Consider the following 57671-nt stretch of genomic DNA (forward strand, 5'->3'; position numbering starts at 1 on the left):
GGGAATATCCTTTGTTTAATTACGAATCGCTTCGATTTAGAGCCTGATGAAATTTCAGACATGTACAAATCACGCTGGGCAATTGAGCTGTTTTTCAAATGGATCAAGCAGCATCTCAACATTAAAAAGTTCTATGGTCAAAGCGAGAATGCGATTTACAACCAAGTGTTCATTGCCCTCATTGTATTTTGCTTGAATGTTTTAGCTCAAATTGAAACCAAGAGTAAACGAAAAATCCTGCAAATCAGCCGATATTTAAGGGCTTCTTTATGGAAACCAGCCTACATCTGGCTTCGAAAAATCGAAGGCAAAGCCGTTCCATAAAACGCAAACTGTCGTTATCGCACACGTATAATTGTAAATAAAAACCAAATGAATGGGGCCACCTTTATTGAAATGTTTCCTTTTTTGGCTTTAAACCCTAAGTAGTAATAGACGGAATTTTCTGTCTTTATTTATGCAACACTAGTGATGATATTAATATTCTTCAAATAGAGTTACTGCCACATGCCTATCAGGCTAATACCTAGAATAGCTGCTAAAAATGAAGGAGAAGGTTTTGATAAATCATTTACGTAAAACTATATTTGTGTTAACCTATTTTAAATTAAAGGTTAACACATTGGTAACTTACCTTTAAAAAAACACGTAAATGAGGGAGATTCATTGCAACATTTTTGGGTAGTTGGTACTGACACAGATGTTGGGAAAACATTTATCACAACATTATTCATGCGTTATCTCCAAAAGCAGGGTCATAAAGTAATACCATACAAACCTGTACAAACGGGGGAAGTCTCGGATAAAGGTCGCTATTATTATCACGATACAACAAGCTATTCAGACTATAGCTTACAACCTTTAGCTAAAGAGGCACTGAATACATACTCTTTCTCGATTCCTGCATCACCGCATTATGCCGCTGAGCTTGAAGGGGAAACAATAAAAGAAGACAGGCTTCTAAAAGCCATTGATATGCTAAAACTAGACTATGACACAGTTATTTGTGAGGGAGCTGGGGGATTGTATGTGCCACTTCAATCGGATACTACTTTGACATTGCTTGATGTCATCCAGCAATCGGCACTACCTGTCATACTGGTAGCGAATACGAAGCTTGGCACGATTAATCACACTTTGTTATCTGTCGAGGTACTGAAGGCACGTAATATCGATTTACTAGGTATTGTGTTCAACCAATTCGAGCAGAGTGCATTAGAAAAAAATAATGTCGACACAATACGAAGATTTATCGCTGTGCCAACATTGGTTATCGAGGCTAATCGTACGATTGAAAGCTTCGATGATGAATCGGTTTTTGAAAGGTTGATGACCCATGACATATAAAGAACTTCAAGCCCTTGATCTTAAACATATTTGGCATCCTTGCTCACAAATGAAAGATTATGAATCCTTTCCGCCGATTGTGATAGAACGTGGCGAGGGGGTGTGGTTGTACGACAAACAAGGTAATCGCTATTTAGATGCGGTTTCATCGTGGTGGGTCAATTTATTTGGGCATACGAATCAGCGTATTAGTCGAGCTTTAGCTGAGCAAGCGCAAAAACTGGAGCACGTCATTTTTGCGAATTTTACCCATGTGCCTGCGATTCATGTGGCTGAGAAACTCGTTGCATTGACACCAAAAGGTTTAGAAAAGGTATTTTTTGCAGATAACGGATCTGCCGCGATTGAAGTCGCGCTAAAAATGAGCTTTCAGTACCGTGCCCAAACGAATCAGCTAAAGAAAAAACGTTTTTTAACGTTTACAAATGCATATCATGGCGAAACACTCGGTGCCTTATCTGTTGGTGGGGTTGATTTATACAACGAAGTATATGCTCCTCTGTTATTAAATGTTGTACATACACAGGGACCGGATTGTTTCCGATGTCCTTTTGGCGAGTCACCCGCGACCTGTAACGCTCCCTGTACACAGTACGTAGAAGAACAATTGAAACAACATGCCGAGTCAATTTCCGCGGCCATTATTGAGCCGTTAATTCAAGCAGCAGCAGGTATGAAGATGTATCCACCAGTTTTTTTGCGAAAATTAAGAGCATTATGTGATAAATACGATGTGCATCTCATTGCAGATGAGGTGGCGGTTGGCTTTGGCCGTACTGGTACATTGTTCGCTTGTGAGCAAGCTGATATTACACCGGATTTTTTATGTTTATCAAAAGGAATTACGGGCGGGTACTTGCCCCTCTCTGCTGTACTGACAACGAATGAAGTATATAACGCCTTTTATGACGACTACGGAACGATGAAGGCATTCTTACATTCGCATAGTTATTCGGGTAACCCACTCGCCCTACGTGTAGCAGAGGAAGTACTGACAATTTTTGAAGAAGAACAAGTATTGACTAAGTTAGCACCTAAACAACAATTATTAAAAAAATTAGCGCATGAAGCATTTGATCATTTACCTTATGTAGGTGAATATCGTCAAACTGGCTTTGTTGGCGCAGTTGAATTAGTTACGAATAAAGAGACGAAGGCGCAATTCCAAAGTGAAGAGCGCATCGGCTATCAAATTTATCAGCGTGCACTAGAAAAAGGGCTCCTAATCCGTCCGCTTGATAATATTATTTATTTCATGCCACCATATGTCATCTCGGAAGACGAAATCAAATGGATGATTGAAACAACGAAGGAAGTCATCGACCAATTTTTTAAAGAAAGGTGTGAATAAATTGAAAACCTCACGTACCTTATCGCTTACACTAGTTGCGATTTTTGCTGCAATGACCGCAATTGGAGCCTTTATAAAAATTCCGTTACCCATTGTACCCTTTACATTGCAAATTATTGCTGTGTATCTAGCAGGTTCATTATTAGGAAGTAAGCGAGGTTTACTAAGTCAATTGGTTTATGTCCTCGTCGGTTTATCCGGACTACCTGTTTTTACACAAGGCGGAGGTTTTACGTATATTTTACAGCCGACGTTTGGTTATTTAATTGGCTTCGCTGCAGGTGCTTATACAATCGGTTTCATCATTGAAAGAGTAGAGCAACCTACACGTAAACATTTTATTATCGCAAATTTAATCGGCACTGCTGTCATTTATGTTTTTGGCGTCATTTATCTTTACGTAGCATTAAATCTTTGGCTAGACACACCAACTGACATATCACATGTACTTGCAGCAGGATTGTTTAGTACGGTAGGTGTTGACATAGCACTTGCTATTTTTACAAGTTTATTAGCTACACGTATATATCCATTGTTGAAAACAATCCATTCAACAAAAAGAGGCGTACAAAATAAACTGGCAAACACTAGCTCAAGAAGTTTTTGAGGGTAAAGAATTAACAAAAGTACTCGCAATTTTAATAACAGAAGATGATGAATTGCTTCCTTTACTGCAAGGTGCTTTTACAATTCGTAAACATTACATTTAGGCGTATACGCTGCCAATAGTTTAGGGGGTTATTTGACGACGGAAGGACAGGAAGTAAACAAGTTTCGAAATCGGGATTGCAGAAAAACAGGCTGAACTTTTAATGACATATAGCCAACGGAAAAATGAGAATCTTATACACTAATTCATATAATAATGGAGATTTTAATATTCTTATTAACTTAGATTTTACTATTTAATGTATATCTTGTTATCCTTTTTCTAGGAATGTTCATTCATTTTGAATATTCAATTACCTAATTATAATTTGACGGCTAAAATGTAATATCAGGCTTTCGAAATATCTCTTGAAATCAAGCATCTCCAAAAATGTACCAAACACTTTTGGAAATGCTTTTTTGTTTTTTGTAATCGTTTAAAATTATTTAAATCCCTGAAGCTTGTTTTATAAATATATACTCATGTTCTCAAACACCGAATAATTGTTGGATTCTTGTCTGTATATTATTGATTTTTAACCATATATAAGAATACAGTATCAGAAACTGAAATTATTTCCCCACTTATAAGTATATTTCCCCATCGGTTTTACCAGAATAATACAAGTATACTATTGGATGAAGGGGGGGATATTTTTTTGGAAACGAATCTCGCGTTTTCTCCACGTAGCAAACTATTTTTAGCTGGATTACTTCTATTACTCTTATCTATTTTAGATTCTATCTTCACTGATTTTGGCATTCGAAATAACCATATTACTGAAGCAAATCCACTCATGCGAATAATGTATGAATATAGTGTTATTGGGTTTTATTCGTTGAAAATTACGCTTCCATTTTTGTTGTTGTACAACCTCAGTAAGATTCAGCTTAGAAAATCTTTACAGCTATTAATGGGAGCGGCTATTATCCTTTATACTGTTGTGTTCTTTCAACATATTTTGTGGATTTCATTAGTCGTTTAATCGTAGGTGCCAGTTTCTAATTAGCCCTTAATCTTTACGGAGGTTAGGGGCTTTCTTTTTGCCGAAGCAAGCCGAATTTCAAATATAGTTTATGATTCTGATAGCATTTCCAGCCTTCGCAAGTTGAAAAATTACCCTTTAAAATTAGCTTCTAAGGACGTGAATATTCTGCTAAATAACAAACGGTAGAGTTAGTGCAACAATCATCGCAGTTAGCGCAACAATCAGCAGAGATAATGCAACAATCAACCCAGTTAATACAACAAACAACACAGTTAGTGCAACAATCCCCAAGCCAGCCCCAAAAATCACAAAAAAGCCGCCCATTCAGGCGGCTTCCCAGATCATATTATCTAACTAACGACTCCGCTACCCAACAAACACTCATTTCCGCCCATTTCTCCTCACAGCAAGCAAAAACTGCGGAATCTTCAACATTCTCTTCCAGCGAGTAGGCTGAGTAATCAAACGATGGAACCACTCCAAATTAAGCTTAAGGAAGATGTCTGGGGCACGATCAATGTTCCCAGAAAGTATATCCAAGCTTCCGCCAACGCCCATTAAAATGGCGTTAGGGAACTTTTCGCGATGTGCAGCAATCCATTCTTCCTGTTTTGGAGCACCTAGTGCTACAAAAACATAGTCAGGAGATAGAGCTGAGGCTTTCAAAGCAACCTCCTCAGCGTTACCATCTCCTCCAAAGCCATCAGCGACACCGACTATATCTATATTAGGGTACTGTGCTTTTGCCGCCTCAGCTGCCTTAGCTGCAATACCAGGCTTACCGCCATACATGAAAATCTTATTGCGCGTTCCAGTAGCATTAGCATCTGCCATAAACTCATGTACTAATTCAAATCCTGGAATACGTTCTTGCAAAGGTTGACCGAGCATTTTAGAACCAATGACAACGCCAATTCCATCCGCTACTACATAATCAGCAGCGTGTAATAGTTTTTCATAGGTAGGTAACTCTTTGGCAAGCATGATAATTTCAGGGTTCGCGGTTACGATCCAAACTTGTCCATCTTGTTTTGTTACTGTATTTACAAACTCTTTTTTTGTAGTATCCGCAATTGGAATTGATAAAATATCTATTTTTTTCATACATAAAACCTTTCTTCATCAAAGCATTTCTTTCTATTATATAGTAAACCATCTGAAAGGGGCTTGGATAATCCGTATGCGTTCAAAGTGATTATTATTAATCATCCAGACCAACAGTCTCTTTTACCCATTCAGTAGATCTAAAAGCTCGATTTTCAACATCTTTTAAATGTTCTACATAATAAAAGCCGTCTTTAATCATAATCGCAGTTGGGGAAAACCTTGGCGAAACAACCCGTATAGCCCCTTCAGCATTTTTTACAACATTTAAGGAAGCTATGCCGCCAACATAAGTAGCCGGATCTTGCTGAGCTGCGAAGAAATTACCTAGAGAGTAAAATACGTGCGTCTCATGTCCGTCTGTAGTCGTTATTTTCTCATAAGGTTGTAAAACATGTGGATGGTGGCCAAAAATAATATCTGCACCAGCTTCGGAGATGACTTTAGCCATTTGTTTTTGCTTCTTATTGGGTGTAGATTGGTATTCAATGCCCCAGTGCATATTAACGATGATAACGTCGCTATTAGGGCGCATTTTTTTGATATCCTTTTGAATGGTTTGGAGATTGATACGATTGACTAAATAATCTTTCCCAGCAGGTGTTTTATTATCATTTGTTCCGTACGTGTAAGATAACGTTCCTACTTTAATACCTTTAACATCGATAATACGCATCTTTTCTCGATCTTTAGCCGATTTATAAGCCCCAACATAAGGTAAGCCGTAAGATTTGATATTCTTTAGAGCAGCAAGAACACCTTCTTCACCATGATCTAATGTGTGATTATTGGCTACTGATAAGAGATCGACACCAGCTTCTTTCAAATCGCGAACAATATAATCTGGGCTTGCAAATTTTGGGTATCCAGATAATCCAAATTCTTTTCCTACGGGCAAGGATTCCTGATTTGCTAGCAGAAAGTCATAGCTTTTTAACGTATCTTCCACCGCTGCAAAAGATGGGGAGTAATCTGGGTAATATAATAATTGGGTATGCAATATGATATCACCAATCATAGCGATAGAAATCTTCTTATCTTTAATGATGGGCGCAGCTTGCTCAACTTTTTCTGGTTGTATATCAGTAGTAGTTTCATTTGTTGGTATTTTTTGATATTTATCAGAAATGGTGCATGCACTAAGTAAAAAGAGGGTAAAACAAATTAATAGAATATTTTTCAAAGAAAATCATCCTTTCTAAGTCCATTTTCTTTAGATTGTGCTATGATAAACTTTGTGAAAAATGAATACTACATTTTTGAAACTTTAGATGTAGTTTATCCGTCTATAATAGTAATGAATTTTATGCAGACAGGAAGTGGATGTGAAAGTGAATAATAATAGAAGATATCGACCGAAAAAAACATCCTTTAAGCGTGTAGCGGCTTCCATTATTTTAATCATAGCAGTTATTGCTGGATTATACACACTCCTTACAAAAAATGATGAAGCTACAGATGAGCCAAATGTAAAAGTGGCTGATACCGAAAAAGCAGCTCAGGAAAAACCACAAGAAGAAGATGATGATGATACTTCTGAGAAAAAAGAAGGAACGGTCACGACGGATATTAAAGCAGGCGTTACGAATGAAGCTGTTACAGATGTGACAATGCCTAAAAACGATACGTCAGCTATTATTGCGAATGCAAAAACGCAAGTGTACACTGTCTATACGGACTTGCAACAAGGATCGGGTTTTCTTTTCAATAGAAAAGGAGACATTATAACAAATGCCCATGTTGTAAAAGATGCATCCTATGTATTTGTGACAAATGAACATGGTCAAGAATTCCAAGGACAAGTAATCGGTATTTCTAAAAAAACTGACATTGCACTAATTCGAGTGCCTGGTTTGCAAGGGAAAGACCCACTTGTACTAGATACTACAAAAGCAAAAGTAAACACGCCCGTTATCGCCATAGGAAGTCCTAATAATAAGGGTGGTACATCAACAGAAGGCGATATTAGAGCGTTAAATGGCAATTTTACAGATGAATATAATTATTCAAATCTATATGAGATTACAGCACGTTTAGAGCAAGGTTCAAGTGGTGGACCTCTAATTAACGCGACAACTGGTAATGTTATCGGCATTAACTCCATCATATTAACGGATCAACCTGAAATTGGTTACGCAATCCCTGTCTATTCAATTATGTCACTCATCACCAAATGGGCAGATCAAGATATCGAAATTAAATTAGACGATGAAGAAGATTACGACCATAAGCAGGATGCTTATTTAGATAAAAAATTAATCAAAGACTATATAAATGGCTACTATGAACTATTCCCATACGCTATCAAAGATAAAAATAAAAACTACTACGAAACTTACTTATTACCAAACAGTAGTGCAGCAACAACAGCAAAAGAAATGATTGCAACTTATTCATCGAAAGACAAACAGTATCAAGATTTAACATTTACGTTTGGCTCAGTAGACATCTATGATGACTATGCGACAGCAAATGTTAACTCGACATATACTTACAAAGACGTCAAAACAGGTGTTAAAGGAACGATTAAACAATCCATCCGTTACACAATTATTATTGATAAATATGGTGATTATCAGTTCACTAAAATTGATATCTTATCAACAAATTCGGACTTGCCTACATCGGGTTCTGGTGACAAAGAAAAAGAAAAAGAAAATGTAACTCCACCAACTGATGATAATGAAAAAACAGATGATGAAGAAGAAGAAGATTCTGTAGAAACTCAAGGTACAGAAACACCGACAGATGAAAAAACAGTAGAATAAGTACCAAAACCTCGAGTTAGCAAAACTCGAGGTTTTTTTATGAGAAATAAGCTTGACTGAGTTTAGAAGAGAAGTTGGGACTGCTAATTTCATACATAAAAACCTCTAAGTAAAGGGCTTTTATCTAAAAGTCCAATACTTAGAGGTTCTAAAATCAATGATGATTAATTTAATTAGTTGAAAGTACCGTAGCTGTGTAAATAGCGATTCCAGTATCCATTATTGATAGATTGGACTTGAACTTGGCTTCCAGCTGCATGTACGATTTTACCATCACCCATATAAATTGCTACGTGATCAATTGCCCCTCCACCTTGTGTGAAGAATACTAAATCACCAGCTTGTGGGTTGCTTGTATATCTTGTTTCACTACGTTGTGAACGACTTGTACGTGTGATAGATTTACCTTGTTGTTGGAAAACATATTGTGTAAAGCCACTGCAATCGAATCCAGAAGTAGTCGTACCACCATAACGATAAGGGATTCCAATATATTGAAGTGCTTGATCGACGATTTCGCTACCAGAATCGTTACTAGAAGAAGCTTTTGTTATGCTTTTTGATGTTTTTGATAGGTAAGCGCCTGACATCCAGCCTTCTTTACCGTTTACTGAAACTTTGTACCATGTTTTTTTACCAACAGTTTTTTTAGAAGAAGCCTTTACAACAGTGCCTGAAGCAACAGATGTTTTTACTGTTGAGTTTGTTGAAGCATCAGAACGAAGATTCAAGCTTGCAGTTGTTTTGAAGCGAATATTAACTTTAGTAGCAATCGGATTTGAAACTTGAGTTACTTCAACTGTTTCAACTTTTGTATTTTCTTTAGTGTTGTTGTCGTTTTCAGCAGCTTTTGCACTTCCAAAGGCAAGTGTTAAAGCAAGTGTACTTGATGCGATTGCTGTAAATAATGCTTTCTTATTCATCAATTCATCCTCCAACTTTTCAACGATATTTTTTATATATAATGTTCAATGATTATTGTAAATTTTAGTTTGTTCGACTAAGTAATACTTTAAAGAATTCAGAAAAGAAACACAATGCTATTTCGTTTACAGTTATATTACAGTTGTGTAACAAAAATGAGGAAAAAGTTCTAATGATGAGTGGTATTTAAGTCTTTATAGTTTAAATTTTAGTGGGAAATTACTAATTATATTTACTTAAAAGTTAAGTAATTTTTGTAAAAGTTTAATTGGCGTATTAAATAAGATAATTTAAGTTTTTAGCGAAGAGTTTTGTAACATAATGTTACAAAATATAGCTGCTATTGAAATAATTCATTTTAAAAAGAGCTTTAAAGTAGTTCAAAAAGAGGCGTTTCAGTAATGAATGAGTAGTACTTGACGTTCTATAAATATTTTTTTGAGTATCCTTACAATACAAAAAACATTCCCAAGGCAATTTTATCGCCATGAAAATGCATTTTGATGTTTATTGTTTTATAACAGCAGTACATAAGATTTAATCAAGTGAATAGAAACGTTTGTAACTATCAAAGTGCTGTGCCCAATAAGATTCGTTTACAGAAGAGACTTGAACATGTGTACCACCGGCATGTACGAACTGACCATTGCCAATATATATGCCTAAATGCGAAATACCAGTTTGGTATGTATTACGGAAAAATACTAAGTCACCTACTTGAGGTGTATTAATATAGTAAGATCTAGCTTCATAACCTGCAGCGTTTGTACGTGTCATTGAGTGGCCTGCAGTATTAAATACATAGTGAATGAAGCCGCTACAATCGAAACCTGATGGAGTTTGTCCACCCCATACATAAGGTGTATTTTGTAAGGATAAACCTAAGTTGACAGCCTTTTGTTTGATTTCATTTTTTGAAACAGTTGGTGTAGTTGGCTTTGAAACATTTGTTGTATTTTCTTTGTCTTGTTGGGGAGTAGAATTTGAGCTGTTTTTGACTTTTAATGTTTGTCCAACACGTATTAAATCAGAAGTTAAACCGTTCCAAGATTTTAATTGAGTAATCGTTATGCCGAATTTATAAGCAATACCGGATAAAGTATCACCAGCTACAATTTTATAAGTAGTAGCACCAACATTTTTTGGAGTTGATGGTTTAGTTGTTGTTCCTGGCTTAGGTGTTGTTGTATTACCAGTTGGTTTACCTGCGTTCGTCGTTGTAGTAGGAATTTTAATCGTTTGTCCTACATATATAAGATGATCTTGGATTTTATTGGTTTTTTGAATTGCGCTGACAGACACTTTATATTTTGTTGAAATTTTTGAAAGGGTGTCGCCTTTTTTTACTTTATAGGTAGCGGTATTACTAGATGAAGAAATTGCATTTGTATTTACCTTATTAGAGGGTACCTTTGAAATTTGAGTAGTTACTTTGCCGGAAAGTAGCAATTTTTGTTTAGGATAAATTATATCTGATTTCAAATTGTTTGATTTTTTTAGTTTAGCGACTGTTGTACCGTGCTTAAGTGCAATTGTGTATAAAGAATCACCACTTTTCACCGTATATGTATTTGAACTTGCTTCTGTTGATTGACTATTAATACAAAGTGCGAGTGCACCTGTAGCCAGGATGGAATAGGTAGCTTTTTTCACGAAAATCACTCCTCTTTATATTTCAAATTATCATCTCTGTTCTTTGTACCCTCATTCTAGTGAAAAAAAACAGAGAAAACAATGAAATTAGTAAAAAGGGGTAATAAGATAGTGAATGTTTTTTGAAAAAATGCAAGATTCTAAAGTAATGGTTATTTAACACTATAAAAAACCTTGTTGTAAAAATAACAAGGGTTTTTATTACTAATTAAAAATAATAAAATTATGTCAATAGTATTAAAAATAAACTATTTAACTATTTCAAGCTTAAATGAACTTTTAATTCAGTAGATACATCCTTAAGTTCCTTCTTATTCATCATATAATACCAAATACCATTAATAGTCTGACCTTGCCCTTTTTTAAAATAGAGTTGCTCAATGGAATTAATGGCGTTTTTATGTTTTTTTTGTAACTCCAACATTTGTTCAAATGTTAAATTTGTTGAAATATTGTCACCGAGTGCATTGAAAATGTTTTTATACTTCCATAGGCTGCTAACAGAAGCGCCTTCTTTTAAAATCCCCTGAATGAGTTGTTTTTGTCGTTCTTGTCGACCAAAGTCCCCGTCAGGATCTTCCTTCCTCATACGTACATATGCGAGAGCATGTTCACCGTCTAATTTTACTTCTCCTTTTGGAAAGCTATAGCCTTCTTCTTTAAATGTAAGCTCATTATTTACTTTAATACCACCAACAGCATCTACAATATCTTGGAAAGCTTCCATATTCACTTCCGTTACATAATCAATCGGGATATCTAGTAAATTTTCGACTGAAGCCATTGCCATCTTAATGCCTCCAAAAGCATAAGCGTGATTCAGCTTATCACTCGTCCCGTGACCAACAATTTTGGTATATGTATCTCTCGGAATACTTAACATTTTCGTACTTCCTTCATTAGCATTGATCGTTAGTACAATAATCGTGTCCGATCGTCCTTTATCATTCTCCCGTTGATCTACACCCAATAGCAAAATGGAAAACGGCTCTTTTTTCTCTAAATGGACTTTTTCTACCCTCATGTCGGATTTATCTCGATCAATTTCTACATGCACACTTTTTAAATTAAAAGTTAAATTGGCATATACGTTCCAAATATACATACCAATTCCTAAAATAATTATGCCAATAATCCACGGCCATTTTCTTTTTTTCTTCTTCGTTTCTATCTCAATTTCCATTGATATTCCACCTCCCAAAACAGGCGATTGACTATTCTATGTATAATTGCGAAAAGCGTCGACAATTTTCCCTGTTATTTAACTTCTTAAAAATTGATGAAATTATACAAATAATCGCAAGTCATATGTGTTATCGACAAAGGTCATTTTATCTATCGATTTATCGAAAATAATGTCGTAATAGGTAGTGGGAATACGTAATGGAAATGAGAGATTGCTATCGTTTTCATCTATTTTTCTTTACTTCAAAGTCGCATTATAGGTAGTTTAATACAACAAGAATGTGTTTGAATAATAAAAAAGCTCACTTTTCTTAAGAAAGAGAGCTTTATCGTATTACTTTCGACGAATTAGTGTTTGCTGTTTATCAAAGCGCAAAGATAAAATAATTGAGGCTAATCGTTGCTGTTGCTCCATAACTGTATGTAAAGAAACATCCAAAATAATTATTTCGCCATTATCAAAATAAAGAATTGTCTGTCCTTTACTATATGCCTCATATCGATAATTATGATAAAACACCCATACGCACTCAGGGTGATAAGGTGATCGTGTCGGATACGCGTAAATTCCTTCACCAATATAAAGTGGAAGCTTTTTGGAATAACCAAGGAGCTCTTTTACTGCATCAATACGACCTTGAAAAGTGGAACCATAGCGAATACATATCTTTTCGAGTAACTGGATAGGCGTTAAAGTCGAGTATAAATATCCATCTTTAGTCATTACCTTAGACTTCGTCTTTCCTTCAAATACAGGAGATAAAACAAATGAATTGGTAGTGATTAAATCTAAATCCTTATCAAACATCATCAAACACCTCACATTTTCATCCATCATACGAAAATAACTAACTTAAATCAACATAATATTGTATATTTTCCAAATATTATAAATTATTAGCGAGGTAAGTGCAGAGGAAACGTTGAATTTCATGTATCGAACGTTAACTATAGTCATTCGTCTTAAACTATAATCCCATATACGATATGCATTACCCGGGATTAAAAAGTGTTGTGCACAACTAGAAAGGCCATCTAATGGACCAATTTGAAATTGTTTTAGCACAATTCGAACCAATGATTACAAGTGTTATGAACCGTTGTCGCATTTATCGAGAACACGAGCAATATAGACAGGCAGCACGTATCGGACTTTGGAAAGCTTGGTCAAAATATGAAGACAGTCGAGGTGACTTTGCTCCATATGCTTATAGATGTATCCAAGGTGCCGTTTTAGATGAGTTGAAAAAAGAATCGCGCAATGAAGAACGTAATATACCTGTCGAGTCAGATACACTAGAATTACTGACAATAAACAAACGCGTAGAAAAGTCAAATACACATATACTAGATTCTATTTTAGAAGCACTACCACCGAAGGATTTACAGTTGCTAATTCTATTGTATATAAAAGGATACAGCTATGATGAATTAGCGGTTATGGAAGGGCTCACAAAAGGTGGTATTAAAAAAAGAAGAGATCGAATTATGAAGCAAATACGAGAAGAAAAAATGAAAATCCCTAAAAAAATCAAGTAAAGTAAAACCGAGCGAAATTGTAATAGTTTATCAGATTACCGTAGTAAATGTCGACATGGGCTGCTTCCTTAGAGGAGATACAAGATATGATGCAAAAAATGTCATCAAAGATAACTGAGACATGAGTCAATTATAGAAGAAATTAGACCTTGAAGTGCGTGCAGGTTGTCGAAATTACTAATATTGAGTAACATAATTGAATGGACCGAGAAAAAAGTTACTAATGTTAAGAGTATATACTAATACTTAACGAAAACGCATGAAGTTTTTTCTGTAATAATTGTAAATGGGATTATAAATGTGATACGTTAAGTATAATACTCAATTGAAGAAATAAAGTAACAAAAATAGCAAAAAAAGCATTAATTCGCGAATATTTATGATTTTTTATGATTTTAATAGGCAAACGTATTTACGTATAGTATATAGAGTAGTATTATAAATTTCATGAACATAAAAACGTTTGCATATTTGGGAGGAAAGAAATTGAGCGTTCAAAGCATTATTCGTAATTTAATAGTAGAAACACCATCTCAGCCAGGGAATTTGGCAAAAGTTGCAACAGCAATTGGCTCAATTGGTGGTGATATTGGTGATATAAAAACAATGAAAATCGGCGCTTTATCTACGATTCGTGATATTTCATGTACATGTACAGATATCGCTCAGCTCGATAAAATTGTCGATGCCATAAATAATATTGCTGACAATATTCACGTCCGTTCAGTATCTGATGACGTCATGAAAGCACACGAAGGCGGAAAAATTCATATGACAAGTCGTGTAGACGTGCGGTCATTAAGTGATTTACGTCGAATTTATACACCTGGTGTGGCGAATGTATGCCAAGAAATCCAAAGAGAACCAGAAAAAGCACATTACTACACAAGTATTGGTAATACTGTTGCAATTGTTACAGATGGTACGGCTATTCTAGGATTGGGGAATATTGGACCAGTTGCAGGTATGCCTGTTATGGAAGGTAAAGCTGTACTATTTGATCAATTTGCTGGTATTAGTGGTATTCCGATCTTACTCGATACAAGTAATCCTGATGAGGTAGTTGAAACCGTAAAACATATTGCAAAAGGTTTTGGTGGTATCTTATTAGAAGATATTGGTTCACCACATTGCTTCGAAATTGAGGAGCGTTTAAAGGCCGAGCTTTCAATTCCTGTTATGCACGATGATCAACATGGAACAGCTGTTGTTACATTAGCAGCAGTAATATCAGCTTGTCGTTATGCGGGAGTTGAATTGAAAGATGCTGTCGTTGGTCAAATTGGCCTTGGTGCAGCAGGACAAGCAATTTGCCGTATGCTAATGGCCTATGGTGTTAAAGAAGTATGTGGTGCGGACACGCAAGAAAGAGCATTAGCTCGTCTGAGTAGTTTTGGTGGAACAGTAGTAGGATCAGTTGAAGAAATGATGGCAAAATGCGATATCGTTATTGCAACGACAGGAGTATCTGGGCTAATTAAACCGTCAATGGTGCGCGAAGGACAAATCATTTTGGCTCTTTCAAATCCATACCCAGAAATTACACCTGAAGATGCGATTGCTGCTGGAGCATCATTTGCTGCAGATGGACGCCTTGTCAACAATGTTCTAGGCTTCCCAGGGATTTTCAGAGGTGCATTAAATGCCAATGTTAAAAGTATTACGTATCCAATGTTATTAGCTGCGGCTAATGCCATTGTAGAGGCAACGCGAAACGGTGACCTTGTACCACACCCACTGGATCCAAATGTCCATAAATCAGTAGCTGAAGCTGTTGAACGAGTAGCCTTAATAGAGATGTCAAATATAGATTAATAACAAAAGATCGCTTATCAAGCGGTTTCAGACTGTAGAAAAACTCGAAAAAAACGAGTTTTCTACAGTCTTTTTATTTTTATACAGGATAGATCAGGTTTTCCAAAGCCTTCCGCTCGCTTTCTGCGGGTGAGCGCCGAGCCGCTTCGTCGCTACGCTCCTGTAGGATCTCGTCTGTCTCGCTTTTTTGAACCAATAAAATGCTACCTTCTTATTCTATTAACTCATTCATTTTAATAATTGAAAGTAAGAATAATCTCGTCGTATAAAAAAGCATTCCGCAGCCGCGAAATGCTTCCTCTAAAACATGCTATTTCTTCTCTAAATCCTCAACAGAGAATACACGACCATAAGCATTCTTATAAACAATATAGTTCGTTACACGGTATTTTTTTCATCAATAATCAGTCCATTTTGTAATTTAGAATTCGTGTAGCTACGCCTGCTGGACAATCATTTGAATGAAACGGTACCATAATACAGCCGACTGATATCATAAAGCCACGAGCAATATTGATTAAATCTGCACCTAAAGCGAGCATGACAGCTGCATGGTCAGGTGTAATAAATTTTCCCGTTGCGATAATTTTCACGCGATCACGAACTCCATGACGAACCAAAGCATCTTGTAATAACACTAGTCCAGAATGGATAGGTAGCTAACACCATCAGCTAGATCTTGGAATGTAGCGCCCGTACCACCTTCAGCACCATCAATTGATATGAAATCGGGGCCTTTACCAGATTCCTTCATATAAGTAGCTAACTCATCCGCATCTTGTGGGCTACCCACAATTTCTCTGCATCGACATGTAATTCATCTACTTGTTTTGTAAACATCGCATTCCGGATATAAAATCCAGCTTCATCAAAATCACGTTTCGAATCAAAGCCGATGACGTTCCCTAAGTATTTCCCAGGTAATACAATATGTAAAAAATCTTCGCGATTAAATGGTTTCCCTAAATGATCATCATTAAATAAGTATTGACGGAATTCAGGACCGACCTTTTCCGGGATATATCTCATTTTTCCTGAAACAGGGAAGTTTCTTAGAATAGCATGTTGCTTTTGATGACGGTCAAGGTAATAGAAAAAGATTACAAAAATTAATGAAATAACAACTAAAACGACTAGTAATATGAGTAAAATCGAAGAAATACATTCAAACCATCCCATATGCGTCACACCCCTTTTTTATATAAAAACCTTAATCTATATCAATAACTTATATAACATCTTACAATTTGAGATAGATTCAAGAGTTTGAAAATAGATAAACAATACAGAAAATACTTTATTATTAAAATAATTAGGGGGGGTGAATTTAGATTAACGCAAAACTACCCAGAGCGTTAAGTGCTCTGGGTAGTTTAATGTAAAGTGTTTTATTTTCTTATAAATAATGAAATAATCCAACCAATTATTGTTCCAACGATTGCAGGAACTAACCAACCAATACCCTCTGCATATAAAGGTAAGTGCTTTAATAAGTTTGCATAAGCTGGGATGTCCAATTTTGCGGCATGTAAACCGTCATATACACTAACCAGAGCAGTAGCAATTAAAGCAACTGTGTAAACAATTGATGCGCCATTGAAGAATTTATCGACTAAAGCTAAGCACATTAACACTATTGCAATTGGGTAGATTGCTAAAAGTATTGGTAAAGAGATTTTAATTAGTTGTTCTAAACCAAAGTTTGAAATGACCGTACTAAAAATTGCGAAAATAAATACTAAACCTTTATACGGAATTTTCGGGAAAAGTTTTGCAAAGAATTGTGATGACGCAGTTAATAGACCGATTGAAGTTGTTAGACAAGCGAGTAGGATAACTGCTGATAATAGAGCATTACCGAGATTACCATAAAGAACGTGTGCAGATTTTTCAATAATTTCTGCGCCACTACCTTGAGCGCCGATTGTTTGGAAACTTGATGCCCCAATATAACCTAGTGATATATAAACTAAAGCTAAACCAGCTGCAGCAATGAATGCGGCAAAAATAGTAGTTTTAACAATTTTAGAACTTTCTGTTACTCCTTTAGCGTGTAGAGCTTGGATAATAACAATCCCAAATATTAGTGCTGCTAAGAAGTCCATTGTCAAGTAACCTTGCAAGAAACCTTCTGTGAAAGGCTGTGTAGTATATTTACCAACAGCTTCACCAGGACCATCCATTGGTGTAATAATACTTTTCGCTGCTAATAACGCAATGACTAATAGAAGAATAGGTGTAAGAATTTTACCTACACGGTCAACCAATTTAGTTGGGTTTAAGGCAAAGAAAGTAGTAATCCCAAAAAACACAATCGTAGTTAATAATAGGGGGATTGGTGAATCTTTCATCGCATCAGTTAGAAATGGTACAACACCAATTTCATAAGAAACTGTACCTGTACGTGGAATAGCGAAGAATGGTCCAATTGCTAAGTAGACGATGGAAGTAAATACGATTCCAAAAACAGGGTGAACCTTTCCGGCCATATCTTGTAACTGACCGCCAGATTTAGCTACAGTGATGACACCGATTAAAGGTAAACCGACACCAGTGATTAAAAATCCAAGCATTGCTAGACTAAATGATTCTCCAGCTTGTTGACCCAATTGTGGAGGGAAGATGATATTACCTGCACCTAAGAATAATGCGAAAAGCATTAAGCCTACAGCGACTTGCTCCCCAAGAGATAAAGATTTGTTCTGCATAAAAAAGCTCCTTTGGAAATTTACTTGCGTAATGATTTCGTCTATGAAAACAAAACACTAATTTTTCTTTAGATAAATAAATATTCTTTGTAATCTGAAAATTCAAATTACAAAAGTTATAAAAGTTACTAAACAACTTTAACATGAATACGTTAAGAATGGAACCTTAAAAAAAGACAAGCTAGTATGTTTTTTCTTAATACAGCACTTTGTAGTATTAAAACGCTTTCATTACACGGAAAACATTTATGAAGATAGTGTAAAGGAACTGTTAAGAGTTTGTAGAATGGAACTTTTAGTCTATTTTATGTGATAGATTACTTTTGAGGAGGGGTAATATACATGTTTAAATGGAATAAAATGGACTTGAGAAAGAAGTATTTTCTTTCACTTAGTATTACTTTGCTATTATTTGCAATTATGACGGTCACACTCATCTTTCAAGTAAATGAGAATAGAAAATGGTCTCAAGAACTTGATAGTTTATCAAAAAATATTAATGACATAGATATGTTGTCAAAGGAATTTAGCACATTATATATAGCAATCATCCATTATGCAGGAGATCCTCTTCCTGAGCACGATACATCCTATAATTCATCGATGTCTACTCTAGAAAGTTTACTAAAAAAATCTGGCGATGTTGTGCTACTAGGGAACTTGGAAGCAATCGAAGTGGAACAAAAAATGATTCATGAATTATACATAAAACGCTTGAAAGTTTCAGTGGAGAAAAAAGACAATATCGCAAAACGGCGTCAACTGAACTCGGTTTATCAATCGTACGACAATATTAAAAAAACTTTACATAAAATCCGCTCTGGAACATCAACAGAACGCGAACAGATTTTACAAAATATGAATGAAAGTCAGAAACGCACTTTAATCGTATTATGCGCTTCTTTCATACTTGCAGTGGCAATCTCGACAGTACTAATGATGATTACAAATCGACAAATTCGACACCAACTCGAGTTAGTTGCAGGAACAGCAGATAGTATTTCAAAAGGGAATTTAAGCGTTGCTGACTTACCAACTCATACGAATGACGAGATAGGACAAGTATCAACAGCGATGAATCATATGAAGCATCAGCTTGTAGAAATGCTCCAAATAATTAAATCATCAGCACAAGAAATATCAAGTGACAGTCATGTACTGCAAAATTATTCAGTACAATCTTTAGAAGGATCTAAAGTTGTATCAGTTTCACTTAAAGAATCTTTGCAAAATGCAAAAGCACAGCAACATTCATCTGATGGCATTGTCGCATTTATGGAACGCTTCTCAGATAATTTGCAACAAATGGTAGGTCAAGTAGAGCAACTGTCCGAAAAAGGACTTCAAGCGGAACAGTATGTGGAAGATAGTAGTGTTTCGATGAATGTAGCTGTAAGTAAAATGACAGGGCTACAACAACTTCTAATAGAAGCCGAACAGGAAAGAATACTTTTGCAAAAGCGTACAGATGAAATTGTCCGTGTCTCTCTTATAGTAAAACAGATTGCCAAACAAACGCATTTGTTAGCCTTGAATGCTGAAATTGAAGCGGCACGGTCTGGAGAAGCAGGGAAGGGGTTCGCGGTTGTTGCAGAAGAAGTCCGTAAATTAGCGGAAGAAGTTTCAAATGCTGCTCACAATATACATAATTTGTCCGATGATATAACTGTGCAAGGCACAACAATGGCGAATACTTTCAAAGCGGGTCTCATAACATCAGAAGAAAGTGCAACAGCAATTCAACAAGCGGCACAGCAAATGACAATTATCATACAATATATAGGCGATACACGTGATCAGTTTAACGCAATGTCCAAACAAATTCAAACTGTTGAAAAAGAAAAGGAAAGCACCAAAACACTTATTCATCAGTTAAATGATGCCATTTTTCAAAATACTGAACATATTGAAGAGACGACGATGTTCGTAAGTGATAATCTATCGACTATTGAATTACTGTCATCACGTATACATGACGTTTCTGAACAAGCGATGACAATGCATCAATCAACAACGAAGTTTGAGATGCACAGCTAGATGTAATATGTGGAAAAATGTTTAGTCCCCCTGAGAGGGGGGTACAATAAATAGAAAATGCCGTAATGCTTCTCCTAACTGCATTGTTGGGAGATTTTTTCTGTGAAAGGTGGAACTATTGAATGGGACGCGTCGTCCTATAAACAAAATGAATAGAGTTTAAGAAAGTATAATTTCTGTCAAACGAAGTGTGTTTTCTAGTATTTCATGCTATAATACATTGTAAATAAATTGTAAATATAGTGGATGCATATTTTATGTGTCTATAAAATATAAATGAAAAGGGTTATTAAGGAGGAAGGGTATGACATACCTTGCATGGATTGTAGCATTTATAGCTTCAATTTTACTGACTCCGCTAGTGAAACGACTCGCATTTCGTGTCGGTGCGGTCGATCGTCCAAATTATCGAAAAGTACATGCTAAAATTATGCCAAGACTTGGTGGCTTAGCCATCTATCTTGCATTCCTCATAGGGATTTTAATTTTACGACCTATGCATGAAGCAATGCTTCCTCTACTAATTGGGAGCTTTGTCATTATTGTGACAGGCGTCCTTGATGATATGTTTGAGATTTCAGCGAAGGCTAAATTACTTGGTCAGTTAATTGCTGCTACAATCGTAATATTTTTTGGTGGAATTCAAATTGATACCATCAACCTTCCATTCAGCAATGGGGAACTTGATTTCGGTTTCTTAAGTATCCCAGTGACAATCATTTGGATTGTAGGTATTACGAATGCGATTAATCTAATTGATGGACTAGATGGTCTTGCTGCCGGTGTTTCAACTATTGCGTTGATAACACTTGCTGGAATGGCCTTTATCATGGGAGATACATTTGTTATTATCATGGCTACAATGTTAGCTGTAAGTACTATCGGTTTTTTATTTTACAATTTCCATCCTGCGAAAATTTTCATGGGGGATACCGGGGCATTGTTTCTTGGCTTCATGATTTCAGTTTTGGCTTTACTAGGATTCAAAAACGTTACATTTGTTTCACTAGTTATTCCGATTATCATGCTTGGCGTACCAATCTCGGATACATTCTTTGCTATTGTTCGCCGCTTATTAAATAAACAACCACCATTTTCACCAGATAAGTCACATTTACATCACTGCTTATTAAATGTTGGTTTCACACATCGTCAAACTGTATTAATCATTTACGGTATTGCCTCGATGTTCGGCCTAGCAGCGATTGTTTTCTCTATGGCTAAGGTATGGGGAGCCATTCTACTCATAACGGTATTGCTTGTAGCGATTGAATTATTTGTAGAAGTGATAGGACTTGTAGGATCAAATTATAGACCGCTATTAAATTTAGTACGTAAAAGTAAATAATAAAAGACGATATTGCAGGGTGACTGCGATATCGTCTTTTTATTTATGAATGAATAAATGGCTTGGTATTCAAAGAGATAAACTGATATGTCTCGAGAACTCAAGAGAGCTCATGAATTAAAAAAACGCTTTTGTACATGGTTTGATCAAGCTAAAGAAAATGGCCCTGCTTGGATAAACAAGACCAAGGAAGCCCTTTATGAATTTTACAAAGAAGTAGAAGATGCCAATATTCCTGAGTTAAAGGGAGCTATTTAAACACGCAAAAATTGGCAATCTGAAATTCTAAATAGCTTTGCGTATCCATATTCAAACTGCTTTTTAGAAGGTATTAATAACCGTAATAACCGTACGAAAGTACTAAAACGAAATGCGTTCGGCTTTAAAAGCTTTGAGCGATTTCGAGCAAAATTTTATTATCCAGTAAATTTAAAGAAATCGGGATTCATATTGGATAGTGTGATTTTTTAGCCATCCCAACATTTGACGTTGAGCCTTTATTTACTGTTAGATGAATCCTTCTGGAATGGTTATGGATGTGAAAGGGGCTAGTAATTTTGATAGCTTTATTATCAACTTTACAAATGTTAACTTTGAAATACGTACAGGTCAGTCTCATTTGGTGAGGTGACAATAACTCATATACTTAACTAACAACTTACTGTAATTCTTGTTGAATATAATAAATCCCTTAGTCGAAGACGACTAAGGGATTTTATTGATTATTGATTATTATCTGATTTGTAATTTGATTTGAATCCAGAGCCATCAGCATTATTATTTTCTGCTGCATTATCTGTGTCACCTGATTTATCTGTTAGTTTACTATTTGTTAAACCAAGTTGAGTACGTAAGGTGTTTTGTGTTTCTGCCAATGCATTTTGATCTAATTGGTAGTAGTAAATGCCGGTAGAAGTATCATCATCACCTTTAAGGGATAATGTTTCTACATCTGGCATGCCGCCTTTAATATACTCAAAGAATGATTTCATTTCATTGAAAGTCATATTTGTTTTCATATTGTTACCAACAGCTTCAAGTATATTATCGTATTTTGTAAATGATGTAACGGAAGATGCTTTTTTCATTATAGCAGCTAAAATCATTTGTTGACGCTCGCCACGTTGAATATCACTATCTTGTTTACGAGTTCTTGCAAGCGCTAATGCTTGACGACCATTTAACGTTTGCATACCAGGTTTTAGGTTAACTGTACGTTTATCATTTTCATCAAGTTCATGAAGTTCGTATGGAACGTCCACTTTAACACCGTTAAGAGCATCAACAATTTCGATAAAAGCATCAAAGTTTAAACGGTAATAATAATCAACCGGTACATTTAATAAATTTTCAACAGTTTCAATAGTTGCGTTCGTACCACCAAGATGTGCATGCGTAATCTTGTCTTGCTTGTTTACATTTGGGATATAAACATAAGAATCACGAGGAATACTTAATAGTTTTACGGATTTTGATTTATTGTTTAATGTTGCAAGTAATAATGCGTCTGAACGGGAATGATCGGAACCTTGACCTCGTTCTTCACTATCGTCGATACCAACAAATAGAATAGAAACATTATCCGTCATTGGTTTTACTGCCGATTCACGTAGATCCGACTTTACACGTGTATTGTCGTTGTCATATGCCTTATTAGCAGCTTCTTCTGCTTTCTTCGTTAACCAATATGCGTAGGTTCCTGTTGAGACAACCATAAGGGCAATAAGGATTAAAAATGTGCGTAATATCAGTTTTTTCTTTGAGGGCTTCTTTTTTCTTTGGCCCATTCTTAAATTCGTCATACATTATCTCCTCTAAATTAGGAATAAAAGCTATATATATAAATATTGGACGGTAAGCCTATCCAAAAAGTTTCAATTTTGAATCTATAGCGAATTATATTATACTATGCGGTTTTGTAACAGTAAAATTAAATTTATATTACTGTTTGTCGAATTCTAAAAATTCCTGTTTATGACAATTTATTTTACATTGTCCATTAGTCATTTCTATCATCCAATTCGTAAAGTCCTCTTCTTCCTCTTTTGGTACAAAAATATAAAAATCGACATCATCCGTATATTCAATTTTCTCTAATATATATGAAGAACTGCGAATAGTATTTTCTACTTTTCCTAACCATGTATAGCTAGTGGAAACTTTCATCAAACTATGAAGGCGACGTTCAACTACAGTTGCAGCTTCAATTCCAACTGTAGTTGATTTACCGTAAGCACGAACCAAACCACCAGCTCCCAGTTTAATGCCTCCAAAGTAACGAGTTACGACAACAGCAGTATCTTTCAACTGTTGTTTTTTCAGAACTTCAAGTATAGGTACTCCGGCCGTACCACTAGGTTCACCATCATCATTCGCTTTTTGAATTTGATCGTGTTCACCAATTAAATAAGCCGAGCAATTATGGGTTGCAGAATGATGTTCTTTTTTTATCTTGTTAATAAACGCAATAGCTTCTTCTTCAGTCTCTACTCGTTCGCAATGCGCGATAAATCTCGATTTTGAGATGATTATTTCATCAGTTCCAAAGCTTTTTAGTGTATAATAGTTTTCTCTCATGGTAAACTCCTTAAATAAATCAATTTTTTTTTGACATTTAGTTGACATGAAATTTTAATAAAAAATTATCATAAAAATGCTATAATTAACTTTGTGATACAGGAAAATAGGTACATGTATAGAATTTTATATATGCTCATTATTTCTTCTAAATGTAGCACAAATTGTAAGGGGTATGTGTATGTTGGGAGACAAAATTGATATAAAATCATTAGATTTAATTTTTAATCGAATGGTAAAAACAATAGACGAATCTAAAAGCGATATTTTTACGATTAGTGAACAAAGTAGACGAACATTTGAAGAAATGAAAATCGAACTGGAAGAAGTTCGTGAAAAAATCGCCGATGTGATCACTGAAAATGACATTTTAGAGAACAAAACGAAATTTGCCAGAGGAAGATTAGCGGAAGTTTCAAAAAACTTCCAAACGTATTCTGAATCTGAAATTCACAAAGCATACGATCAAGCAAACCAACTTCAAATACGTCATTCTGTTATCAAGGCTGAAGAAAAGCAGCTACGTGAGAAAAGAGATGACCTAGAGAGAAGGATGCGCAATTTACTTGATACAATTGAAAAAGCAAATCACCTCGTAAACCAAGTAAATGTCGTATTAAACTATTTAACATTTGATTTGAAGCACGTCGGTCCTGCACTCGAAAATGCGAAGATAAAAGAAGACTTTACGATTAAAATCATTGAAGCAACAGAAGACGAGCGTAAACGTATTTCTCGTGAAATTCATGATGGACCTGCACAAATGTTAGCTAATGTATTACTTCGCACAGATTTAATAAATCGCACATACCAAGAACGAGGGGTAGAAAAAGCACTACAAGAAATATTACAATTAAAAGACATGGTGCGCGATGCGCTACATGAAGTAAGACGCATTATTTACGATTTACGTCCAATGGCTTTAGATGACCTAGGTATAATTCCAACACTAAAGAAATATCTTTCTTCAGTTGAAGAGTATAATAAGGGTACTGCAATCCATTTTCAGTCAATGGGCGAGCAAAAAAGAATGGGTACAAATTATGAGGTAGCCATTTTTAGACTTGTACAAGAATGTGTAAATAATGCTATAAAACATGGTAAAGCACTTGGGGTATGGGTTAAATTTGAATGGTTGGAAGAACATGCTAATGTAACTATAAAGGATGATGGTGTAGGTTTCGATACTAATATTGTAAAAAAGAATTCATTCGGTTTAATTGGTATGCGTGAACGAGTAGAATTACTTAGTGGTGAAATGGAAATGCTTTCTGAGATTGAAAATGGAACTAGAATAATATTCAAAATTCCACTAAATCATGATCAAAAGAATTAGAGTAGTATTAATTAGGAGGAATTTATATGACAAAAATAATAATAGTAGACGATCACCAATTATTCCGTGAAGGTGTAAAACGCATTTTAGATTTTGAAGATACATTTGATGTAGTAGCAGAAGGCGATGACGGTACTGATGTAGTCCAACTTTATGAAGAGTATAGTCCAGATGTTGTATTAATGGATATCAATATGCCTCAAAAAAATGGTGTTGAAGCAACAGCTGAACTTTTAGAAAAATACGCTGATGCAAAAGTTATTATGCTTTCTATCCATGATGATGAATCATATGTTTCACACGCATTAAAATCAGGTGCTCTTGGTTATATGTTAAAAGAAATGGATGCTGACGAAATCGTTGAAGCTATCAAGATTGTAGCTTCAGGCGGTTCTTACTTACATCCGAAAGTAACTAAAAACCTAGTTGCTGAATACCGTCGCTTGAGCGAACGCGAAAATAAAGGTTCATTCCATCAAACAGAAATTCGTCGTCCATTCCATTTGTTAACTAAGCGTGAATGTGAAGTATTGCAATTATTAACTGATGGTCAAAGTAACCGTGCAATTGGTGAAACTTTATTCATCTCAGAAAAAACAGTTAAAAACCACGTATCAAGCATTCTACAAAAAATGAATGTAAATGACCGTACACAAGCTGTAGTTACAGCAATTAAAAACGGTTGGGTTGAAGTACGCTAATTGTTCTGCTCTGTCTACATGATGATAGGTTTACTCGCTGTAAGTGAACGTTCCGACGCATCGCTTGTGCTAAGTTATGAATTAGCCTATTATTAAGAGTGCAGTTCAACTTTGAACATGACGCAATGTCAAAGCCTGCATTTAAAACTTGAAAAGCATTGGTCGAAATAAACCTAATTTTAGTCTGCGATTAGCACTGCAAATTCATTTGTACGCATTCTATCATTGTGTATTTTTTTGTACCAAGCACACCCCTGTTTCTCTTTATCGAGAAGCGGGGTTTTGTGTTTTTGTGCAACTTTAAACTTGCTACAAACGTCATCTATTTGTAAATATTTTTTGAAAAGATATAGTATTTTCATCGATAAAAAGGATTACTCTATTAGGTGGAACTTTGTATAAAGATATAAATTTTTAGGCAATCTGCAAATGTGCTACAATATCCGCGGGAGGTTTTGGAATTGAATATAAAAAGATGGTTGCTTGTCCCAGTATGTGCCTTATTGTTAGTGGCATGTGGCAATGACGACAAAGAAAATACTGGTTCAGTCAACGATGGCGAAAACCAAACAACTTCTAATGCAGTTGACCATAGTATTAAAGATAAAAGTGAAGATGTAGTAAATGGCGTACCAAAATCAGAAAAATCAGTTGCAACAGAATCGACGTCGACTGATGATAAATCAGTAGGTATTGAAATGTCAGGCGGTACAGTAAAAGAGGCTACAAACGTCCCTGCTGATGAGGAAAAGGTAATTCTCCAAGCATTTGACGAATACATTAAGGCTTTTAATGCTGAAGACATTGATCGATATAGCGAAACGCTATCTAAAAAGCCCCAAGGATTCACTTTAGAAGAGGATTTAGAGCAGTTAAAGCGAATTTTTGAAGATTATAATACTAAGCGTACAGTAAAAGACGTTCGTATTATTAAGTATAATGAAAATGAAGCGCAAGTTTATGCCAATATTACAGTCGAAATGGAACAAGAGGATGGCAACAAATTTAAGCAGCCAGCCAAACAAGTTACTGTCTTTGCTAAAGAAGATGGCAAATGGCTTGTTACAAGTTTATTCGCTGTAGGTTCAAAAGAAGACTAAGATATAAAGAAGCAGTTACTTATTAATAGGTAGCTGCTTTACTATTTTTTTGTGAATAAAAACGAATAGTAGCGAAAAATAACATTCTTTGTAAACGTATTATTTTTCATTTCACTTTCTTACGATATTAATATACTATTGAAGTAGGAGTGTGAACGATTAATGACAACTGCCATAGTAACAGATAGTACAGCATACTTAACGCAAGCCGAGCGTGATCAATATAATATTCGCATGGTACCTTTAAGTGTTGTAATTAAACATGAAACATTTGAAGAAGAAGTAAACATAACAACTACTAATTTTTATGATAAAGTGCGAAATGAAAACGAGCTTCCAAAGACGTCACAACCAGCAATTGGTACTTTTGTGACATTATATGACGAGCTTTCGAAAGATTACGATGAAGTTGTGGCTATACACTTATCGAGTGGTATTAGCGGTACATATTTAGGAGCTTTACAAGCTGGTGAAATGGTTCAAGGCATTGATGTCTATGGATTCGACAGTGAAATCTCTTGTGCAGTGCAAGGCTACTACGTTTTAAAAGCTGGCGAAATGGCCAAAGACGGAGCATCTGCTAAAGAAATTCTAGAAGCTCTTGAAGAAATGCGTAAAACAATGCGAGCTTATTTCATGGTAGACGACCTATCGCACTTACAACGAGGTGGTCGATTATCTGCAGCCCAAGCTCTAATCGGTGGACTTTTACAAGTTAAGCCAATACTACATTTTGAAAACAAAGTCATTGTACCCTTCGAAAAAATTCGTACACGTAAGCGTGCTCTTAAACGTGTAGAAGATATGCTCGGCGAAGACGCTGCGAAATACGATCATCTTGATGCAGTAGTAATACACGCTAACTGTGAAGATGAAGCAAAAGAGTGGATGGCAACATTGCAAGACAGATTCCCAAATGTAAACGTTAAATTAAGCTACTTCGGCCCTGTTATTGGGACTCATCTAGGCGAAGGCTCTATGGGGCTAGGTTGGGTAAAAAAATAAAGTAAAAGAAGAAACCACATTACACGATGTGAGAGCACTGAAAAAGTCCATAAAATGAATTTTAGCCATGGCGGAAACGATTAATCGTTTCTTCCATGGCTTTTTCTTATGATGCCGTTAATTTCCGTTCCGGCGGACGCTTTCCTGGGGGCAAACCTTGAGCCTCCTCGTCGCTAACGCTCCTGCGGGGTCTCAAGATGTTCGCTAGTTCCCCAAGGAGTCGCCGCCTGCACTCCAATCAACTCGTTTTATCGTTTTTCTGAGTTTTCCATTCTTTCCGATTCAAATTCACACTCAAGGTGGTGCTGTTCATGCTATTAAAATGAAGAATAAGGGAAAGGGAAATACCGAAATACCAAAAAAACACAGACACTTTCTGTTCAAAATCGAACAAAAAAGCACCTGTGTTTATTATTGAAGAACATTACATTTTAAAGACGTAAGTTTTTTAGTGCCCTTACACGATGTAAGGTGGTTTTTTTGATTAATTTTAATAAAAATTTGATAATCTATTGGACTTGAATACTTAACTAAATAATTGTAAAATAAACCCATAACTAACCCCTAGTTAGGAGGAATTAGTTGGAAAAACACTTAGTAAAGAAACGAAATAAGATCCATAGATATATCGGCACCTTAGAAAATCCGTCCTTACGTGATTTCCTAACAGGACGCATTTGGTTACGCGACTTTTCTCCCTTCTCAGATGAACTAATCACCCAACACATCAAACTTGGTTACATCGCCACTCTCCCAGGTGTGAAGAAAAATTCCAAAATGAATTCCCGATTTAAGCGTACGAACTATACATGCAATCGATGTGCTAATAATAAACAATACTTGTTTGTAATCTATAATTGTGCGGCCTGTCAGCAAAACTGTGTCTATTGTAGACATTGCATCAGTATGGGGCGTGTTAGCAGTTGCTCTGATCTCATTAAATGGGTTGGACCAACAACTAGAAAATCATCCAATCATAGATTTGCATGGACAGGTACCTTTACGCCCTATCAACAAAAGGCTTCCAAAGAACTTATTCAAAGTATAAAAGCAAATCGAGCTCATTTAATCCATGCAGTCTGCGGTGCCGGAAAAACAGAGATATTATTCCCGGCTATTCACGAATGTTTAAAGAAAGGAAAACGAATTGCGGTTGCAACACCTAGAACGGATGTTGTATTAGAGCTAGCACCGCGCATTCAACAAGTTTTTCCTAATACAAAAACGCAAGCGCTCTATGGTGGAACAGAAGTCGACAATACTTACGCCCCATTGATCATCGCGACGACGCACCAGCTGTATCGCTTTGAAAATGCTTTTGATATTATCATTGTCGATGAAGCCGATGCATTCCCGTATACACATGATGAGACTTTACAACAAGCAGTCATCAAAGCTAAAAAAAGTACAGCACCTATAATGTACGTAACAGCAACACCTTCTGAAAAATTACTCAGTCAAATAAAAAAACAGCAAGGTGGCTATTCTTTCATTCCAAGAAGGTATCACGGTCATCCGCTGCCAGTGCCACGCTATGAATCATTATGGCGATACTCAAAACAAATTGAAGCGAATAGATTACCGAGAAAAATTATTCAATGGACAATAAAACAGGTACAAGAAAATAAACCTTTTCTCATTTTCTTCCCAACTATTGCCCTAATGGAAAAGGCCATCCCATTATTTCAGCAACTTGATCCAAGCATACAAGCCGTTCACGCAGAAGACCCAAAGCGAAAAGAAAAAGTATTAGAGCTCCGTGCGAAAAAAGTAAGGGGACTATTAACAACAACTATTTTAGAAAGGGGTATTACAATTCCAAACGTACAAGTAGCTGTAGTGGGGGCTGAAAGTGGTATTTTCACTTCCAGTGCGCTCATTCAAATTGGAGGGAGAGTAGGACGCTCTTTTGACTGTCCAACTGGAAATCTCGTTTTCTTTCACCACGGTATCTCGATTGAAATGGATCGAGCAACAAAGGAAATTAAACGTCTTAATAATACAGAGCTAACAACTATATGAATACTATTTGTTATCTATGTTCAAAACCTCTAACAAGACGATTAACGTGGAAACAGCTCTTTATGTATGAACAACAGGCAGTCACTTGTACTTCTTGCCATAGCAAATTTGAAATTGTAAAGCCCGAACAACAAAAGTCTCAAGATATCCAAGCATTATTTCATTATAATGAAGCAATGAAAGACTTCCTTCATCAATATAAGTTTTTTAAAGATATTGTGTTAAAAGATGTTTTTAGATTTGAAATTGCCCAAGCGCTTAAAAATACTGATGCAGTTATTGTGCCTATTCCGATGCATCCAGATAAAATAAAAACACGCAGCTTTGCCCATATTGATGAATTACTGGAAGCGGCAGGCATCCCCTATACACATTTACTCAAGAAAATTTCAATTGAATCACAATCATCTAAATCAAAAATAGAACGTGAACAAAGCGCTCAGCTATTTCAATTAAAAGCAGATAGTAAAATTGAAGATCGACCACATATTTTAATAGATGATATTGTGACAACAGGAACTACATTAAAACATGCCAAAGCGATACTCACTGCGGCTGGAGCACCATCTGTGAAAGCATTTACTCTAATTCAAGGGTAGTAAAAAAGATACAAAAAAACTTGCAATTCTGTACAAACTCCCTACGTTTTATAAATTTAAGGTTGATTTTGCCGACAATATAACTAGTATATTAAGTAGTAGAAATTAAATTCCAGGGGGTAAGAGCATGGGTGAATTGCGAAGTTGTCCTAAATGTGGAGACTTTTATAACTATACTGGCATTAGAGAAGTTTGCGGAAAATGTGCGCAAGATGAAGAGAAAATGTACGAGGTTGTCTACCGCTTTTTACGCAAACGCGATAATCGTTCAGCGACAATCGAGCAAATTGTTGAAGCAACAGGTGTAGAAGAGGACTTACTACATAAATGGGTAAGGAGAGGGCGCTTACAACCAGCTATGTTCCCAAACCTAGGCTATCCTTGTGACAGCTGCGGAGCTTTGACAACGAAAGGTAAACTTTGCATTAAATGCCAAAATGAAATAAAATCCGATCTCAATAAATTCGAAGCAGCACGAGAATTTAGAACCAGCGTAGAAAATTCAGAACGAGCAACATACTACGCAGACGCTAACAAGAAAAAGTAATAGAATGTAAATCTTCACATACGTAGTATGTGGGGGTTTTTTGTTTTAAGATTGGGTTTAAGGGGAGGGAGCTTGTAAAAAGGGCCAAAGCGAGAACGAGTAGGGATAGGGGGAGTGAGTAGCGCTAATGGAATGAGTAGTGATAAAGCAAGAGTGAGAAGCGCCAAAGCCGGAGTGAGTAGTGATAAAGACAGCGAGAAGCGCCAAAGCAAGAGTGAGTAGCGCTAAAGCGAGAGTGAGAAGCGCTAAATTCGGATCGAGTAGCGCCAAAGCGAGAGTGAGAAGCGCTAAATTCGGATCGAGTAGCGCCAAAGCGAGAGTGAGTAGCGATAAAGTGGGATCGAGTATCGCTAAAGATGGAATGAGTAGTGATAAAGCAAGAGCGAGTAGCGCCAAACCCGGAGCGAGTAGCGCCAAACCCCGACCAAGCAAACTCAGACATCCAAGCAATCAGCGCCATTAACACCATCAAATCCCTCCAACAAATAAGGCATATAGCACTAGCAACTAAAAAACAGAATAGGATGTCTTTCGCTTTTATTACAAAATACTTAACATCGATATAAACTAACCGAAATAATGAATATATAAAAGGAACGATTGAGAGGAGGCCATTCTATATGAAAATTTTCAACTACGGCGTGAATGCTGTAAACCCATATAAAAATCAGCCTGTAAAATCAGATTTTGCTAAGCAATCAGTAGCTAAAACGGCAGATCAGCTTGAGATTTCATCAGCTGCAAAAGATCTTCAAGGGATCGTCAGTTATACAGATGAAAGAGCAGAACGCGTACAAGCATTAAAAGCACAAATTCAAGAGGGTAACTATAAAGTAGACGCAAAACAGGTCGCTACAGATTTATTGAAATATTATCACCCATAAGCAAAAGGAGTATGAGAAATGTCCATTGAAATGATTTTATCCAAGATGGATAAATTAGAAAAAATGCATAAAAGCCTGTTAGAACTTGCATATAAGAAAACAGAGTTCACCACAACAGGAGACATGGAAGGACTCGACCAATTGCTCAAGGATGAGCAATCGCATGTAGCTGCCATCTCACAGCTCGAGCAACAGCGTCAGCAAGCGGTAACGGATTACCTTAGAGCAAAAGGAATTGCTCCTGCTGAACATGCAACTGTCGCTCAAGTAATGGAAGTAGCTGATACGCCAATTGAACAATTCAAATTAGACGAAGCAAGAAAAAAACTGCTACTCGTCATCGAAACTCTCAAGCATCAAAATGACCTAAATCAAAAAATGATTTTTCAATCACTACAATTCGTCAATATGACACTTGATATGCTACGTCCACAACCAGACCAAATCAACTACTCACAAACTCAAGTTCGTGGTAGTAGCATAAAAACAAACTTTGACTCACAAGCATAATGAAATAGAGGAGGAAATTTAATGCGCTCCACATTTATGGGATTAGAAACAAGTAAACGAGGTCTATACACGCAACAAAGTGCTCTGTACACAACAGGTCATAACATCTCGAACGCTAATACAATTGGTTATTCGCGCCAACGTGTTAACATGCAAGCAACATTAGGTTACCCAGGTGCTGGCTTAAATGCACCAATGACAGCTGGCCATATTGGTACAGGGGTTGAAGCAGGATCTGTACAACGTATTCGTGACCAGTTTGTTGATAGACAGTTTAGGCAAGAGGCAACAAAATTAGGATATTGGGCTACAAAGGCAGAATCCATGGGGCAAATGGAAGATATTTTGAATGAGCCTTCTGAATATGGTCTAAAACAAGCATTTAATGATTTTTATAAGTCAATTCAGGATATTAGTACAAGTTCAGAAAACGCATCTGCTCGTAAAGTTGCTCTAGAGCGTGCTGCGCATTTAGCAGATTCATTTAATTACATAAATGCGCAGCTAAAGGAAGTTCAGGGGAATTTAAAAAATGAATTACGTGTTGAAACTGATGAAATTAACTCCATCTTACGTCAAATAGCAGAAATTAATGAACAAATCCAAAAAGTTGAACCAAACGGTTACTTACCTAATGATTTGTATGATGCACGTGATAATTTAATTGATAAATTATCCGAATATGTTCCAATTGAAATTAACTACAATAAATCAGGCGGAAATGCTTTAGGCATTGCTGAAGGGTCAGTAGTAATTAAAATTAAAGGTACGGATACTACTCTTGTTAATGGGAATAAAGTTGCACAGTTACAAGCACAAGGGAGCACAGTAGATACTGATGGTAATATTACTGGAGTTGTCAGCGAACTATCTGAAGATTTAACGGAATTCCAAGCATTTACAGGTTTTGGTGTCTCAAATTTAGTTAATGTAGAAGATGCAAAACATTTACAGCCAAATCAATTTGGAGCAAAAGTAATCGATGTAGCTCAGTTGAAAAGTGGTAACGGAAAGATGATTTCACTTGCTCATTCATATGGCTATCAAGATGGTACAAATACTGTACCAAAGGGTGATTATCCAAACACACTACAAGATATAAGTAAACTCGCTAAAGCATTTGTAAGTGCGTTTAATCAGATACACAACACGGGGTATGTTTTAAATAGTAACGATCATCCTGACAAAGACTTTTTTGCAATAGACGGAGATGGAAAGGTAACGGTTAATATCACAGATCCATCACAAATTGCAGCATCTACTGCACCTGGTGAAGAAGGAAACGGTAAATTAGCTATTATCTTATCAAACTTGCAAACAACTTCTTTAACAGATGGTAAAGAAATTGATTTAGGTAACGGAATTAAAGTTTCGTTAACCTTCACGAAAGATTTAGATGACTTAGAAGGTGCTACAACCCAATCATTCTATCAGGGGCTTATTGGTAAAATAGGTGTGAATGCTAGAGAAGCGGAGAATACGGCAGTTAGTTCCGCAACAAATCAACTAAGCATTAGCAATCGTCGTGCTTCAGTAAGTTCAGTATCTTTGGATGAAGAAATGACAAATATGATTATGTTCCAACAAGCGTACAATGCTTCAGCACGTATGGTAACAGTAGTAGACGAAACATTAGATAAAATTATCAACGGTATGGGCCGTGTAGGTATATAGGAGGTTAGTTAAATGCGTATAACGCAATCAATGTTATCAAGTAATATGCTACGTAATTTAAGTAATAGCTATAATAAAATGGGGAATCTTCAGCAACAAATTAGTTCAGGATCTAGACTTACACGTCCATCTGATGATCCTGTTGCGGCTATTAAAGGTATGGGATATCGCACAGATTTAGCGAAGAATACTCAATTCACACGTAATATGAATGAAGTAAACAGCTGGTTAGATACGACAGATGAATCACTTAGTCAAGTTGGTGAAGCTTTAAAACGTGTACAAGAGCTTGTTACTCAAGCAGCCAATGATACTAATACTGATGAAGATCGTCAAAAAACCAAAGCTGAAATTGACCAAATACGTCAACAAATTCGTGATGTTGCAAACACACAAAGTGGTGAAAAATACATTTTTAGTGGTACAAAAACATTAGAACCATTATTTACAGATACAACAGCCGGTGCTGGTGCAACTGATCCACTTCCGACTCTTAACGGTAATCAAGAGTCCGTTAAAATTGAAGTTTATAATGGTGTCACATTAGATGTAAATATCAATGGAAAAGATCTCTTTACAAATATCGATAAACTAATGCAGGATGTTCAAGTAGCATTAAACGATACAGATGCACTGAATGCCGGTACTACTTCTGGTACAGTTATTAGTAACTTATTAGGTGATATAAGCAAAGAGCAAAATTCAATATTAGAATCCCTTGCTGTAGTAGGGGCAAAACAAAACCGTGTAGATATGATGACAGACCGTCTTTCAGCGCAAGAAATAAATGTAACAAAACAAATGTCTAATAACGAAGATGTTGATTATGAAAAAGTTATTACACAATTAATTACAGAAGAGTCAATTCATAATGCAGCATTATCTGTTGGTGCAAAAATTATTCAACGTACATTAGTAGATTTCCTATAATAAAAACTTAGCCTAATGGCTCTCGCTATTCAGAGCGGGAGCTTTTTTAAAGGAGTGAAATTTTTATGAAGCTCGATCAAATTCAAATTCGTACAACGGATGCAAAAGTAGGACTTAATATTATTGACTCTGTACAATTGCTCAAGCAGCCTAGAGCCCAACAATATATTGAACAACCAGCAGCTATTTTACAAATCAATAGCGAGCCGGCTAAATTACTAATAGATTCATCTCAGGTATATCGAGATTTAGGACTATACACAAATCGTGAATCTATCCAGAAATTCGCAAATGAAGGTAAACAAAAGGGTCTTGAAGGCATTGGAAGACGAGCGAGAGAAGGACGTCAAATGATGGATATTGGCAAAAGAAAGGGTAGCATTATACCTTTAATTTCTAAAAATAATGCGAATCCGTCGCCTAAAAAGATAGGTATTACTTGGAAACCATCAGTCGGAGCAGTGAAAATAAAATATGTTCCTGATCAACTGGACATTAATATTACACGTCAAGATCCAAAAATTGATGTTCAAATTGGTAAAGTAGTACATGACTATACACCAGGTGATGTAACTGGGACAATGCTACAATATCCATCAGTAGAAACGACAGTCATTAAAGGAGAATAAAGATGCAAATTGAAACAAAATTTTTAGGCTCAGTAGAGATTAAAACAGAAAATATATTTACATTTGACCAAGGAATACCTGGTTTTGAAGAGTCAACAAAATTCGTCTTCTTACCATTAGATAAGGAATCACCATTCGGTATATTGCAATCGATTGAACAGGTTGAAGTTGGATTTGTCGTTGCCTTTCCATTCCTATTAAAAGACGATTATGCTTTCGATGTATCAGATACAGATAAAAAGGAATTACACGTTGAAGCGGCGTCAGATATCATCACATATTCAATCGTCACATTAAAAGATCCGTTTGAAAAATCAACATTAAATTTACTAGCGCCAGTACTTATTAATATTAAAGAAAAAATAGGTAAACAAATCGTCCTCCAAGACAATGAGAAATACCCTCTCCGCCATCCAATCGGTGCATTGGAAGGAAGTGCGAAATAATGTTAGTTCTGACACGCAAAACGGGTGAGTCAATTATGATTGGCGATAACATTGAGCTAAAAGTACTTACTGTTGAGGGAGACCATGTAAAATTAGGAATTGTCGCACCGAAGTCTATCAAAGTTCACCGTTCAGAGGTTTATCAAGCAATACAGGAACAAAATAAAGAAGCTGTAAATACCCCGAAACACTTATTAGCGCAATTATCAAAAAAAATTTTTTAAAAAATATGAAAAACTATTAAACATTTCAATAAAGGTACGATATAAGAAGTGTAAGGCAAGAGTAAGTGAAAACGAGCTACTAGCCGAGCAAAGTCCACAAGGATGTGGAACTAAAAACAATTTCAAGGAGGAATCTCACAATGAGAATTCAACACAACATTTCAGCTTTAAATACACACCGTAACTTAACTGCAAACAATGCAGCATCTTCAAAAAGCTTAGAAAAATTATCTTCAGGATACAAAATCAACCGCGCTGGCGATGACGCTGCAGGTCTTTCTATCTCTGAAAAAATGCGTGGACAAATCCGCGGTTTAGATATGGCTTCTAAAAACTCACAAGATGGTATTTCTTTAATCCAAACTACTGAGGGTGCATTAAACGAAGTACACTCAATTCTTCAACGTATGCGTGAATTAGCAGTTCAAGCATCAAATGATACAAACGTAGATGCTGACCGTAATGCAATCGGTGATGAGTTAGCTGAACTAGGTAAAGAAATCACTCGTATTAAGAGTACAACTGAGTTCAATACAATGACATTATTAGATGGTAAAACTGGTGATAATGGTAAAGTTAGCCTTCAAGTTGGTGCTAATAAAGATCAAGCTATGACAGTAGATTTCACTACAAAAGGTATTGATTTAACAGATGTTGAAACTAACGTGGGTAAATTAACTAAAACAGACGTATTAGACCATAAAACTGCTTCTGCATTAATTGAAACAATTAATACTGAACTAGAATCAGTTTCAGCTGGTCGTTCTTTACTAGGAGCGACTCAAAACCGTCTTGAACACACAATCAACAACTTAGGTGCTGCGTCTGAAAACTTATCAGCATCTGAATCACGTATCCGTGATACTGATATGGCTGCTGAAATGATGGCATTCACTAAAAACAACATTCTTACTCAAGCTGCTCAATCAATGCTTGCGCAAGCTAACCAACAACCACAAGGTGTTCTACAATTATTACAATAATTCTAGCAGCCTAACGGTTCGCCGTCCTTCCTTTGAAGGACGGTTTTTTTATAGGAAAATTTACTAAAGAGTGTAATTATCATTACAGAAAAACAATGCTAGACGGATAACTCAGCAAATTACCAAATATATAGTCACAGATATTAAACAGGCCTAAAAGCCTACCTGTTAATATTATGGAAAAGTTAGGGGTAATAATCGATCATCTATTTGAGCTTTAAAAATTGTAGAAACGGCTGCAAAAACAGAAATATTCAAACGTATACAGCATATGAGATGACATTGAACATAGAGGTGAACAAAATAACTAATTATTGTATATTCACTATCTTAAACACTTTCCAAATATAGATTGAATTATTTTGAAAATAATTAAAAATCAATATTTAAAGAGAAAATCCTTTGACAAAAAGTTGCCAAAGGATTCCGTCTAATTTATTAACTTTAATATAGAATCTGTATTTCTGATTACATTTTGAATTAAAAGTTCATTACCTTTTGATACGATTCCTTGTTTTACATAGTCCATCATTTCTATTGCAATATCTGGATCTCGAATAAGTGATTCAGATTTTTGAAGATTTTCATTTGTATTTCCGACGTTCTCATTGTGGTGTATTAGTGAATTATATTGTGCCCCGATTTTAACTAGGTTCTTAGTAACATATTCTACGGCGTTATCAATTTTACTAATTAAAGAATTAGCTTCATCATGAGAAGTAAGAGAAGTATCTTCGATTCCTAACTTTTTAGTGCTAATATCAACTGTATCAATTGTTAAACTTTGTCCGGTATTAGACCCTATTTGAATATATAATGGCCGTATTTCTCCTAAAATTTTTTGAGTGTTAAATTCTAAATTTTTGGATGTGTCATTGATAGATTCCATTAATTGCGTTAATTCTTGTTGTGCAGACTCACGATCTTCTGTTGTAAAAGTATCATTTGCAGCTTGTATAGCTAATTCACGCGCTCTAATTAAAGTAGAGTTGACACTTTGTAGACCTGAGTCAGTTGTTTCTAAAACTGACAGACCATTCTGCATGTTTTCTTGGGCACGTCCTAGCCCCCTTATTTGTGCGCGTAATGTTTCGGAAACACTTAACCCTGAAGAATTATTAGAAGCACGTATAATTTTATCTCCACCAGATAATTTCTCAAGTGTTTTAGTGATAGTAGATTGACTCTTTTGTATACGGTTATTTGCAAAAGTAGTCCATGATTTATCTTGAATCCTCAATTTATTCGCCTCCTTGTATAAATATTATCAATCGATAATAATATCGGCAAAATGCACTAATTTTTTTATATGGGCTGAAAATTTTTAAGATAACTCCGATATTATTATTAAGAAATTAGTGTACGTTAGGAGGAGTGAACAAAGTGCGAATTACGGCAAATACGCAAATAGACACAACCATTCAAGCTCCAAATGCAAAAACAGCATCAAAAGAAACAGCAACCGAAGTAGTACTACGGGATTCAAAAGATTCACAAAATGAACTGACAACTAAAGAAACATGTGAACGTGCAGTAAATAAATTAAATGAATTTATGGAAGTACATAACAAAAATTCTAAATTTGTCTTTCATGAAAAGTTAGATCGCTATTATGTACAGGTAGTGGACGCTGAAACAGAAGAAGTAGTCAAAGAAATCCCACCCAAAGAATTATTAGATGCGTATTATCAAATGCAAAAAAATTTTGGGAAAATTGTTGATGAAATAATTTAAGAGAATACTAGGAGGTAATTGGATATGGTAACTCGTGTAGGTGGACTAGCGTCCGGAATGGATATTGATAGTTTAGTTGAGAAATTAATGAATGCAGAACGTGTACCACTTAATAAGTTGAATCAAAAGAAGCAAACATATGAGTGGCAACGAGATGCATATCGTACTGTAAATTCAAAACTGAAAACATTCAGTGATTATTTGTTTGACAACTTTAGTTTAACTAGTAATTTTGCTAAAAAAAATTCTTCTGTAACTGGTACTAATAGTAGCAAAGTTTCAATCAGTGCGGGTTCAAGCGCTACAGGCTCATTAAATATACAGTCAATTAAGCAAATAGCGACTGCAGCGAGAGTAGATATTACAAATGTTGAGCATACTTCTAAACGCTACGCTGTTGGTAATGATAAGTTAACAGATATGGGTGTAACAGCCGGGGAATTTAACCTAACTGTTACTAAAACTGTAGATGGTGTAGCTACGACTACCAAAGAGGCTATTTTAATTGATGCAAATACGACAGTAGATAATTTAGTAGCACAATTCAAAGCTGCTGGGTTAGACACAACTAAATTCGATGTAAATACAGGGCAATTTAATATTGGAGGTACAAATGTCTCTTATAGTGCAGCTGATTTATCTAGTATTGATAAATTAAAAGAACTCGGATTTTCTACAACCAGTACTTCAAAGGCTTTACAAATAGAAACTGATGAAGGCAAAAAAGTGAATGCTAAAAAAGATGAACTTTTATCCACATTTAAATTAAACGTAGGGTCTTTTTCTGTTGAGACTAGTGAAGGTGCAAAAATAATTACAGTTGAAGCTGATGATACAATTGAAAGTTTTGTTAATCGTCTGAACTTAGAGGGTACTGGACTCAGAGCTTCTTTTAATGCTAGCTCAGGAAAGTTATCTATTACGGATAAAGAGGGTAAAGAAGTAAAAGCAACTTCAGATCTAGATTATCAAGAATTGGAGAAGCTAGGAATTAGCACTACTTCTTCTAAATCAACTACAGGATACTTTACAGATGAGAGTGTAGCAAAGGCTCCAACTGGATCAACTGCGTTAGGTCATTTAGGTTTAGAAGATGGTAGTTTCACATTAAATGTCATACAAGCTGATGGAAGTACAAAAAAAACAACAATTCAGTATAATAAAACAGATACAATTGATACATTTGTTAAACGCTTAAACGCTTCGGGTGCAGGAGTGACAGCATTATTCTCAAACGGAAAGATGTCTTTAAGTGCTAATAATACAGGTAAAGTAAATGATGGTAGTACAAATGAAATCCAAGTTGTTAACGATGGCACCGACAATGGTAAAAATTTATTTACTGCTTTAGGATTCAGTACTAATTCTGTAGGTTCTACGAAAGATGGTGTGGAAACATTTGACTTAGCTAGTACACATGGTCAAAATGCAGAGTATGCCATTAACGGCTTAGTTATGGAAAGCCAATCTAATACATTTAGTGTTTCAGGGTATAGTATTACGCTGAATGGTACGTTTAATGAAACCAGTATTAAAGATGATGGCAGTTTAGATGTTCCATCTACTGGAGGAGTAACAGTTTCATCGTCCAATGATATAGATGCTATGGTAGATAAGGTTAAGGAATTTGTGGCAAAATATAATGAGTTAATTGCCGGGCTAAATGATCAAGTAAAAGAAACAAAGTATCGTGATTATAAACCTTTAACTTCTGAACAGCGTAAGGAAATGTCTGAGAGTGAACAAAAACTTTGGGATGAAAAGGCAAAAAGTGGTTTACTTCGTAGTGATGCCATACTTCGTAACGGCCTATCTGATATGAGAAGTGCTATTTATGGACAAGTAGCAGGTTTGGGCGATAACGTTATCGATACAATGGCTGAAATGGGTATTACAACATCAAGTTCTTTCAATGATGGTGGAAAGTTGATTATTGATGAAGCAAAATTGCGTAAGGCTTTAACAGATGATCCAGATAAAGTTGTTCAAACTATTACGCAAAGTGGGAAAAAAGATGCAGCTGAGGGAGATACACGTGGTATTGTCCAACGTTTGCGCGAATCAATGACCCAATTTACTAAGAATATTGAAAGTAAAGCCGGTCGTTCAACTATGACTAATAATCAATATTCTATTGGTAAGAGTTTAATTGATACCGATAGCCGTATTACAGCATTAACAGCACGCTTGAAAGATATAGAGACACGTTATTGGAAACAATTCACAGCGATGGAGACGGCTATTAATAAAGCAAATACACAATCGGGTTATTTATCGCAATTTAGTGCGCAATAACTGGTATAATAGTAGTAAACATTTCGAAGGAGTTGTATGATTTTGGCAGCACAATCAGCACATCAAGCCTATAAACAAAATAGTGTGACGACGGCATCCCCTGGTGAGCTTACATTAATGCTTTATAATGGCTGCATTAAATTTTTGCATAAAAGCAAACAAGCTATTGAGGCAAAAGATATAGAAATGAGAAATTCGAATCTACTAAAAGCACAAGCGGTCATCTCTGAGTTAATGTCAACATTAAACATGGATATTGAGATTTCTAATCAAATGCTGAATTTATATGAATATATGAATCGTCGTTTAGTTGAAGCAAATATAAAAAATGATGTAGCGATTATTGATGAAGTTGAAGGATATGTTGTAGGATTCCGTGATACTTGGAAAGAAGTAATTCGTTTAAATCGTCAACAACAATTCACGGGGAATCAGATTTGATGGATAATGTACAGCAATTGTTAATTGCCTCAGAACAGCTTTACTCACACTTAACCAATTTGCCAGCTGATAAAGACCGTGATGCTTATATAGAAAAAATAGATACTCTTTTGGATGCTCGTGGAGCCATCATCGACGCTTTACAAGCAAATGATCCTAATGCATTGAATAATCATCCTCTTTTAAAGAATCTTCTTGAGTTGGATAAAGGAATTCAAGAACGTCTTTTGAAAGTGAAAAATTTAATTAAAACTGATATGCAGCAACTTCAAACAACTAAAACATCGGAGCAAAAGTACACGAATCCATATGCCTCTGTTCAAACTATGGATGGTATGTATTATGACCGAAAAAATTAATTTCAACCCTCCTCATCCAATGAGGAGGGTTTTATAATCGTTTATACCTATATATTTACCAATATAAACAATTTGTATATAATGAATTTTATATAAAAAGAGAAGGTGAGTTCTAATGAAATACAATCGCCTGGAGTCGTTTCGCCATATTCTTCAAGAGCCAGTTAAAGCTGATTTCCGTTTGTGTATGGATGGCAAAGAACAGGGTAAATTATCGAGTAAAGTCGACTGTTTGATTTTAGATATGAGTCCGAGTGGCTTGAAGTTATCGACATCATTAAATTTACCCGCGGAGAATTATATAATTCGAATGGAGTTGACGTTTATTCTTTATTCGAAGCCTATTCGTACTTTAGGTGAAGTTAAGTGGAAAAAATTTGATTATGGTTCATTTCTTTATGGTATTGATCTAGATGAAGATGAAGCGGTTGAAGAGATGATTATTTCAGAACTGAAAGCGAGACGACGTACCGAAGTAATTAAAAATAAAACGTCATCTGAGAATTAAGTGTTCAATATTTCGACAAATTTCTACGAATTCCCTAAAATTTTTAAAAGTTTTTTCCGGTTTAAGAAGGAGTTTTTAGGGAAATGTAGAATTAGTAAGACATGGTTGAAATAAAGGAGGAGTTTACATGCTAACATTTAACATTCGTGGTGAAAATATTGAGGTGACTCCAGCAATTCGAGAGTACGTTGAAAGCAAAATTCAAAAAATGGAGCGCTATTTCAACGAAGATTTCGAAGCAACTGCTAACGTTAACTTGAAGGTTTACAATGATAAGGCAACCAAAGTTGAAGTAACGATTCCTATGAAAAACCTAACATTACGTGCTGAAGAGCGCAATGCAGATCTATATTCTGCAATTGATTTAATTATTGGCAAACTTGAGCGACAAATTCGTAAACACAAAACAAAAGTGAATCGAAAATTCCGTGACCGTGAAGGTGTAGGCTATTACTTTGCTACAGTTCAATCATCGACAGCAACAGCTGTTGCTGAGGAAGAGGACGAATTAGCGATTGTGCGTACTAAACAGTTCTCATTAAAACCGATGGATCATGAGGAAGCTGTACTTCAAATGAACCTACTTGGTCACGATTTCTTCATCTTTACAGATGCAGAGACAGATGGTACGAACATCGTCTACAAACGTAGCGACGGTAAATATGGCTTAATTGAAACTAACTAACAAATTAATCTTTACACCCCTCGTTTAAAATGAGGGGTGTTTTTTTATAAAAAAAGATTTACATAAAAAAATGCACAAAATACCTTTTTATTCCAAATGAATATTTATATTGCAATATTTATTCCATGTAATAAAATAGGTATATATTAGTTCCAATGTATTATAAGATGAGGTGTGTTAGTGGTTAAAAAGTTTTGGCTGAATGAAATAAGCTTTACTTGGAAAGTTTTAGTACCTATGTTAATTGTCGTACTTTCTTTTTTTATACTTACTGCAGCTTACACATATTCGAATACAAAGAAAATACAATTACAGCTATTGGAAAAGGAACTTTCACTTGAAATTCAAAGTATTGAGAAACAATTTTCAAATGAGTTATTCCAGAAAAGATTGATTACAGAGCGAGTTGGTGAAAAAAAAGAAGTAGGAGCATACTTACAGAAAGTAAATGCACGTGATACTGCGAAATTTTATGACCTAAATAAGTCTGTACAAAAATTATTAGATGATGCCAAAAGCAACAATAGTCATATTGATCGCATGTGGATTTCTGATGTTGATGGAGAAATTGCTGTAGGGAATTCAGGACTGTTGGCTGAGGATTTGATTGGTATAAAAAAGCGGTATTGGTTTACACTAGCTAAAAAAAATGAAGGCGTTTTTTATACAAAGCCCTATCAAAATGAACGTACGAAAACGCGTACTATTAGCGTAATTTATCCAATTATTAAAAATGATAAGAGACTAGGCTATATAGGTATTGATATGGCGCTAAGAAATCTTTTGCCTACTGCAAAATCAAGTGGAATCACAGGCGAGAATATCGTTCTTTTTTCATCAGATGGTCAAATATTATTCGATGAAAATCGAATGTGGCCATTATTTAAAAACGAGCATATTCCTTTGAACGTAAGCTCTACTGTTCCAATTAATAGGGGCAAATATTATGTCGAATTACGCAAAGTAAGTAATAGTGATTGGGAAATGGGTGCTTACGTCCAAGAAGAGAAGGTTTTAGCACCTTTAAAGGATTTCCAAAAGAGAATTATTTTTTTCTGGTTTATTGCAATTGTTTTTTTACTTGTTGTGATTAAGGCTGTGATGTCCTACGCAATGAGAGATTTCAACTCCGTTGTAGACCAATTAAAGTATATTGAAAAGGGAGATTTTACAAAGAAAATCAATGTTCATAGTAGAGATGAAATAGGAAGAATAGCAGATGCAGCGGAATATATGGGTCAACAATTACATAAGCAGATGGAAATTTTGAATTTTCAAGCAAGCTTTGATATGCTAACAAAACTACCAAATCGTAGCTCCATTGAGCGTCGGATAGATGTCGGAATTCGTCATTGTCGCTTGCGAAATGAAGGAATGACTGTCGCTTTTATTGATGTAGATAATTTCAAAGAAGTAAACGATACTCATGGTCATGCTTTTGGTGATGAGTTATTAATTCAAGTTGGGCAACGAGTGCAAACGATGTTAAGTAAAAATAAATATTTAGGTCGCTTCGGTGGGGACGAATTTATACTATTACTTAAATCAAATTGTGAGGTAGCAACTCGACGTAAACTAAACGACATACTACAACTATTTAATGAACCATTCGATTTGAACGGTCATGATATATACGCCACTGCTTCTATAGGTGTTGCAAGATATCCGAGTGATAGCATAACAAGATCAGGTTTATTGGCGAAGGCAGATACGGCTCTTTTTGAAGCTAAAAAGCAGGGGCGAAACCGAATTGAATTTTTTCAAGGTGAGATGCAAGAGAGCTTTGAAAAGAAGATGCGTTTGGAGGCTGGGTTACGAACAGCACTTGAGAATAATGAGTTCGAGTTATTTTATCAACCGCAATTTAATTTCTCTTTAGGTTATATGGAAAGTGCAGAAGCCTTAATTCGTTGGAATCATCCAGAATGGGGAATGGTGTCACCTGATGAATTTATCCCTTTAGCGGAGAGTTCTGGTCATATACGTTCGATTGGTGCTTGGGTCATTGACGAAGGAATTAAGATGGCGAAGATGCTAAAGCAGCATTATCCGAGACTACATCACATTGGTTTAAATGTTAGTTCGGTGCAACTAAGAGAACGGAATTTTGTAGAGCAAGTAAAAACGGCGCTTGCAAAATATAATATTGAGCCTTCTTTAATTGAGTTAGAAATTACAGAATCTGTTGTCATCGATCGATTAGAGGAAACAATTGAAAAACTTTCAGCGTTAAAAGAACTAGGGATTGCTCTTGCTCTAGATGATTTTGGAACAGGTTATTCTTCACTCAATTATTTACGTCGCTTACCAATTGATCAAGTAAAGCTAGATCGCTCATTTATTCAAGAAATGGACGAGGACCCTAAAAAGGCAACAATGGTGCATTATATTATTGAAATGGCACATAGTTTAGGACTAAGAGTGGTGGCAGAAGGCGTTGAAACAGAGAAGCAAATGCAGATGTTAAATACGCTACAAGTGGACAAGGTGCAAGGGTATTTTTATAGTAGACCTATAACACAAGAAGGACTTTTCACATTTGTAGATGAAAAATATGGAGAAATTCAATTGTAAAATAACTACGGTTCATTTGCACTAAGCATCAAATCAGTGTTAAAATGAACTTTGAGACTATATGGGATGTGAAGATAAATGCTTGGCATATTAAATAAAGTTTTCGATTTTAATAAACGTGAAATTAAACACTTAACAAAAGTTGCAGATGCAGTTGAGGCGTTTGCTGGACAAATAGAGAAATTATCTGATGAAGAATTGAAAGCAAAAACAGAAGAATTTAAAGAACGCTATGCGAATGGTGAAGATTTAGATTCGCTTCGTCCTGAGGCATTTGCCGTTGTTCGTGAAGGAGCTCGCCGTGTTTTAGGTATGTTCCCATTCCGCGTACAGCTTATGGGGGGAGGTACTCTTCATGAAGGTAATATCGCAGAGATGAAAACTGGTGAAGGTAAAACGTTAACTTCTACTTTACCTGTTTACTTAAATGCGATTACTGGTAAAGGTGTACACGTGATTACGGTCAACGAATACCTTGCAAGTCGTGATGCTTCACAAATGGGTGAACTTTATGAATTCCTTGGTTTAACTGTAGGGTTGAACTTAAATAGTTTAACTAAAGATGAAAAGCGTGAAGCATATAATTGTGATATTACTTACAGTACTAATAATGAATTAGGGTTCGATTACTTACGTGACAACATGGTTCTTTATAAAGAAGAACGTGTGCAACGTCCACTTTTCTATGCTGTAATTGATGAAATTGACTCCATCTTAATTGATGAAGCACGGACACCGTTGATTATTTCTGGACAAGCTGCGAAATCAGCTCAACTGTACAAACAATCAAATGCATTCGTACGTACATTAAAAATAGAAGAAGACTATACGTATGAAGAACAGACAAAAGGTGTTACGTTAACAGAGCAAGGTATTGAAAAAGCTGAAGGTGCATTCAATATCGACAACCTTTTTGATCTAACACATGTCGGTTTAAACCATGCAATTAACCAATCGTTAAAAGCACATGCTTCAATGCATCTTGATGTAGACTATGTTGTTCAAGAAGGTGAAATTGTTATCGTTGACTCTTTCACAGGTCGTTTAATGGATGGTCGTCGTTATAGCGATGGTCTTCACCAAGCAATCGAGGCGAAAGAAGGTCTTGAGATTCAAAATGAATCCATGACAATGGCAACGATTACGTTCCAAAACTACTTCCGTATGTATGAAAAGTTGTCTGGTATGACAGGTACTGCGAAAACAGAAGAAGAGGAATTCCGTAACATTTACAATATGCAAGTTGTAACAATTCCTACAAATAAACCGATTGCTCGTGATGATCGTCCGGATTTAATTTACGCTTCAATGAAGGGTAAATTTGAAGCTGTTGCAGATGACATTGCAGAACGTCATAAAAACAAGCAACCAGTTCTAGTAGGAACAGTTGCAATTGAAACATCAGAATTAATCTCGCATTTACTTACAAAACGTGGCATTCCACATGAAGTATTAAATGCAAAAAACCATGAACGCGAAGCTGAAATTATTGCAGATGCCGGTTCAAAAGGTTCTGTTACAATTGCGACGAACATGGCTGGTCGTGGTACAGATATTAAATTAGCTGATGGAGTATTAGATATCGGCGGTTTAGCTGTAATTGGTACTGAACGTCATGAATCACGTCGTATTGATAATCAGTTACGTGGTCGTGCTGGTCGTCAAGGTGACCCTGGTGTGACTCAGTTCTATCTTTCTCTTGAAGATGAATTAATGCGTCGTTTCGGTTCTGATAACATGAAGAATATGATGACTAAACTAGGCATGGATGATTCTCAACCAATTCAATCTGGTATGGTATCTCGTGCTGTGGAATCTGCGCAAAAACGTGTTGAAGGTAATAACTTCGACTCTCGTAAGCGTTTATTACAATATGATGATGTTATGCGTCAACAACGTGAAATTATCTATAAAGAACGTTACGAAGTTCTTGAAACTGATAATATGCGCAATTTAGTTGAAACGATGATTGATGAAGTATTAGTAAACACAGTTAGCGCTTATACTTCAGCAGATTCGACAAATGATTGGAACTTAAAAGCAATAGAAGACTTCGTTGCAGCGAATTTATTACCTGAAGGGGTTATTACCGTTGAAGATTTACAAGGTAAATCAGTTGATGGTATTTTAGATGAAATTCGCGAAGAAATTAAAGCTCATTATGATGAGAAAGAGGCAGAACTTTCACCAGAGCGTATGCGTGAGTTTGAAAAAGTTATTTTACTTCGTGCAATTGACTCTAAATGGATCGATCATATCGATGCTATGGATCAATTACGTCAAGGTATCCATTTACGTGCATACGGTCAAACTGATCCACTTCGCGAATACCAACAAGAAGGTTTCGAAATGTTCGATGCTATGGTTGAAGCTATCCGTATAGATGTTTCAAAATATGCGATGAAAGCTGAAATCCGTAGTAATCTAGAACGTGAAGAGGTGGCGAAAGGCCAAGCTGTTAACCCTAAAGAAGACGGCGAAACAGTGAAGAAAAAACCAGTCCGCAGCAAGGATGCTAACATTGGTCGTAATGATTTATGTCCTTGTGGTAGCGGTAAAAAATATAAAAACTGTCACGGTGCAGTATAATAATGCCTAATTGTATGATTAAATGAATAGGTGGCAACTAACAAAACATGGGGGGATTTTATCCTCTCATGTTTTATGCCGTCCTAAGGGGAATCATGTAGGCGCAGATTATTGTGAAATAATCAAACCAAATTTGGAGGAATACAATCAATGTTTGAATTAGCAGACGTGCGTAACGAGTTAGACAATTCAGCTAAGAAATTAGCGGACTTCAGGGGGTCTCTTTGACTTAGAAAACAAAGAGGCACGAATACAAGAATTTGATGAATTAATGCTTGAACCAGAATTTTGGAACAATCAACAACAAGCACAAAATATTATTAATGAGTCAAAAGGCTTGAAAGAAATTGTGAATGAATATAAAGAATTAGAAGATACGCAAGAAAACTTAGAAATGACACTAGAACTATTACGTGAAGAACCTGATGAAGAATTACAAGAAGATTTAGGCGTTGAGTTAAAAGAGTTCGTAGCAAAATTAAAAGAATTTGAACTACAATTGTTATTAAGTGAACCTTATGATAAAAACAATGCAATCTTGGAACTTCACCCAGGAGCTGGTGGTACCGAGTCTCAAGATTGGGGTTCGATGTTATTACGTATGTATACTCGTTGGGCTGAAAAACGCGGCTTTAAAGTAGAAACAATGGATTATTTACCTGGTGATGAAGCTGGCATCAAGTCAGTTACATTAGCAATCAAAGGGCATAATGCATATGGCTATTTAAAAGCTGAAAAAGGCGTTCACCGTCTTGTACGTATTTCGCCATTCGATTCATCGGGTCGTCGCCATACTTCATTCGTATCATGTGATGTGATGCCTGAATTCAACGACGAAATTGAAATTGAAGTTCGTACCGAGGACTTGAAAATTGATACGTACCGTGCAACCGGTGCTGGTGGTCAGCATATTAACACAACTGACTCCGCTGTTCGTATTACACATTTACCAACAAATACAGTTGTTCAATGTCAGGCTGAACGTTCACAAATTAAGAACCGTGAAAAAGCAATGGGTATGTTAAAAGCTAAATTGTATCAATTGAAAATTGATGAACAACAAGCAGAATTGGATGAAATTCGTGGAGAACAAAAAGAAATTGGCTGGGGTAGTCAAATTCGTTCATACGTATTCCACCCATACTCAATGGTAAAAGACCACCGCACAAGTGCTGAAACAGGAAATGTGCAAAATGTTATGGACGGTGACATTGATCAATTTATCAATGCTTACTTACGTTCTAAACTTTAACTTCTTTCAGCAGAAGTCTCCCACCTCTATAGGTGGTGAGATGAATGCGGATTTAAGCTGCTTTTCAGCGGGTGTCCAAACACCCGCTGAAAGAAGTTAAAGCCTCCGGCGGATGTCACGGAATCGGAAAGGAGTTCTTTGTGCAAGCACAAAGCCGATTCCGGACACAATTATGCCGAGGCATAATTGATTTTAACTATGAAAAGCCATTCGACGGTGTAATTCGTTGAATGGCTTTTTTGCAAGTAAAAAGGGTATGCTTCTTACTTGCAATTTCTTATAAACGTAGTAAAATATAAAATAAGAACAAATGTTCTTATTTTGGAGGTGGAAGCATGTCGCGTATCCCAAATGAAGCTCTTGTAGTGCTTGAAACAGTTATTTACTTACCAATGGTACTTTCCATTTTAGAAAGAGACTGTAAAGCATTTGAACAAGGAACATTCAAATTGAAGCGGCCATATATCGATTTAGTGCATAAAGCGATGAAACAGGTGCAAAGTGAATTAAATGCAGCTCATCAATATTTGCAAAAAAACCGGCTTAAAATTATGCGAGGAAATCGTGATGAGTTATTTTCTGAATATATCTTTGTTTACAATAATACTGAAGAACATCGCAGGTATTCTAATATTCGATTACGTAACCGAGTAGAAGAACTGTTAACAATATATTTAACACAAGTCCAATTTAAAAAAGAGAAGGACGTTTAATCTCAAAACGTTGCTGTAAAAAGTATGCCATCGCTAGTTGAGTTCTCATTGTGATAACTGAAACGTCTACTTCTATATCTTGTCCGTTTTTAAACGAAACAAGACTTCTTGAAGGACCAGCGTCTTCAAAAAACTCAATTGCATGCATAGCAAACCAAACATTATAGTGCGAATTTGGCGATAAAGTGGGCATGAAAATACAAGGTGTACCATAATCATATGCAACAACAATGGGTAGTTTATGGCGTGCGCCAAGATATTCTTTTGACTTGTTAGTAGCAAGCTTAAAAGAAGTACCATAGTCAGAACAAGATTTATGGATTACTCGAGATGGTCTTGCATCTACAAGAAATTCCCTCTCCTTTTCAATTACTCTCGTGTAAATGCTATTACCCTCAAAAACTGGCATAAGTGCAAACGTACTAAAAGACAAAGTAAAATTAGATAATTTTGTAATTTTTTCTTCCAATCTATATTCCCCCTTTCGAAAATAATCGAAATTAGTATAATTTCACTATCATTTTAACTATAATTGGTATAAAGTGCAACGAATAAATGGAATATAACAATGAAAAACCCTAAATATTACCTAATATATAAAATAAGATTGCTTATTTATCTGAAATTTCTTATAATAGAAAAAAGGCATTCGAGGTGAGATCGTTGGATAAATATTATTCCTATACCGATTTTTTAAAAGCTCTTGGACGAACTGATAGCACGAATAATGCTGAGAAATTGTTGGATACGATCTATTTAGATTTGTTTTTAAGCCATGTACATCGTGCACAAACTGAAGAGTATCTATTAGCTTGTATTGACTTGGCTTTAGATGAAAGAAATGAAGTCGCCTTTTATCAATACGTACAAGAATTAGAGAAATTACAGACAACTATCGGATAAGCATTGTTAGACAATTATTGATTGATATAAGACATGCTAGTATAAGTTTTCAGCTTATACATAGAGAATTTATAACATAGCAAAATCGTTCCTTTATGGGGACGATTTTTTTATTGGATGAACTGTCGCGAAAGGGTGGGTAAGTAAAAAAAGTGTAAGTAACGTTAGAAGGGCTGATTTAATCTTGTTTTATTCTGAAGTTATCGTGGATAAAAAAAGAGGAAAATGCTAAATAACAAGTATCCTCAAAATATAATTATCGCCAAATCAATGAAACTATTTCGAAAAACGTATGTTCGCTTATTGCTCGATATTTCCAATTTGCTATGGTAAAATAAATGTAATTAGTAACAAGGAGGACGTGGCTATGGTTCAGGCATTTGATTTACATTCACCATACAAGCCAAATGGCGATCAGCCAGCAGCAATCGCAGAGCTTGTCGAAGGTGTCAGTAAAGGTAAACAACACCAAACCTTACTAGGAGCAACTGGTACGGGTAAAACATTTACAATTTCTAATGTTATTAAAGAAGTCAAAAAACCTACCCTTGTGATTGCGCATAATAAGACACTTGCGGGTCAATTATATAGTGAATTTAAAGAGTTTTTTCCAAATAATGCAGTAGAATATTTCGTTAGCTATTATGACTATTATCAGCCAGAAGCTTATGTACCTCAAACGGATACATATATCGAGAAGGACTCTAGTATTAATGATGAAATTGATAAGCTTCGACATTCTGCAACTTCGTCATTATTTGAAAGAGAAGATGTCATCGTCATCGCGTCTGTTTCTTGTATTTATGGTCTTGGTTCACCAGAAGAATATCGAGAAATGGTATTGTCTATCCGAACAGGAATGGACATAGAACGGAATCAATTGTTACGTAAACTAGTAGATATTCAATATGAACGCAATGATATTAATTTTACACGCGGAACATTTCGTGTACGTGGTGATGTTGTCGAAATTTTCCCGGTATCTCGAGATGAGAGATGCTTGCGTGTAGAATTTTTTGGTGATGAAGTAGAACGTATCCGTGAAGTCGATGCTTTAACAGGAGAAATTCTCGGCGAACGAGAGCATGTCGCCATCTTCCCAGCATCCCACTTCGTTACACGGGAAGAAAAGATGATAAAAGCTATCGAGAATATAAAAGTTGAATTGAAGGAACAGCTTGAGAAACTTCGTGAAGAAGATAAATTACTTGAGGCACAACGCTTAGAGCAAAGAACAAATTATGATTTAGAGATGATGAGTGAAATGGGCTTCTGTTCAGGTGTCGAAAACTATTCGCGTCATTTAACGCTAAGACCAGCAGGCGCAACACCTTACACATTATTAGATTACTTTCCAGAGGATTTTTTGTTAGTTGTGGACGAAAGTCATGTTACGCTACCTCAAGTTCGTGGAATGTATAATGGTGACCAAGCGCGCAAAGGCGTTTTAGTTGATCATGGATTCCGTTTACCATCAGCACTTGATAATAGACCGTTAAAATTTGAAGAATTTGAGAAACATGTTCATAACGCGATTTTCGTTTCTGCTACACCAGGACCTTATGAATTGGAACATACACCTGACATGGTAGAGCAAATTATTCGTCCGACTGGTCTACTTGATCCAGAAATTGAAGTACGTCCAATTGAAGGGCAGATTGATGATCTAATCCATGAAATTAATTTAAGGACTGAAAAAAATGAACGTGTATTAATCACAACTTTAACGAAAAAAATGTCTGAAGATTTAACGGATTATTTAAAAGAAATTGGGATCAAGGTACAGTATCTACACTCAGAAGTAAAAACGTTAGAGCGAATCGAAATAATTCGTGAATTACGTATGGGAACATACGACGTATTAATCGGCATTAACTTACTACGTGAAGGTATCGATATTCCAGAGGTATCTTTAGTAGCCATACTGGATGCAGACAAGGAAGGCTTCTTACGTTCAGAGCGTTCGCTTATCCAAACAATTGGACGAGCAGCACGTAATTCGAATGGTCACGTTCTAATGTATGCAGATCGTATGACGGATTCGATGACAAAAGCGATCGACGAAACGAATCGACGTCGTACAATCCAAGCAGCCTATAATGAGGAGCGCGGGATTACACCAAGAACTATTCAAAAGGAAATTCGCGATGTAATTAGAGCAACTCAGGCAGCAGAAGAACCAGAAACATACGTAACGAAAGTAATGAAGGGTAAAAAACTTACAAAGCAAGAAAGAGAAACGCTCTTATTATCTTTAGAAAAAGAAATGAAAGATGCCGCAAAAGCGCTCGACTTCGAACGTGCTGCAGAGCTTCGTGATACAATCCTGGAACTGAAAGCGGAAGGATGAAGGAATTGAAAAACCAAGAAATTATCGTTCAAGGTGCACGTGCAAATAATTTGAAAAATGTGGATGTGAAAATTCCGCGTGATAAGCTCGTTGTAATAACTGGCTTATCAGGTTCTGGAAAATCATCTCTCGCGTTCGATACGATTTATGCAGAAGGCCAAAGACGTTATGTGGAGTCTTTATCCGCATATGCTCGTCAATTTTTAGGTCAAATGGATAAGCCGGATGTTGATGCAATAGAAGGGCTATCGCCAGCTATTTCTATTGACCAAAAAACAACAAGCCGAAATCCACGCTCAACAGTTGGAACCGTCACAGAAATATATGACTACCTGCGCTTATTATATGCGCGTGTCGGCAAACCGATTTGCCCAAATCATGGTATAGAAATTACGTCGCAAACTGTGGAGCAAATGGTTGATCGTCTTGTGCAATTTCCTGAACGTACGAAAATGCAATTGTTGGCTCCAATGGTTGCAGGGCGTAAAGGGACACATGTGAAACTTCTTGAAGACTTGAAAAAGCAAGGGTATGTTCGAGTTCGTGTCGATGGAGAGTTGCGTGATTTAGATGATAATATTGAATTAGACAAAAATAAAAAACATAGTATTGAAGTGGTTATTGACCGTGTTGTATTAAAAGAAGGCGTAGAAGCTCGTTTGAGTGATTCCCTGGAGACGGCACTTAGATTGGCAGAAGGTCGTGTAATGGTTGATGTAATGGAGCATGAGGAACTACTATTCAGTGAGCATCACGCTTGCCCAATTTGTGGCTTTTCAATTGGAGAATTGGAACCGAGAATGTTCTCATTCAATAGTCCATTTGGTGCTTGTCAAAAATGTGATGGTTTAGGAACAAAATTAGAAGTCGATCCAACACTCGTTATTCCTGATTGGAGTCTCACATTAAATGACAATGCACTCGCACCTTGGGAACCAACGAGTTCACAATATTATCCTCAACTATTAAAAGCAGTTTGTGACCATTACGACATCGATATGGATATGCCGGTTGAAGAAATACCGAAAGATAAAATGGATAAGATTTTAAACGGCTCAGGCACGGATAAAATCCACTTCCATTATGAGAATGACTTCGGTAATGTTCGTGACCAAGATATTATTTTTGAAGGTGTCCTACGTAATATTGAAAGACGCTTTCGTGAAACGTCTTCTGATTATATACGCGAACAAATGGAAAAGTATATGGCACAGCAACACTGTCCGTCTTGTAAAGGATACCGCTTAAAAGCTGAGACATTGGCGGTAAAAGTTGATAGCAAACATATTGGAGAAGTGACGGAATACGCCATTAAGGACGCATACGTTTTCTTTTCGACTTTATCGCTCTCTGAGAAGGATATGCAAATTGCTCGCTTGATTTTAAGGGAAATTCTAGAACGTCTAGGGTTTCTTGTAAACGTTGGTCTCGATTATTTAACATTAAACCGTGCTGCGGGTACATTATCAGGTGGGGAAGCACAACGTATTCGCTTAGCAACTCAAATTGGCTCGCGCTTAACAGGGGTTCTGTATATTCTTGATGAGCCATCAATTGGCTTGCATCAAAGGGACAATGACCGTTTAATTGATACACTAAAAAATATGCGTGATATCGGTAACACTTTAATTGTAGTTGAGCATGATGAGGACACGATGCTAGCGGCAGATTATTTAATCGATGTTGGTCCGGGAGCTGGTGTACACGGTGGAGAAATCGTTGCTGCTGGAACACCTGCTCAAGTTATGAAAGATAAACATTCTTTAACTGGACAATATTTAAGTGGCAAAAAATTCATTCCGCTCCCAACAGAACGTCGTAAGCCAGACGGACGTTTTATTACTATAAAAGGTGCTAAAGAGAATAATTTAAAGAATGTCAAAGCTGAGATTCCGCTTGGCTTATTTATTGCTGTAACTGGAGTTTCAGGATCAGGAAAAAGTACGTTAATTAATGAAATTCTATATAAATCGCTAGCTCAAAAACTGAACCGTTCTAAGGTGAAGCCAGGTGAAGTGAAAGAAATTACAGGTATCGAACAACTTGAAAAGGTAATTGATATCGACCAATCTCCAATCGGTCGTACACCACGTTCAAACCCTGCGACATATACAAGTGTTTTCGATGATATTCGTGATGTTTTTGCTACAACGAATGAGGCGAAAGTTCGGGGATATAAAAAGGGACGCTTTAGCTTTAATGTCAAAGGTGGACGTTGTGAAGCTTGTCGTGGTGACGGGATTATTAAAATTGAAATGCATTTCTTACCTGATGTTTATGTACCATGTGAAGTGTGTCATGGTAAACGTTATAATCGCGAAACATTAGAAGTAAAATATAAAGATAAGAGTATTGCTGATGTTTTGAAAATGACCGTGGAAGACGCGGTCGAATTTTTCACGAACATCCCTAAAATTGCCCGTAAGTTACAAACGATAGTTGACGTTGGCTTAGGCTATATGGAACTTGGTCAGCCTGCTACAACCTTATCAGGTGGAGAAGCGCAGCGGATAAAATTAGCGTCTGAGTTGCATAAACGCTCAAATGGTAAGTCAATTTATATATTAGACGAACCAACAACTGGTTTACATGCAGAAGATATCGCCCGATTATTAAAAGTATTACAACGTTTAGTTGAAAGTGGTGATACGGTCTTAGTAATTGAACATAATCTGGATGTCATTAAAACAGCTGATTATTTAATTGATTTAGGTCCAGAAGGTGGAGATAAAGGTGGTATGATTATTGCGACTGGAACGCCTGAAGAGGTAATGAAAGTAAAAGAATCATACACAGGTCATTATTTAAAGCCGATTATCGAACGCGATCGAGCAAGGATGGATAAAGTATTGACAACTGCTACAAATAAGTAGAGACAAATTCTTTAGGTATGTGAAACTTTTTCCATAAACTTTCGTAAATAATAGTAATACGTAAAAGGAGGCCGAAAAATGCAAAGTGAGCGTAAACGCATTTTAACATTGCTTGAAAATGGCACCATTACAGCACAAGAGGCAATATTACTACTTGAAGCATTAGAAAAGAAAACAGCTACCCATACATCAGCTGGAGAGAATTTTTCAGGTTCCAGCCAAAATGAGGTGAATCATCAAGAAGAGCAAGTGCAATCTGAAAGAGAACAAAAACAAACAAATTACGAGGACTTTTTCGAGAAAAAAGAAGAACCAAACCAACAGTCAACTAAACAAAAATCAACTTCAGAACAAGAATTCTTTGATGAGATTAAACAAGATTTCTCACAATTTAGTACAAAATTTATGGACTTCATGAATACGGCTTTTACAAAAGTGAAAGATATTGATTTTGACTTTACATTTGGCGAAAAGAGCGCATTTGAACATCGGTTTGTTTTAGACAATACAGAATTTACACATATCAGTGTAGATATTCCGAATGGTCAACTTCAAATTAGACCTTCTACTGATGCAACCGTTCATGCAGAATGTCGTGTACGACCTACAATCGTTCGTTCAGGGGAAGATATAAAGAAGGAATTTCTCGATAAATTTATCTTCACGAATGATCAAGGGAAACTGCGTATTATTAGTGATTTGAAATCGATGCGTGTTGATATCGTACTTTACGTACCGAAAAGACAATACGAAGCAATTTCAGCAAACTTATTTATTGGTAGTTTTGTATTAACTGATTTGGATGTTAGTAA

54 protein-coding genes and 1 pseudogene (1 of these 55 running past the window's edge) are annotated in these 57671 nt (G+C 36.0%); 40 read left to right on the forward strand and 15 right to left on the reverse strand.

Annotation, left to right across the window (positions count from 1 at the left end; all coding sequences use genetic code 11):
• The 5 genes from ACQKMD_RS05180 to ACQKMD_RS05200 form a co-directional block, all read left to right on the forward strand.
• Positions 1-324 (forward strand): transposase (locus ACQKMD_RS05180; RefSeq protein ID WP_427750077.1); only part of this gene is annotated, 324 nt, incomplete at its 5' end.
• A gap of 342 nt (positions 325-666) precedes the next feature.
• Entirely contained in the window at positions 667-1347 is a 681-nt protein-coding gene (gene bioD / locus ACQKMD_RS05185; RefSeq protein WP_427750079.1) for a dethiobiotin synthase, read from the forward strand.
• A complete protein-coding gene (gene bioA / locus ACQKMD_RS05190) occupies positions 1337-2698 on the forward strand; it encodes an adenosylmethionine--8-amino-7-oxononanoate transaminase (protein WP_427750081.1) in 1362 nt (453 codons plus the stop codon). Before bioD ends, bioA begins: the two co-directional genes overlap by 11 nt.
• A 52-nt stretch (positions 2699-2750) precedes the next feature.
• The gene (locus tag ACQKMD_RS05195; RefSeq protein WP_427750278.1) at positions 2751-3305 is read left to right on the forward strand and encodes a biotin transporter BioY; all 555 of its coding nucleotides are present in this window, start codon (positions 2751-2753) and stop codon (positions 3303-3305) included.
• Between the two features lie 700 nt (positions 3306-4005).
• On the forward strand, positions 4006-4332 hold the full coding sequence (locus ACQKMD_RS05200; RefSeq protein ID WP_427750083.1) for a DUF5658 family protein: 327 nt from the start codon (positions 4006-4008) through the stop codon (positions 4330-4332).
• Between the two features lie 171 nt (positions 4333-4503).
• Here ACQKMD_RS05200 and ACQKMD_RS05205 read toward each other — a convergent pair whose 3' ends face one another.
• The 3 genes from ACQKMD_RS05205 to ACQKMD_RS05215 all read right to left on the reverse strand — a co-directional run bounded on the left by ACQKMD_RS05205 (position 4504) and on the right by ACQKMD_RS05215 (position 6622).
• The gene (locus ACQKMD_RS05205) at positions 4504-4644 is read right to left on the reverse strand and encodes a hypothetical protein (RefSeq protein ID WP_427750085.1); all 141 of its coding nucleotides are present in this window, start codon (positions 4642-4644) and stop codon (positions 4504-4506) included.
• 72 nt (positions 4645-4716) lie between these two features.
• A complete protein-coding gene (locus ACQKMD_RS05210; protein ID WP_427750087.1) occupies positions 4717-5439 on the reverse strand; it encodes a WecB/TagA/CpsF family glycosyltransferase in 723 nt (240 codons plus the stop codon).
• Positions 5440-5536: 97 nt separating this feature from the next.
• The gene (locus ACQKMD_RS05215) at positions 5537-6622 is read right to left on the reverse strand and encodes a CapA family protein (protein ID WP_427750089.1); all 1086 of its coding nucleotides are present in this window, start codon (positions 6620-6622) and stop codon (positions 5537-5539) included.
• A gap of 148 nt (positions 6623-6770) precedes the next feature.
• Here ACQKMD_RS05215 and ACQKMD_RS05220 point away from each other — a divergent pair, with 148 nt between their 5' ends.
• The gene (locus ACQKMD_RS05220; protein ID WP_427750091.1) at positions 6771-8207 is read left to right on the forward strand and encodes a S1C family serine protease; all 1437 of its coding nucleotides are present in this window, start codon (positions 6771-6773) and stop codon (positions 8205-8207) included.
• A 173-nt stretch (positions 8208-8380) separates the two neighbouring features.
• Here the strand turns inward: ACQKMD_RS05220 and ACQKMD_RS05225 are convergent, their stop codons facing one another.
• The 4 genes from ACQKMD_RS05225 to ACQKMD_RS05240 all read right to left on the reverse strand — a co-directional run bounded on the left by ACQKMD_RS05225 (position 8381) and on the right by ACQKMD_RS05240 (position 12780).
• Positions 8381-9130, reverse strand: a complete 750-nt coding sequence (locus tag ACQKMD_RS05225) for a C40 family peptidase (protein WP_427750093.1) — start codon at positions 9128-9130, stop codon at positions 8381-8383.
• A 538-nt stretch (positions 9131-9668) separates the two neighbouring features.
• Positions 9669-10784 carry a LysM peptidoglycan-binding domain-containing protein gene (locus tag ACQKMD_RS05230; protein WP_427750095.1) on the reverse strand — a complete coding sequence of 372 codons (1116 nt, stop codon included), beginning with the start codon at positions 10782-10784 and terminating at the stop codon, positions 9669-9671.
• A 256-nt stretch (positions 10785-11040) separates the two neighbouring features.
• Positions 11041-11967 carry an LCP family protein gene (locus ACQKMD_RS05235; RefSeq protein ID WP_427750097.1) on the reverse strand — a complete coding sequence of 309 codons (927 nt, stop codon included), beginning with the start codon at positions 11965-11967 and terminating at the stop codon, positions 11041-11043.
• Between the two features lie 336 nt (positions 11968-12303).
• Entirely contained in the window at positions 12304-12780 is a 477-nt protein-coding gene (locus ACQKMD_RS05240; RefSeq protein ID WP_427750099.1) for a competence protein ComK, read from the reverse strand.
• Between the two features lie 227 nt (positions 12781-13007).
• Here ACQKMD_RS05240 and ACQKMD_RS05245 point away from each other — a divergent pair, with 227 nt between their 5' ends.
• On the forward strand, positions 13008-13508 hold the full coding sequence (locus ACQKMD_RS05245; protein ID WP_427750101.1) for a sigma-70 family RNA polymerase sigma factor: 501 nt from the start codon (positions 13008-13010) through the stop codon (positions 13506-13508).
• A gap of 486 nt (positions 13509-13994) precedes the next feature.
• Positions 13995-15323 (forward strand): NAD-dependent malic enzyme, encoded by a 1329-nt coding sequence (locus tag ACQKMD_RS05250; RefSeq protein WP_427750103.1) that lies wholly within the window; start codon positions 13995-13997, stop codon positions 15321-15323.
• Positions 15324-15727: 404 nt separating this feature from the next.
• Here the strand turns inward: ACQKMD_RS05250 and ACQKMD_RS05255 are convergent, their stop codons facing one another.
• The 4 genes from ACQKMD_RS05255 to brnQ form a co-directional block, all read right to left on the reverse strand.
• Positions 15728-15961 carry a glutamate synthase-related protein gene (locus ACQKMD_RS05255; protein WP_427750105.1) on the reverse strand — a complete coding sequence of 78 codons (234 nt, stop codon included), beginning with the start codon at positions 15959-15961 and terminating at the stop codon, positions 15728-15730.
• Positions 15961-16116, reverse strand: a complete 156-nt coding sequence (locus ACQKMD_RS05260) for a glutamate synthase-related protein (protein ID WP_427750107.1) — start codon at positions 16114-16116, stop codon at positions 15961-15963. The genes ACQKMD_RS05255 and ACQKMD_RS05260 overlap by 1 nt, the downstream gene beginning before the upstream one ends.
• Entirely contained in the window at positions 16086-16502 is a 417-nt protein-coding gene (locus tag ACQKMD_RS05265; protein ID WP_427750109.1) for a hypothetical protein, read from the reverse strand. The genes ACQKMD_RS05260 and ACQKMD_RS05265 overlap by 31 nt, the downstream gene beginning before the upstream one ends.
• A 209-nt stretch (positions 16503-16711) precedes the next feature.
• Positions 16712-18031 carry a branched-chain amino acid transport system II carrier protein gene (gene brnQ / locus ACQKMD_RS05270; RefSeq protein ID WP_427750111.1) on the reverse strand — a complete coding sequence of 440 codons (1320 nt, stop codon included), beginning with the start codon at positions 18029-18031 and terminating at the stop codon, positions 16712-16714.
• 342 nt (positions 18032-18373) lie between these two features.
• On the opposite strand from brnQ, the gene ACQKMD_RS05275 reads away from it, so the two are divergent.
• The 3 genes and pseudogenes from ACQKMD_RS05275 to ACQKMD_RS05285 all read left to right on the forward strand — a co-directional run.
• Entirely contained in the window at positions 18374-20068 is a 1695-nt protein-coding gene (locus ACQKMD_RS05275) for a methyl-accepting chemotaxis protein (protein WP_427750113.1), read from the forward strand.
• Positions 20069-20372: 304 nt separating this feature from the next.
• Positions 20373-21416, forward strand: a complete 1044-nt coding sequence (locus tag ACQKMD_RS05280; protein WP_427750115.1) for a glycosyltransferase family 4 protein — start codon at positions 20373-20375, stop codon at positions 21414-21416.
• Positions 21417-21503: 87 nt separating this feature from the next.
• Positions 21504-21874: pseudogene (locus ACQKMD_RS05285) on the forward strand (transposase); the annotation flags it as partial.
• Positions 21875-22138: 264 nt separating this feature from the next.
• Here ACQKMD_RS05285 and ACQKMD_RS05290 read toward each other — a convergent pair.
• Positions 22139-23218 carry an LCP family protein gene (locus tag ACQKMD_RS05290; protein ID WP_427750117.1) on the reverse strand — a complete coding sequence of 360 codons (1080 nt, stop codon included), beginning with the start codon at positions 23216-23218 and terminating at the stop codon, positions 22139-22141.
• A 139-nt stretch (positions 23219-23357) separates the two neighbouring features.
• A complete protein-coding gene (locus ACQKMD_RS05295) occupies positions 23358-23993 on the reverse strand; it encodes a YigZ family protein (protein ID WP_427750118.1) in 636 nt (211 codons plus the stop codon).
• 181 nt (positions 23994-24174) lie between these two features.
• Here ACQKMD_RS05295 and ACQKMD_RS05300 point away from each other — a divergent pair, with 181 nt between their 5' ends.
• The 15 genes from ACQKMD_RS05300 (at position 24175) to ACQKMD_RS05370 (ending at position 37583) form a co-directional block, all read left to right on the forward strand.
• On the forward strand, positions 24175-25329 hold the full coding sequence (locus tag ACQKMD_RS05300) for a sensor histidine kinase (protein WP_427750120.1): 1155 nt from the start codon (positions 24175-24177) through the stop codon (positions 25327-25329).
• Between the two features lie 26 nt (positions 25330-25355).
• Positions 25356-26030 (forward strand): response regulator, encoded by a 675-nt coding sequence (locus tag ACQKMD_RS05305; protein WP_427750122.1) that lies wholly within the window; start codon positions 25356-25358, stop codon positions 26028-26030.
• A gap of 461 nt (positions 26031-26491) precedes the next feature.
• The gene (locus ACQKMD_RS05310) at positions 26492-27130 is read left to right on the forward strand and encodes a nuclear transport factor 2 family protein (RefSeq protein WP_427750124.1); all 639 of its coding nucleotides are present in this window, start codon (positions 26492-26494) and stop codon (positions 27128-27130) included.
• A 162-nt stretch (positions 27131-27292) separates the two neighbouring features.
• Positions 27293-28135, forward strand: coding sequence for a DegV family protein (locus tag ACQKMD_RS05315; RefSeq protein WP_427750126.1), 843 nt, complete (start codon positions 27293-27295; stop codon positions 28133-28135).
• 582 nt (positions 28136-28717) lie between these two features.
• On the forward strand, positions 28718-30157 hold the full coding sequence (locus ACQKMD_RS05320) for a DEAD/DEAH box helicase (RefSeq protein ID WP_427750127.1): 1440 nt from the start codon (positions 28718-28720) through the stop codon (positions 30155-30157).
• Positions 30158-30219: 62 nt separating this feature from the next.
• The gene (locus tag ACQKMD_RS05325; RefSeq protein WP_427750128.1) at positions 30220-30756 is read left to right on the forward strand and encodes a ComF family protein; all 537 of its coding nucleotides are present in this window, start codon (positions 30220-30222) and stop codon (positions 30754-30756) included.
• Between the two features lie 127 nt (positions 30757-30883).
• The gene (locus ACQKMD_RS05330; RefSeq protein ID WP_427750129.1) at positions 30884-31303 is read left to right on the forward strand and encodes a TIGR03826 family flagellar region protein; all 420 of its coding nucleotides are present in this window, start codon (positions 30884-30886) and stop codon (positions 31301-31303) included.
• A 620-nt stretch (positions 31304-31923) separates the two neighbouring features.
• Positions 31924-32187: a flagellar biosynthesis anti-sigma factor FlgM gene (gene flgM, locus ACQKMD_RS05335; protein WP_427750130.1), complete on the forward strand. Its 264-nt coding sequence runs from the start codon at positions 31924-31926 to the stop codon at positions 32185-32187.
• A gap of 18 nt (positions 32188-32205) precedes the next feature.
• Positions 32206-32697, forward strand: a complete 492-nt coding sequence (locus ACQKMD_RS05340; protein WP_427750131.1) for a flagellar protein FlgN — start codon at positions 32206-32208, stop codon at positions 32695-32697.
• A 21-nt stretch (positions 32698-32718) separates the two neighbouring features.
• Entirely contained in the window at positions 32719-34371 is a 1653-nt protein-coding gene (gene flgK, locus ACQKMD_RS05345; RefSeq protein WP_427750132.1) for a flagellar hook-associated protein FlgK, read from the forward strand.
• A gap of 12 nt (positions 34372-34383) precedes the next feature.
• Entirely contained in the window at positions 34384-35301 is a 918-nt protein-coding gene (flgL, locus tag ACQKMD_RS05350) for a flagellar hook-associated protein FlgL (protein ID WP_427750133.1), read from the forward strand.
• Between the two features lie 65 nt (positions 35302-35366).
• Positions 35367-35930 (forward strand): DUF6470 family protein, encoded by a 564-nt coding sequence (locus ACQKMD_RS05355; protein ID WP_427750134.1) that lies wholly within the window; start codon positions 35367-35369, stop codon positions 35928-35930.
• 2 nt (positions 35931-35932) lie between these two features.
• Entirely contained in the window at positions 35933-36376 is a 444-nt protein-coding gene (gene fliW, locus ACQKMD_RS05360) for a flagellar assembly protein FliW (protein ID WP_427750135.1), read from the forward strand.
• Positions 36376-36600 carry a carbon storage regulator CsrA gene (gene csrA / locus ACQKMD_RS05365; protein ID WP_427750136.1) on the forward strand — a complete coding sequence of 75 codons (225 nt, stop codon included), beginning with the start codon at positions 36376-36378 and terminating at the stop codon, positions 36598-36600. Before fliW ends, csrA begins: the two co-directional genes overlap by 1 nt.
• Positions 36601-36740: 140 nt before the next feature.
• Positions 36741-37583: a flagellin gene (locus ACQKMD_RS05370; protein ID WP_427750138.1), complete on the forward strand. Its 843-nt coding sequence runs from the start codon at positions 36741-36743 to the stop codon at positions 37581-37583.
• A 430-nt stretch (positions 37584-38013) separates the two neighbouring features.
• Here the strand turns inward: ACQKMD_RS05370 and ACQKMD_RS05375 are convergent, their stop codons facing one another.
• Positions 38014-38823 (reverse strand): flagellin, encoded by an 810-nt coding sequence (locus tag ACQKMD_RS05375; protein ID WP_427750140.1) that lies wholly within the window; start codon positions 38821-38823, stop codon positions 38014-38016.
• A gap of 143 nt (positions 38824-38966) precedes the next feature.
• Between ACQKMD_RS05375 and ACQKMD_RS05380 the strand changes: the two genes are divergently transcribed.
• From ACQKMD_RS05380 to ACQKMD_RS05425, 10 genes are all read left to right on the forward strand, one after another.
• On the forward strand, positions 38967-39317 hold the full coding sequence (locus ACQKMD_RS05380; RefSeq protein ID WP_427750142.1) for a flagellar protein FlaG: 351 nt from the start codon (positions 38967-38969) through the stop codon (positions 39315-39317).
• Positions 39318-39341: 24 nt separating this feature from the next.
• Entirely contained in the window at positions 39342-41612 is a 2271-nt protein-coding gene (gene fliD / locus ACQKMD_RS05385; RefSeq protein WP_427750144.1) for a flagellar filament capping protein FliD, read from the forward strand.
• A 36-nt stretch (positions 41613-41648) separates the two neighbouring features.
• Entirely contained in the window at positions 41649-42053 is a 405-nt protein-coding gene (fliS, locus tag ACQKMD_RS05390) for a flagellar export chaperone FliS (protein WP_427750146.1), read from the forward strand.
• Complete coding sequence (locus ACQKMD_RS05395; RefSeq protein WP_427750148.1) at positions 41996-42412, forward strand: flagellar protein FliT; 417 nt, start codon at positions 41996-41998, stop codon at positions 42410-42412. The genes fliS and ACQKMD_RS05395 overlap by 58 nt, the downstream gene beginning before the upstream one ends.
• Positions 42413-42527: 115 nt before the next feature.
• Positions 42528-42920 carry a PilZ domain-containing protein gene (locus tag ACQKMD_RS05400; protein ID WP_427750150.1) on the forward strand — a complete coding sequence of 131 codons (393 nt, stop codon included), beginning with the start codon at positions 42528-42530 and terminating at the stop codon, positions 42918-42920.
• A gap of 127 nt (positions 42921-43047) precedes the next feature.
• Positions 43048-43605, forward strand: coding sequence for a ribosome hibernation-promoting factor, HPF/YfiA family (gene hpf, locus ACQKMD_RS05405; RefSeq protein ID WP_427750151.1), 558 nt, complete (start codon positions 43048-43050; stop codon positions 43603-43605).
• A gap of 180 nt (positions 43606-43785) precedes the next feature.
• A complete protein-coding gene (locus ACQKMD_RS05410) occupies positions 43786-46179 on the forward strand; it encodes an EAL domain-containing protein (RefSeq protein ID WP_427750153.1) in 2394 nt (797 codons plus the stop codon).
• A 78-nt stretch (positions 46180-46257) separates the two neighbouring features.
• Positions 46258-48768: a preprotein translocase subunit SecA gene (gene secA / locus ACQKMD_RS05415; protein WP_427750154.1), complete on the forward strand. Its 2511-nt coding sequence runs from the start codon at positions 46258-46260 to the stop codon at positions 48766-48768.
• 150 nt (positions 48769-48918) lie between these two features.
• Positions 48919-50020 (forward strand): peptide chain release factor 2 gene (gene prfB, locus ACQKMD_RS05420; protein WP_427750156.1). Its coding sequence is split into 2 segments (ribosomal slippage): positions 48919-48993 and positions 48995-50020, totalling 1101 coding nucleotides; the frame shifts between segments, so codons are not numbered across the junction.
• A 335-nt stretch (positions 50021-50355) separates the two neighbouring features.
• A complete protein-coding gene (locus ACQKMD_RS05425; protein WP_427750158.1) occupies positions 50356-50733 on the forward strand; it encodes a hypothetical protein in 378 nt (125 codons plus the stop codon).
• Here the strand turns inward: ACQKMD_RS05425 and ACQKMD_RS05430 are convergent.
• Positions 50711-51202 (reverse strand): competence protein ComK, encoded by a 492-nt coding sequence (locus ACQKMD_RS05430; protein ID WP_427750160.1) that lies wholly within the window; start codon positions 51200-51202, stop codon positions 50711-50713. The two genes, ACQKMD_RS05425 and ACQKMD_RS05430, sit on opposite strands and share 23 nt — an antisense overlap.
• Before the next feature lie 185 nt (positions 51203-51387).
• On the opposite strand from ACQKMD_RS05430, the gene ACQKMD_RS05435 reads away from it, so the two are divergent.
• From ACQKMD_RS05435 to ACQKMD_RS05450, 4 genes are all read left to right on the forward strand, one after another.
• Complete coding sequence (locus ACQKMD_RS05435) at positions 51388-51636, forward strand: IDEAL domain-containing protein (protein ID WP_427750162.1); 249 nt, start codon at positions 51388-51390, stop codon at positions 51634-51636.
• 367 nt (positions 51637-52003) lie between these two features.
• A complete protein-coding gene (uvrB, locus tag ACQKMD_RS05440) occupies positions 52004-53986 on the forward strand; it encodes an excinuclease ABC subunit UvrB (RefSeq protein WP_427750164.1) in 1983 nt (660 codons plus the stop codon).
• 5 nt (positions 53987-53991) lie between these two features.
• Entirely contained in the window at positions 53992-56859 is a 2868-nt protein-coding gene (gene uvrA, locus ACQKMD_RS05445) for an excinuclease ABC subunit UvrA (RefSeq protein WP_427750166.1), read from the forward strand.
• Positions 56860-56937: 78 nt separating this feature from the next.
• A protein-coding gene (locus tag ACQKMD_RS05450; protein ID WP_427750167.1) for a DUF4097 family beta strand repeat-containing protein crosses the window boundary here: on the forward strand, positions 56938-57671 show its 5' portion. Its footprint extends 478 nt past the window's final position; the window shows 734 of its 1212 coding nt (coding positions 1-734); it begins with the start codon at positions 56938-56940; its stop codon lies beyond the right edge, outside the window.

The sequence above is a fragment of the Viridibacillus sp. NPDC096237 genome (assembly GCF_050278625.1).
GTDB lineage: Bacteria > Bacillota > Bacilli > Bacillales_A > Planococcaceae > Viridibacillus.

Excerpts from the sequence above, each read along its gene's own strand:
- bioA (WP_427750081.1), top strand. The coding sequence starts at position 1,337 with ATGACATATAAAGAACTTCAAGCCCTTGATCTTAAACATATTTGGCAT.
- ACQKMD_RS05195 (WP_427750278.1), top strand. The coding sequence starts at position 2,751 with ATGACCGCAATTGGAGCCTTTATAAAAATTCCGTTACCCATTGTACCC.
- ACQKMD_RS05210 (WP_427750087.1), bottom strand. The coding sequence starts at position 5,439 with ATGAAAAAAATAGATATTTTATCAATTCCAATTGCGGATACTACAAAA.
- ACQKMD_RS05225 (WP_427750093.1), bottom strand. The coding sequence starts at position 9,130 with ATGAATAAGAAAGCATTATTTACAGCAATCGCATCAAGTACACTTGCT.
- ACQKMD_RS05235 (WP_427750097.1), bottom strand. The coding sequence starts at position 11,967 with ATGGAAATTGAGATAGAAACGAAGAAGAAAAAAAGAAAATGGCCGTGG.
- ACQKMD_RS05240 (WP_427750099.1), bottom strand. The coding sequence starts at position 12,780 with ATGATGTTTGATAAGGATTTAGATTTAATCACTACCAATTCATTTGTT.
- ACQKMD_RS05245 (WP_427750101.1), top strand. The coding sequence starts at position 13,008 with ATGGACCAATTTGAAATTGTTTTAGCACAATTCGAACCAATGATTACA.
- ACQKMD_RS05265 (WP_427750109.1), bottom strand. The coding sequence starts at position 16,502 with ATGGGATGGTTTGAATGTATTTCTTCGATTTTACTCATATTACTAGTC.
- brnQ (WP_427750111.1), bottom strand. The coding sequence starts at position 18,031 with ATGCAGAACAAATCTTTATCTCTTGGGGAGCAAGTCGCTGTAGGCTTA.
- ACQKMD_RS05275 (WP_427750113.1), top strand. The coding sequence starts at position 18,374 with ATGTTTAAATGGAATAAAATGGACTTGAGAAAGAAGTATTTTCTTTCA.
- ACQKMD_RS05280 (WP_427750115.1), top strand. The coding sequence starts at position 20,373 with ATGACATACCTTGCATGGATTGTAGCATTTATAGCTTCAATTTTACTG.
- ACQKMD_RS05290 (WP_427750117.1), bottom strand. The coding sequence starts at position 23,218 with ATGACGAATTTAAGAATGGGCCAAAGAAAAAAGAAGCCCTCAAAGAAA.
- ACQKMD_RS05295 (WP_427750118.1), bottom strand. The coding sequence starts at position 23,993 with ATGAGAGAAAACTATTATACACTAAAAAGCTTTGGAACTGATGAAATA.
- ACQKMD_RS05300 (WP_427750120.1), top strand. The coding sequence starts at position 24,175 with ATGTTGGGAGACAAAATTGATATAAAATCATTAGATTTAATTTTTAAT.
- ACQKMD_RS05305 (WP_427750122.1), top strand. The coding sequence starts at position 25,356 with ATGACAAAAATAATAATAGTAGACGATCACCAATTATTCCGTGAAGGT.
- ACQKMD_RS05315 (WP_427750126.1), top strand. The coding sequence starts at position 27,293 with ATGACAACTGCCATAGTAACAGATAGTACAGCATACTTAACGCAAGCC.
- ACQKMD_RS05325 (WP_427750128.1), top strand. The coding sequence starts at position 30,220 with ATGTATGAACAACAGGCAGTCACTTGTACTTCTTGCCATAGCAAATTT.
- ACQKMD_RS05330 (WP_427750129.1), top strand. The coding sequence starts at position 30,884 with ATGGGTGAATTGCGAAGTTGTCCTAAATGTGGAGACTTTTATAACTAT.
- flgM (WP_427750130.1), top strand. The coding sequence starts at position 31,924 with ATGAAAATTTTCAACTACGGCGTGAATGCTGTAAACCCATATAAAAAT.
- ACQKMD_RS05340 (WP_427750131.1), top strand. The coding sequence starts at position 32,206 with ATGTCCATTGAAATGATTTTATCCAAGATGGATAAATTAGAAAAAATG.
- flgK (WP_427750132.1), top strand. The coding sequence starts at position 32,719 with ATGCGCTCCACATTTATGGGATTAGAAACAAGTAAACGAGGTCTATAC.
- flgL (WP_427750133.1), top strand. The coding sequence starts at position 34,384 with ATGCGTATAACGCAATCAATGTTATCAAGTAATATGCTACGTAATTTA.
- ACQKMD_RS05355 (WP_427750134.1), top strand. The coding sequence starts at position 35,367 with ATGAAGCTCGATCAAATTCAAATTCGTACAACGGATGCAAAAGTAGGA.
- fliW (WP_427750135.1), top strand. The coding sequence starts at position 35,933 with ATGCAAATTGAAACAAAATTTTTAGGCTCAGTAGAGATTAAAACAGAA.
- csrA (WP_427750136.1), top strand. The coding sequence starts at position 36,376 with ATGTTAGTTCTGACACGCAAAACGGGTGAGTCAATTATGATTGGCGAT.
- ACQKMD_RS05370 (WP_427750138.1), top strand. The coding sequence starts at position 36,741 with ATGAGAATTCAACACAACATTTCAGCTTTAAATACACACCGTAACTTA.
- fliD (WP_427750144.1), top strand. The coding sequence starts at position 39,342 with ATGGTAACTCGTGTAGGTGGACTAGCGTCCGGAATGGATATTGATAGT.
- fliS (WP_427750146.1), top strand. The coding sequence starts at position 41,649 with ATGATTTTGGCAGCACAATCAGCACATCAAGCCTATAAACAAAATAGT.
- ACQKMD_RS05400 (WP_427750150.1), top strand. The coding sequence starts at position 42,528 with ATGAAATACAATCGCCTGGAGTCGTTTCGCCATATTCTTCAAGAGCCA.
- hpf (WP_427750151.1), top strand. The coding sequence starts at position 43,048 with ATGCTAACATTTAACATTCGTGGTGAAAATATTGAGGTGACTCCAGCA.
- secA (WP_427750154.1), top strand. The coding sequence starts at position 46,258 with ATGCTTGGCATATTAAATAAAGTTTTCGATTTTAATAAACGTGAAATT.
- ACQKMD_RS05425 (WP_427750158.1), top strand. The coding sequence starts at position 50,356 with ATGTCGCGTATCCCAAATGAAGCTCTTGTAGTGCTTGAAACAGTTATT.
- uvrB (WP_427750164.1), top strand. The coding sequence starts at position 52,004 with ATGGTTCAGGCATTTGATTTACATTCACCATACAAGCCAAATGGCGAT.